Raw genomic sequence first — 44,380 nt, 5'->3', positions numbered from 1 at the left:
CCCACCAATGCTACAGAAAGCCCCGAACTACCGGCAAAATTGCCACTAGAGGCTTTATTGCAAAGTGTGTTGCTCGATGAACTCATCCACCCGCAACCCTTCGCGACTGATCAAGCGATTCAATTCGATTCTTGGCAAGCGAACTTCCAGCAGGCTGCCACCCTCGTCATCATGCGTTTCCCGCTGCACCGCGCTGAGCTCGAAGAACTGCGCCCGCAGCCGCCCGAGCCGCTGTGGCAGGCGCAGCGTCCCGACAAACAGATCGTTGCCCAGCAGCTCGGCAATGGCCTGGCGCACCAGATCCAGCCCCAATCCATCACGAGCGGACACCCAGACACGCTGCGGCTTGCCATCGGCGTCGCGCTGAATCTGCGGCTCGATGCCCTCCATCAGGTCAACCTTGTTGTAGACCTCGAGCATCGGCAACTCGTTGGCGCCGATCTCACCGAGCACCGCCAGCACCTGCTCGATCTGCTGATCACGCTCTGGCTCGTGCGCATCGATGACATGCAAGAGAAGATCGGCGTTGCTGGACTCTTCCAGCGTAGCCCTGAAGGACTCCACCAACTTGTGTGGCAGATGACGGATGAAACCCACGGTGTCGGCCAGCACCACCGGCCCGACATCATCCAGCTCAAGCCGCCGCAACGTCGGATCGAGCGTGGCGAACAGCTGATTGGCCGCGTACACATCCGACTCGGTCAGCGCATTAAACAAGGTGGACTTGCCGGCGTTGGTGTAACCAACCAGCGACACGGAGGGTATATCGGCACGACGACGCCCGCGACGGGCCTGCTCGCGCTGACCGCGGACCTTTTCCAGACGCTGCTTGATTTGCCGGATGCGCACACGCAGCAAGCGGCGGTCGGTTTCCAGCTGGGTTTCACCCGGGCCACGCAGACCGATACCGCCCTTCTGTCGCTCAAGGTGAGTCCAGCCGCGAACCAGGCGCGTACTCATGTGCTCAAGCTGGGCCAGTTCGACCTGTAGCTTGCCTTCATGGGTGCGTGCGCGCTGGGCGAAGATATCCAGAATCAGACCGGTACGATCCAGCACGCGACATTCGAGCGCTCGCTCGAGGTTGCGCTCCTGGCTAGGCGTCAGGGTGTGATTGAAGATCACCAACTCGGCCTCGCCATCCTTGACGAGGTCATGCAGCTCCTCGACCTTGCCACTGCCGATCAGGAACTTGGCGGACGGCTGATGCCGGGCGACATTGACGAAGCCAACCGCCTCGGCGCCTGCCGAGCGCGCCAGCTCCTGGAATTCCTGAGGGTCCTCGCGCGCCGCGGGGTCCTGGCCGTCCAGGTGCACCAGGATAGCCCGCTCACCACCACCGGGACGTTCGAAGAACAAAGAAACCTACCTCAGTCGTTGCTCGACTCGGATTGCTCGGCATCACCAGCGGTCGGCAGGCGCACAGGGCGGCCCGGAACCACAGTGGAGATGGCGTGCTTGTAAACCATCTGGCTGACGGTGTTTTTCAGAAGAATGACGAACTGGTCGAAGGATTCGATCTGGCCCTGCAGCTTGATGCCGTTGACCAGATAGATGGAAACCGGGACGCGTTCCTTACGCAGTGTGTTGAGGTAAGGGTCTTGTAGCGAATGCCCTTTTGACATGTGCCGCACTCCTTAGAGGATCTGTTTTCATTAGTGTTCTAAAAGTACAACCGACGATCCACTTGTCTGAGAATAGACGGTCAATTCGCAGTGTCAGCTCAATATGGAGAGCGATTGCAGGTATTTCAATGCGCGCGGCAGATTGTCGCGGGACAAACTGTCCAGCCAGTGCATCTCCCCCCAGCTTCGCAACCAGGTGAACTGCCGTTTGGCCAGTTGCCGGGTTGCGATGATGCCGCGCTCCACCATTTCCTCTCGGGTCGATGATCCGTCCAGATATTCCCAGACCTGACGATAACCAACCGCTCGAATCGACGGCATGCCAAGGTGCAGATCACCCCGATCCCTCAGGGCTTCGACCTCTTCGACAAAGCCCTGTTCAACCATGTGCAGGAAACGTCTCTCGATGCGTTCATGCAAGATGTGGCGTTGTGCGGGGGCGATGCACAGTTGCGCGACAGTATAAGGCAAGACTCCTGAGCCTGGAGCGTCTGCGACGGCTTTTTGCGACCTTTGTCGGGCGCGATGCTCGCTCATGGTCAAGCCGCTGACGCGATATACCTCTAGTGCGCGTACCAGCCGCTGCGGATCGTTAGGATGAATGCGCGCTGCCGACTCCGGATCCACCTGGGCCAACTGATCGTGCAGCACCTGCAACCCTTGCGTCGCGGCCAGCGCCTCGAGCTCGGCACGTAGCAACGGGTCAGCTGCCGGCATATCGGCGAGTCCTTCCTGCAACGCCTTGAAATACAACATAGTGCCGCCAACCAGCAGAGGAATTCGGCCAGCCGCGCTGATCTCGGCCATGGCCGCCAGGGCATCTGCGCTGAACTCTGCAGCCGAGTAGCTCTCGGCCGGGTCGAGAATGTCCACCAGACGATGGGGAAACTCGGCCAACACCTCAGCCGACGGCTTCGCCGTGCCGATATCCATGCCACGATAGACCAGCGCCGAATCGACACTAATCAGCTCGCAGGGCAGCAAGCGCGCCAGCTCCAACGCAAGATCGGTCTTGCCCGACGCAGTGGGGCCCATGAGGAAGATGGCAGGAGGGAGAGCGGACATCAGGAAGCTCGACGGTCTTGGCCGCATAGTTTCCGGCGACAGGCGGCCGGCTGCAAGCACGGTTCGCCGCGAGGATTACTCAGCGACCGCGCAGGAACAGCTTGTCCAGCTCGTCCATGCCGAGCTGCGTCCAGGTCGGACGCCCGTGATTGCACTGCCCGCTGCGCTCGGTATGTTCCATATCGCGCAGCAAGGCGTTCATCTCGGGCACCGTCAGCCGCCGGTTGGCGCGCACTGCGCCATGACACGCCATGGTCGCCAGCAGCTCGTTCAGATGGGCCTGAATACGGTCACTGGTGCCGTACTCAAGCAGATCGGCCAACACGTCGCGGACCAGCCGGGTCGCTTCGGCCTGCTTGAGCAGCGACGGGATCTGTCGAATCGCCAAGGTTTCCGGCCCCAGTCGTTGCAGCTCGAAACCCAGCATCTGAAACCATTGCCCGTGCTCTTCGGCGCAGTCGGCTTCACGCTGACTCAGCGCAATCGACTCAGGCACCAGCAATGGCTGCCCGCGCAAGCCTTCGCTGGCCATGGCGGTTTTCAGTCGCTCATAGGTGATGCGTTCGTGAGCGGCGTGCATGTCAACCAACACCATGCCCTGAGCATTTTCGGCGAGGATGTAGACGCCCTTGAGCTGCGCCAGCGCATACCCCAGCGGCGGCACGTCATCCTGACTCGCCGGCAGTGCCGCGGGACCGCTTTCGGGCAACGGTGTGAAGAACTCGCGATAAGCACCCTGAGCTTCGGCGGTATAGCCGGCCGAAGCAGGCCGTGGCGCCTGATAACCGGCCCCTGCGCCGCGCCAGGACGACGTATCACCCTGGGGCCGCTCAAGCACACTGGCCGCCAGACTCATTTCGTTCTGCCCGGCGAACTCGCCAGCGGCCAGTCCGGAAACCTGCGTCATCGGCGTGACGCTGGCCGGTGCCGCGAGCTGATCTTCCGGCCGCACATCCCCCAGGGCGCGATGCAGCGTGCCGTAAAGGAAGTCATGCACCATGCGGCTGTCGCGGAAGCGCACTTCATGCTTGGTCGGGTGCACGTTGACGTCCACCACCGCCGGGTCGACATCGAGGAACAGCACAAACGTCGGGTGCCGGCCGTTGAACAGCACATCGCGATAGGCCTGGCGTACCGCATGGGCCACCAGCTTGTCGCGAACCATGCGCCCGTTGACGTAGAAATACTGCAGGTCCGCCTGACTGCGCGAGAAGGTCGGCAGCCCGACCCAGCCCCACAGTCGCAAGCCGTTACGCTCGATCTCAATGGGCAGCGCCTGCTCGAGGAACGCCGGCCCGCATACCGAAGCGACACGACGCGCGCGCGCCGCATCGTCTTCGGCCTGGTGCAGCGCCAGCACGACCTTGCCGTTATGGCGCAGATGGAAGGACACGTCGAAACGCGCCAGCGCCAGGCGCTTGATGACTTCCTGAAGGTGATCGAATTCGGTCTTCTCGGTGCGCAGAAACTTGCGTCGCGCCGGCGTATTGAAGAACAGATCGCGCACCTCCACCGAGGTGCCCACTGGATGCGCCGCGGGCTGCACCCGCGCTTCCATTTCACGCCCCTCGGTCTCCACCTGCCAGGCCTCGCTGGCATCGGCGGTGCGTGAGGTCATGGTCAGACGCGAGACGGAACTGATCGAAGCCAGCGCTTCGCCCCGAAAGCCCAGACTCATGACCCGCTCGAGGTCTTCCAGATCACGAATCTTGCTGGTGGCGTGACGCGCCAGGGCCAGCGGCAGATCGTCCGGCGGAATGCCGCAGCCGTCGTCGCGCACTCGCAACAGCTTGACCCCGCCCTGCTCAATGTCCACATCGATACGTCGCGCGCCCGAATCCAGACTGTTTTCCAGCAGCTCCTTGATCACCGAGGCCGGGCGCTCCACCACCTCGCCGGCGGCAATCTGGTTCGCCAGCCGCGGACTTAGCAGCTGGATGCGCGGCACGTCGCTCATGGCTGCGAGGCCAGCGTGGTGGCGGGAATGCTCAGCGTCTGGCCGATCTTGATCACATCATTGCGCAGATTGTTGGCGCTGCGCAGGGAAGTCAGGCTTACCTGATAGCGCTGGGCGAGCAATGCCAGGCTCTCGCCGGAACGTACGACGTGCTCGCGCGGCGCACTGGCGATCTTGCCGGAATCCCGCAACCAGGCCACATAGGTTCCAGGCGGCGGATTCTCATGAAAGAACTGCCTTACGCCACTGTGGATCGAGCGCGCCAGGGACTGCTGGTGGCTCGCCGTCTGCAGCTTCTTGGCCTCAGACGGGTTCGAGATGAAGCCGGTCTCCACCAGAATCGACGGAATATCCGGCGACTTCAGCACCATGAAGCCCGCCTGCTCGACCCGCCGCTTGTGCAGTGGAGTGATGCGCCCCATGTTGCTCAATACCTTCTGCCCGACATTCAGGCTCGATGACAACGAAGCCGTCATCGACAGGTCCAGCAGCACACCAGCAAGCATCTGATCCTTATCGCCCAGGCTGACGTTGCCGGCACCGCCAATCAGGTCGGAACGGTTCTCGCTGTCGGCCAGCCAGCGCGCGGTTTCCGAGGTAGCACCGCGGTCGGACAGGGCGAACACCGAGGCACCGTAGGCCGCCGAACGCGGCGCAGCATCGGCATGGATCGAGACGAACAGATCGGCGCCCTTCTTGCGCGCGATCTCGGTGCGCTTGCGCAGCGGGATGAAGTAGTCGCCGGTGCGCACCAGCTCGGCTCGAAACCCCTTGTCGGCGTTGATCTGTCGTTGCAGTTCCTTGGAAATCTGCAGTACCACGTGTTTCTCGTAGATCTTGCCGGGGCCAATCGCGCCGGGGTCTTCGCCACCATGACCGGCGTCGATGGCGATCACGATGTCGCGCTTACTGCTCGCCGTAGCCGGCAGCTTCACCGCCGGCAGGGTCGGGGAAACCGGCGCGGCGGGTGTCGCCGGAGTGGCGGTGGCTGGCGGCTGGGTCGCGGCGCGAGCGGCTGTCGCCTGATCGAAGAGGTCGACCACCAGGCGATGGCCGTATTGCTGATTGGGCGCCAGACTGAAGCTCTTCGGCGCTACCGGCGCATGCAGATCGACGACCACGCGAAGTGTGTCAGCATCGTGCTGGCCGGCGCGCAGGGAGGCGACCGGCGTGTTCTTCAACGGCAGCTTGTCGAGTTCGGCCTTGAGCGTCGCGCCGGTCACGTCGATGACCAGCCGATCAGGCGCGGTAAGGGTGAAGATCTTGTGCTCGACCGGGCCGGATAGATCGAACACCAGGCGGGTGTTGTCCGGCGCACGCCACAGACGCACGCTCTGCACATCGCTGGCGGCATGAAGGTCGGTTGCCATCAGCAACAGCACCAGTCCACCAATCAGGGTGCGAATGCGCGTACCCAAACCCATGTTATTCATAGCTCTCCGTCGGTCAGGGCGACACACCAGGCTTCGCCCCGCGCGGTGTGGGGCGACAGGCGCAGCGTACGGCCGGCCTCATGCGGTGCAATGGTAATGTCCATGTCGGCCTTTGGCAAAATGCCGGCCCCGCGCTCCGGCCATTCGATCAGACACAGCGCATTGCCTTCGAAATAGTCGCGGATGCCGAGGAACTCCAGTTCTTCAGGATCGACCAGACGATACAGGTCGAAGTGGTAAACCTGCACATCGCCCAACTCGTAGGGTTCGACCAATGTGAAGGTCGGACTCTTGACCTTGCCCGCATGACCGAAGCCACGAATCAGGCCGCGCGACAACGTGGTCTTGCCCGCACCCAGGTCGCCATGCAGATAGATGACGCCACGACCGCCGGTCGCCTGAGCGATGCGTGCGCCCAGCGCGAGCATGGCAGCCTCGTCTGCGGCATACAGATTCACTTCCGGCATGGCGACTGCTCCTCGAGCAACTGACGAACCACGGGAATCAGATCGCTGGCGGCGAGTCCGCGCCCCTGCTCACCCAAGAGCTCGCCAGCGGAGGCGTGTAACCACGCCCCCAGGCAGGCCGCGTCGAATGGCGTCAGGTCTTGCGCCAGCAACGCACCGATCACGCCGGCCAACACGTCGCCCAAACCGGCACTGGCCATCGCCGGATGGCCGCGATCACAGAGCGACAGCCGACCATCCGCGGCGGCGATCAGCGTACCGGCGCCTTTGAGCAGTGCCACGCAGGCGTAGCGATGGGCCAGCGCACGCGCCGCAGCGGGGCGATCAGCCTGGATTTCAGCTACCGAGCACTGCAACAGCCGCGCAGCCTCGCCCGGGTGCGGGGTGATCACGCTCGCTGCCGGCAATTCGATGCCGCCAGCCGCCAGCAGGTTCAGCGCATCGGCGTCCCACACCTGCGGCAACTCATGTTGCGCCGCCAGCGACAGCAGGCTGCGTCCCCAGGGCGCCTGCCCCAGGCCCGGGCCGACCACCAGCACATCGGCGCGCTCGACCAGCGCGGTCAAGCTATAGGTCGACTCGACGCCACTGCACATGATTTCCGGGCGTCGTACCAGCGCAGCGGTGACATGTTCCGGACGAGTCGCCAGCGTCACCATACCCGCGCCGCAGCGCAACGCCGCCTCGGCGCTGAGCAGCGCGGCGCCGCCGGTCCCCAGATCTCCGCCAATGACCAGCACCTGACCGAAGCTGCCCTTGTGCGCCACCGGCGAGCGCGGCGCGACAGGCACCAACGTTGACTGATCCAGGCGTACAGCGTCGCCTGCGACCTGACTGACGATCTGCGGATCGGTCTGCAGATCATCGAATACCAACGTACCGACGCGATCCGGGCCGTCCGCGGTGAACAGCCCGAGCTTGAGCCCGATGAAGGTCACACTGAGATCGGCACGCACCGCGTGACCCAGCACCCGCCCGCTGTTGGCGCAGAGCCCGGACGGCAGATCGATGGCCAGCACCGGTAGCGCACTGGCATTGATCGCCTCGATCGCTGCGACATATGGCTCGCGCACGTCACCGGCAATGCCGGTGCCCAGTAGCGCATCCACCAGCACGCCCTGCAACATCGCCTCGGCATGCCAGGGCTCGACGACCACACCGCTCGCCCGTGCCTCGGCCAGGGCCTGCGCGGCATCGCCCTGCAAAGCTTGCGGATCGCCCACCGCCAGCACCCGCACCTGCCAGCCGGAGCGCTGCGCCAGCGCCGCGACGATGTAGCCATCGCCCGCGTTATTGCCACGTCCGGCCAGCACGGTGACCGCCCCGGCATCCGGCCAGCGCCGACGCAGCGCACGCCATGCGACATGAGCGGCACGCTGCATCAATTCGAAACCGGGAGTGCCGGCGGCAATCAGGCGCGCATCGAGTTCGCGCACTTGGGCGGCGGTATACAGAGCGACGGGCAGGGAATCGGTCATCGGAGCAGGGATCATCGCGGCGGAATGTCTGGCAGAATTATACGCCCCCGCCTGTCATGCCGCTCTCCAATGTCCAGCCTCTCTCTCGACCCCGCCGCCCTCGCCCAATCCATCAAGGAATGGGGGCGTGAGCTCGGCTTCCAGCAGGTGGGGATCACCGATGTCGACCTCGGCGAGCACGAAGCGCATCTGGAGGCCTGGCTGGCAGCCGGTTATCAGGGCGAGATGGACTACATGGCCGCCCACGGCAGCAAGCGTTCGCGGCCGGACGAACTGGTGCCGGGCACGCTCAGGGTGATCTCGCTGCGCATGGACTACCTGCCCGGCGACACGCGCATGACGCAGCAGCTCGCAAGTCCCGAGAAGGCCTATGTGTCACGCTATGCGCTGGGCCGCGATTACCACAAGCTGATCCGCAAACGCATCCAGCAGCTCGCCGAGCGCATTCAGCAGATGGTCGGCCCGTTCGGCTTTCGCGCCTTCGTCGACAGCGCGCCGGTGCTGGAGAAGGCCGCCGGGCAGCAGGCAGGGCTCGGCTGGATCGGCAAGAACACCCTGCTGCTCAACCGCAAGGCCGGCAGCTGGTTCTTTCTCGGCGAACTGTTCGTCGATATCGCTCTGCCGGTCGACGAACCGACGACTCGCGATCACTGCGGCAGCTGCCACGCCTGCCTGGACGTCTGCCCCACCGATGCCTTCGTCGGCGAACGGCTACTCGATGCGCGACGCTGCATTTCCTATCTCACCATCGAGCTGAAAGGCGCGATCCCCGTCGAGCTGCGCGACAAGATCGGCAACCGCGTATTCGGATGCGACGATTGCCAGATCGTCTGCCCGTGGAACCGATTCGCCCGCCCCACCGAGCAGAGTGACTTTCAACCACGCCATAGCCTGGACAACGCCGAGCTGGCGACCCTGTTCCGCTGGACGGAAGAGGAGTTTCTCAGCCGCACCGAGGGTTCGCCGCTACGCCGCGCCGGTTACCAGCGCTGGCTGCGCAACCTGGCGGTCGGCCTGGGCAACGCGCCGTCGAGCATCCCGGTGCTGGAAGCGCTCCAGGCGCGCCGCGACGACCCCTCGGAGCTGGTACGCGAGCATGTCGAGTGGGCGCTGGCGCAACATGCCCAGCGCCAGCCCGACTGACTCGCCAGCCCTGAGGCCGCATCAGGCCTGAGGGGATGCCTGTGCCGGATCGCTGGCTGGAGCCGCGCTGAGCTCACGCAGCTCATCGGCATCCAGCGTCTCCTGCTGCAGTAAACGACGCGCGCAGCGCTCAAGCAGTTCATTCCGCTCCTCGAGCAGCCCCAGGCTGCGCTGGAATGCAGACTGCACCAGCTCCTGCACTTCCTCGTCGATCGCCGTGGCGGTGCTCTCGGCATAATCATGTTGCGGCTTGAGGCCGAGCATCGCCTCGTTGCCAAGGAACGAGTTCGGCTCACGCTCCAGCGCCAGATGCCCGAGACGCTTGGACATGCCGTAACGGGTGACCATGGCCCGGGCAATGTCGGTGACCTTGGCCAGATCGTCCGCGGCGCCAGTGGACAGATGGGCGAACACCAGCCATTCCGCCGCGCGCCCGCCGAGCAGTACGGCCATCTTGTTTTCCAGCTCCTCGCGGGTCATCAGGAAGCGGTCCTCGATGGGCCGCTGGATGGTGTAGCCCAGTGCGCCCATGCCGCGCGGGATGATCGACACCTTGTGCACCGGATCGACCCCCGGTAGAGCCATGGCCACCAGGGCATGGCCCATCTCGTGATAGGCGACGATCTCCCGTTCGCGCGGGTTGAGCAGGCGATTGCGCTTCTCCAGGCCGGCGATGATGCGTTCGATAGCCGCGGTGAAATCTTCCATCGCCACCGCCTCGGCATTGCGCCGGGTCGCCAGCAGCGTCGCTTCGTTGACCAGGTTGGCCAGGTCGGCACCGGTAAAGCCCGGCGTCAGCGCGGCGATGGCCTGAGGGTCGACATCGATACCCAGACGCGACTTCTTCAGGTGCACATTGAGAATCTGCACCCGCCCGACCTTGTCCGGCCGATCGACCAGCACCTGGCGGTCGAAACGGCCGGCGCGGAGCAGGGCCGGGTCGAGAATTTCCGGGCGGTTGGTGGCCGCCAGCAGGACCAATCCGCTGGAGGTATCGAAGCCGTCCATCTCCACCAGCAGCTGGTTGAGCGTCTGCTCCTTCTCGTCATGCCCGCCGGACAGCGGCCCGGCACCGCGGGCGCGACCGAGGGCATCCAGTTCGTCGATGAAGATGATCGCTGGCGCCTGGGCCCGCGCCTGTTCGAAGAGATCGCGCACCCGCGCGGCACCGACGCCGACGAACATCTCGACGAACTCGGAACCGGAAATGGAGAAGAACGGCACCTTCGCCTCGCCAGCGACGGCGCGCGCCAGCAACGTTTTGCCGGTGCCGGGTGGACCGACCAGCAGCACGCCCTTGGGCATGCGCCCGCCTAGGCGGCCATAGGTTTGCGGATCGCGGAGAAACTCGATGATTTCCTTGAGCTCGTCCTTGGCCTCGTCGACGCCGGCGACATCAGCGAAGCTCACCTTCATGTCGGTCTCGACGTAGACACGCGCCTTGCTCTTGCCGATCTGCATCATGCCGCCGCCACCCAGGCCGCTGCCGATGCGCTTTAGCAGGAACAGCCAGACGCCGAAGAAGAGAATGGCCGGGACGATCCACGACAGCAGGTCACGCACCAGCGTGCTTTCCACCTTGCCGGTGTAGCGCACCGGGTACTGCTGCAGATGCTCGGCCAGCTGCGGCTCGACGCGGTTGCTGATGAAACGTCGCTGACCGCTGGCCAAAGGCTCCTTGAGCAAGCCCTCGATGCGCCGCTCGGTGATCGCCAGCTCTTCGACGCGGCCCTCCTTGAGGTGCTGCTCGAACTCGCTGTAAGGGATGGTCGCCACCTCCTGCTGGATCGACAGCAGGTACTGCAGGCCGAGGAACACCAGAATGGCGATCATCCAGTAATTCATGTGGAACTGAGTTCGGTCTTTCACACCTGTTCTCCTTGTGCCGCAGACGGGGAAATTATGCCTGCTGCACGGGAGGCCAGCCTGAACCCAGATCAGTAATAAGGCGCGCCGCTCAAAGACCGCCGCGCACGCCGAGGCCGACACCCAGCTCCGCCGCCACGGCGAAGGGCAACAGCAGCGTATCCACCAGGGCGCTGGCGGGCAGATCCAGCGCGGGATATTTCGGCGGCATGGCACCGAAACGATCCATCGGGCAGCAACCGCCGTTGAGGCTGTACCAGTCCAGGCGTGTGCCGGAATAGATGATCGGTGCGCCGGGCTTGGCGGCATCCAGCGTGCGCACGCTGGCACAGCCGCCGAGCTGGCTCAGCGTCGCCAGAAGTAGCAGCGCTCGGCCGATCATCTCAGTCGTCACTGACGATATGGTGCTCGCCCCAGCGCGGCAGCATGTCCTGCGGGATATTGAGCAGATTGAGGATGCGCGCTACGACGAAATCGACCAGGTCGTCGATGGTCTGCGGCTGGTGATAGAAGCCCGGCGAGGCCGGCAGGATGGTCACCCCGAGGTTGGATAGCTTGAGCATGTTCTCAAGGTGAATGCTCGAATAAGGGGCCTCACGCGGTACCAGGATCAGCTGGCGACGTTCCTTGAGCGCGACGTCGGCGGCACGCTCGATCAGGTTGTTGCAGGCGCCGGCGGCAATCGCCGAGAGCGTGCCGGTCGAGCATGGCACCACCACCATCGCGGTCGGTGCGCCGGAGCCGGAGGCCGGTGGCGCCATCCAGTCCTCCTTGGCGAACACGCGGATCTGCCCTGCGGCGGCACCGGTGTATTCCGAGAGGAACGCCTGCATGGCCTGCGGCTTGGCCGGCAGCACCACATCGGTCTCGGTGGCCATGACCAGCTGCGCGGCCTTGGAGATCAGGAAGTGCACCTCGCGGTCTTCCTGGATCAGGCAATCGAGCAGGCGCAGGCCGTACTGCGCGCCGGATGCGCCGGTCATGGCCAAGGTGATGCGTTCCGGTCCGTTCATACATTTGTTCCCTTGTAGCCACTTGGTCGTGTTCGGGCGGGCTGAAGCGGAACGTCGCCCGGCCCACCCTACTTGCTGATGCGATCCGCGTGGAAATGCCTTCGGCGATTTCCACCCTACCCACGGTCATCGTAGGGTGGAAAACCGCGAAGCGTTTTCCACCGTGAGCAATCAGCTCAACGCCTCAGCCAATTTGCCGTGCAACCCACCAAAACCGCCATTGCTCATGACCACCACCTGGGTGCCCGGCACGGCGTCAGCTTTGACCTTGGCAATGATCGCCTCCAGCGAATCGCAGACCGTGGTCTGCACCGGCGAGCCGGCGACGGTTGCGGCCAGATCCCAGCCAAGATTGGCGGGTGCGTACCAGATCGCCTGGTTGGCCAGCGCCACGGATTCAGCCAGGCCCTCGCGATGCGCGCCGAGCTTCATGGAGTTGGAACGCGGTTCGACCACCGCGATGATCGGCGTATCACCGACGCGCTTGCGCAGGCCGTCGAGGGTGGTGGCGATGGCGGTCGGATGGTGGGCGAAATCGTCATAGATGGTCACGCCGTTGACCTCGGCGACCTTTTCCATGCGTCGCTTGACGCTCAGGAACTCGCTCAGCGCCTCGGCGCCCTGCTTCGGCAGCACACCCACATGCCGCGCCGCGGCGAGCGTCGCCAACGCGTTGTTGACGTTGTGCTGGCCGGTCAGCTCCCACTCCACTACGCCCTGTACGACGCCCTCGAAGATCACCTCGAAGCGCGAACCGTCGGCGCTGAGCAGCTTCGCGGCCCCCCCCCCCCTGCCACTGGCCGCCGTCACCGGTGGTCTGCACAGGGGTCCAGCAGCCCATGCCGATGACGCGCTTGAGCGCACCTTCCGACTCGGGATGGATGATCAGTCCCTCGCCCGGCACCGTGCGTACCAGATGATGAAACTGCCGCTCGATAGCGGCGAGATCCGGGAAGATGTCCGCGTGGTCGAATTCGAGATTGTTGAGGATCGCGGTGCGCGGGCGGTAGTGGACGAATTTGCTGCGCTTGTCAAAGAAGGCGCTGTCGTACTCGTCGGCCTCCACCACGAAGAACGGCGTACCGCCGAGCCGTGCGGAGATGCCGAAGTTCTGCGGCACGCCACCGATGAGGAATCCCGGGCTCATGCCGGCATGTTCCAGAACCCAGGCCAACATGCTACTGGTGGTGGTCTTGCCATGGGTTCCGGCCGCCGCCAGCACCCAGCGCCCCTGCAGCACGTGGTCGGCCAGCCACTGCGGGCCGGAGACATAGGGCAGGCCCTTGTTCAGCACGTATTCCACCGCCGGGTTGCCGCGACTGAGGGCATTGCCGATCACCACCAGATCCGGCGCCGGCTCGAGCTGGCTCGGCTCGTAGCCCTGGGTCAGCTCGATGCCCTGGGCTTCGAGCTGGGTGCTCATCGGTGGATAGACGTTGGCGTCGGAGCCGGTGACGCGATGCCCGAGTTCCTTGGCCAGCACCGCGAGCGAACCCATGAAGGTGCCGCAGATGCCGAGAATGTGGATATGCATGGATGCCCTCAAAAGCGGTGAGACCCACTGAAAAACTGCGGCGCAGGTTAGCACAGCAGGTACCGCCAGCCGACCAGGCACCGTTAGTCGGACGCAGAGCCGAAACAAGACCGACCAGTCACCTTCTTGAGCCAGATCATTTCGCCCTCAGGTCCAGATGCGATGCTGCGAAAACCTCATTCCAGACAATCGCAGGCATTCACCATGAGCAGCACCTTCTTCATACCCGCAGTGAACATGATGGGCGCCGGAAGCCTTGATGAAGCGATGGTCGCCATCGCCAACTACGGCTTTCGCAAAGCGCTGATCGTCACCGATGTCGGACTGGCACGAGCAGGCGTCGCCGAAAAGGTCGCCGCGCTGCTGGCTGCTGCGGATATCCAATCGATCGTATTCGACGGCGCACAACCGAACCCAACCGTCGGCAACGTCGAGAAGGGCCTGGCCCAGCTGCGCGACAGCGCCTGCGATTTCATCATTTCCCTCGGTGGCGGCTCGCCTCATGACTGCGCCAAGGGCATCGCCCTGTGCGCCACCAACGGCGGGAATATCGCCGCCTACGAAGGCGTCGACCGCTCGGCCAAACCACAACTGCCGCTGGTGGCGATCAACACCACCGCCGGCACCGCCAGCGAGATGACTCGCTTCTGCATCATCACCGACGAAACCCGCCACGTGAAAATGGCCATCGTCGACCGCAATGTCACGCCGCTGCTGTCGGTGAACGACCCGGCATTGATGGTCGCCATGCCCAAGGGGCTGACCGCCGCGACCGGCATGGACGCCCTCACCCACGCGATTGAAGCCTATGTCTCGACCGCCGCCACGCCGATCACCGATGCCTGCGCGCTCAAGGCCATCGAACTGATCTCGGCGAACCTGCGTACCGCCGTCGAGAACGGCAGCGACATGCCGGCCCGCGAAGCCATGGCCTACGCACAGTTCCTCGCCGGGATGGCGTTCAACAACGCCTCGCTGGGCTACGTCCACGCCATGGCTCACCAGCTCGGCGGCTTCTACGATCTGCCGCACGGCGTCTGCAACGCCGTACTGCTACCTCACGTGGAGAGCTACAACGCCAGCGTCTGCCCCGAACGCCTGCGCGACGTTGCAACCGCGATGGGCGTGGAGACCCGCGGACTCGACGCCGCGCAGGGTGCCGAAGCCGCACTCGTGGCAATCCGTACCCTGTCGCAGGCAATCGGCATTCCGGGCGGCCTGGCCGAGCTTGGCGCCAAGGCCGATGACATCCCGACGCTGGCCGCCAACGCCATGAACGATGCCTGCGGCCTGACCAACCCGCGCCGCGCCACACAAGAGGAAATCGAAGCGATCTTCCATAGCGCCCTCTGAGCCCCTGGGCCGGGGCTTCTGTCCCGGCCCGACCGCGCGGCAGCGCTCGCTCTGCCGCCAAGAAAAGCGCCCCTGGCCACCGCGACAGTATTCAAGTCGTGATCTACGCTTTATGCAGCGAATCTCCATCCAAGAACAAACCGGAGCCCCCCATGATCTACGCCCCTCCCGGCACCGACGGTGCCCTCGTTACCCTCAAGGCCCGCTACGGCAACTTCATCAATGGCGAGTTCGTCGAACCCGTCAACGGGCAGTATTTCACCAACCTGTCTCCGGTTAACGGACAGCCGATTGCCGAGTTTCCACGCTCCGACGCCGCCGACATCGAGAAGGCGCTGGACGCCGCCCATGCCGCTGCCGATGCCTGGGGCAAGACCAGCGTGCAGGCGCGCTCGCTGATCCTGTTGCAGATCGCCGACCGTATCGAGCAGAACCTGGAGATGCTCGCCGTCACTGAAACCTGGGACAACGGCAAAGCCGTGCGGGAAACGCTGAACGCCGATATCCCGCTGGCGGCTGACCACTTCCGTTACTTCGCCGGCTGCATCCGTGCCCAGGAGGGCACCGCAGCCGAGATCGACGAGCACACCGCGGCCTATCACTTCCATGAGCCGCTGGGCGTGGTCGGGCAGATCATCCCGTGGAACTTCCCGATCCTGATGGCCGCCTGGAAACTTGCCCCGGCACTGGCGGCAGGCAACTGCGTGGTGCTGAAACCGGCCGAGCAGACACCGCTGGGTATCACGGTACTGATGGAGGTGATCGGCGACCTGCTGCCACCGGGCGTGCTCAACGTGGTGCAAGGCTATGGTCGTGAAGCCGGCGAGGCTCTGGCCAGCAGCAAGCGCATCGCCAAGATCGCCTTCACCGGCTCCACACCGGTGGGCTCGCACATCATGAAGCGCGCCGCCGAGGCCATCATCCCGAGCACCGTCGAGCTGGGCGGCAAGAGCCCGAACATCTACTTCGAAGACATCATGCAGGCCGAGCCGACCTTCATCGAGAAGGCCGCCGAAGGCCTGGTACTGGGCTTCTTCAACCAGGGCGAGGTGTGCACCTGCCCGTCGCGCGCGCTGGTGCAGGAATCCATCTACGCCCCCTTCATGGAAGCGGTGATGAAGAAGGTCGCGCAGATCAAGCGCGGCGACCCGCTGGACACCGAGACCATGGTCGGCGCCCAGGCCAGCCAGCAGCAGTTCGACAAGATCATGTCCTACCTGGAGATCGCCAAGGGCGAAGGCGCGGAAGTGCTCACCGGCGGCGCAGCGGAGAAGCTCGAAGGCTCGCTCGCCACCGGCTATTACATCCAGCCGACCCTGCTCAAGGGCACCAACCAGATGCGTGTGTTCCAGGAGGAGATCTTCGGCCCGGTGATCGGCGTCACCACCTTCAAGGACGAGGCCGAAGCCCTGGCCATCGCCAACGACACCGAGTACGGCCTCGGCGCTGGCGTATGGACCCGCGACATCAACCGCGCCTACCGCATGGGCCGGGCGATCAAGGCCGGGCGCGTCTGGACCAACTGCTACCACCTCTATCCGGCGCATGCCGCGTTCGGTGGCTACAAGAAGTCCGGCGTCGGTCGCGAAACCCACAAGATGATCCTCGACAGCTACCAGCAGACCAAGAACCTGCTGATCAGCTACGACATCAACCCACTGGGCTTCTTCTGATGGATCAGCACGGGCGGCACATGCCGCCCGTGCCTTGAACAAGACACCTGCCGGGCTCCGCCGTGGTGCTGTGGAGCACGCAAAAGGTGCGTTCCTGCTGAACTTGGCTGACAAATCACTGCAAACAACCCGTTTGTAGCGTGGGGCATGGCGCTTGCTAGGGAGAGACTTGCCAACCTATCCAAGAGGATTCCCCCATGGCTCTCGAACACAGCCGTTCAACGCCACCGCACCATGCAATAGATTTCGAAACCGTTGGCAGTAGCTATTTCCAGGAACGCGAACTGAAGAAAGGCGCCGCCGGCTGGGTGCTGCTGGTCGGTCTCGGCGTCGCCTACGTGATCTCCGGCGACTATGCCGGCTGGAACTTCGGGCTCGCCCAGGGCGGTTGGGGTGGCTTGTTCATCGCCACGTTGCTGATGGCGACCATGTACCTGTGCATGTGCTTCTCGCTGGCCGAGCTGTCATCGATGGTGCCCACGGCTGGTGGCGGCTACGGCTTCGCACGCACCGCGTTCGGCCCGCTGGGTGGCTTTCTCACCGGTACGGCGATCCTCATCGAGTACGCCATCGCGCCGGCAGCCATCGCCGTATTCATTGGCGCCTACTGCGAATCGCTGTTCGGCATCGGCGGCTGGCTGATCTATCTCGCCTTCTACATCATCTTTATCGGCATCCATATCTTCGGCGTCGGCGAGGCGCTGAAGCTGATGTTCATCATCACCGCCGTCGCCGCCCTGGCGCTGGCGGTGTTCATCATCTCGATGGTGCCGCACTTCTCGGTGGACAAGCTGCTGGACATCGCGCCGACCACCGCTGCCGGTGCCAGCAACTTCCTGCCCTACGGCTACGTCGGAATCTGGGCGGCGATTCCCTACGCGATCTGGTTCTTCCTCGCTGTGGAAGGCGTGCCGCTGGCTGCCGAGGAAACCAAGAACCCGCAGCGCGACATGCCACGCGGGCTGATCGGCGCCATGCTGATACTGGTCGCCTTTGCCGGCCTGATCTTGCTGGTCGGCCCGGGCGGCGCCGGCTCCAGCACGCTGGTGGCGTCCGGCAATCCGCTGGTGGAAGCGCTGACCACCGCCTACGGTTCGTCCACCTGGATGAGCGGCTTCGTCAATCTGGTCGGCCTGGCCGGGCTGATCGCCAGCTTCTTCTCGATCATCTACGCCTATTCACGACAGATCTTTGCGCTGTCGCGCGCCGGTTACCTGCCGCGCAAGTTGTCGCTGACCAACAAGAACAAGGCGCCGGTGCTGGCCCTGGTAATCCCCGGCGTGATCGGCTTCCTGCTCTCGCTGACCGGCCAGGGCGACCTGCTGATCCTCGTCGCGGTGTTCGGCGCGACCATCTCCTACGTGTTGATGATGGCTTCGCACATCGTGCTGCGCCTGCGCCGGCCGGATCTGCATCGCCCGTACAGGACACCCGGCGGCATCGTCACCTCTGGCGTGGCGCTGGTACTGGCCTGCATCGCGGTCATCGCGGGCTTCCTGGTCGATCCTCGCGTGGTGATCGGCGCCGCGATCATCTACGGGATCTTCATCGCCTACTTTGCGATCTACAGTCGACACCATCTGGTGGCCGGCACGCCGGAAGAGGAATTCGCGGCAATCGAGAAGGCCGAAGCATCGCTGCACTGAGAGAAGGAGGCTGACATGGCTTACTCGCACAGCGTGGGCGGCACCACCTGGCGCTTCGACGACCTGCGCGAGGTGATGACCAAGGCCAGCCCGGCGCGCTCCGGCGACCTGCTCGCCGGGGTCGCGGCCGACAGCGACGCCGAACGCGTGGCGGCGCAGATGTGCCTGGCCCAGGTGCCGCTCAAGCGTTTTCTCGAGGAAGCACTGATTCCCTACGAAAGCGATGAAGTGACTCGGCTGATCATCGACAGCCATGACGCCGCTGCCTTCGCCCCGGTCAGCCACCTGACTGTGGGCGATTTCCGCAACTGGCTGCTCGGCGAGGAGGCGGACGAGTCGTCACTAAAGGCTCTGGCACCGGGCCTGACGCCAGAGATGGTCGCGGCGGTATCGAAGATCATGCGCGTGCAGGACCTGATCCTGGTCGCGCAGAAGGTCCGCGTTGTCACCCGCTTTCGCAACAGCATCGGTCTGGCCGGACGCATGTCCACCCGGCTGCAGCCGAACCATCCCACCGACGACGGCGCCGGCATCGCTGCGAGCATCCTCGACGGCCTGCTCTACGGCAACGGCGACGCGGTGATCGGCATCAACCCGGCCACCGACAGCACCGCCAGCATCTGCGAGCTGCTGAAGATGCTCGATGCGGTGATCAGCCGCTACGAGATCCCGACCCAGGCCTGCATCCTCACCCACGTCACCACCTCCATCGAGGCTATCAACCGCGGCGCGCCGCTGGATCTGGTGTTCCAGTCCATCGCCGGCACCGAGGCGGCCAATGCCAGCTTTGGCATCAACCTGGCGACCCTGCAGGAAGGTTACGAGGCCGGTCTTTCGCAGAAGCGCGGCACCCTCGGCGACAATCTCATGTATTTCGAGACCGGCCAAGGCAGCGCCCTTTCGGCCAACGCCCACCACGGCGTCGATCAGCAGACCTGCGAAGCCCGCGCCTACGCCGTCGCACGCCGCTACAAGCCGCTGCTGGTGAACACCGTGGTCGGCTTTATCGGCCCGGAATACCTCTACAACGGCAAGCAGATCATCCGCGCCGGGCTGGAAGACCACTTCTGCGGCAAGCTGCTCGGCGTGCCCATGGGCTGCGACATCTGCTACACCAACCACGCCGAAGCCGACCAGGACGACATGGACATGCTGCTGACCCTGCTCGGCACAGCGGGCATCAACTTCATCATGGGCATCCCCGGCTCGGACGATGTGATGCTCAACTACCAGACCACCTCCTTCCACGACGCGCTCTACGTGCGCCAGGTGCTGGGCCTCAGGCCCGCGCCAGAGTTCGAGGAGTGGCTGGCGAAGATGCAGATCCTCCGGCAGGACGGCAACCGCCTGCAGCTCGGCCGCGAGCTGCCCGAGCCGTTCCGCCGGGCGCTGGAGAAAATGGCATGAAGCTGCTCTTGCTACCTCGGCCATGCCCAGGTGGAAAACGCTGCGCGCTTCTTCACGCGTCTGACCGTCACGCTCCGAGGTAGCCATGCCTGATCGATCTCCCACGATAGAGAATCCCTGGCAGCACCTGCGCCAGCTGACCCCGGCACGCATCGCCCTTGGCCGGGCTGGTGTCAGCCTGCCCACCGACGCGCAGCTGGATTTCCAGTTCGCCCATGCCCAGGCGCGCGATGCCGTGCATCTGCCGCTGGACTGCGCAGCACTGGCCGCCGAACTGGAAAAGCATGACCTCAGCCATCTGCATCTGCGCAGCGCCGCCACCGACCGGCAGATCTACCTGCAGCGCCCGGACCTCGGTCGGCGCCTCGACGAAGCCAGCGCCGCCACGCTCGATGAGCATGCGGGCGACGGTTGCGATCTGGCGCTGGTGATCGCCGACGGCCTCTCCGCACTGGCGGTGCAGCGCCACGCCGCACCGATGGCCTTGAAGATCGCCGAGCAGTGTCAGGCCGAAGGCTGGGCGCTCGGACCGATCACCCTGGTCGAACAGGGCCGCGTCGCGATTGCCGACGAAATCGGCCAGCGGCTGAAGGCGCGGATGGTGGTCATTCTGCTCGGCGAACGCCCAGGCCTCAGTTCGCCGGACAGCCTGGGCCTGTACTTCACCTGGGCGCCGCAGGTCGGCCGGCACGATGCGCAGCGCAACTGCATTTCCAACATTCGCCCCGAGGGCCTGAGCTACAACCTGGCCGCGCACCGCCTGCTCTATCTGATGCGCGAAGCCAGCCGCCGGCAGCTCTCTGGCGTACAGCTCAAGGACGAGGCAGAAGTCCCGGCGCTGGAAGGTGAACCCCGCGCCGGCAACTTCCTGCTCGGCTGAGCCGGCTCAGGCGGGCTGCCAGGGCTCAAGCGTCTGGCTGTAGACCACCGTCCCGTCGATGTCGCGCAGACTCACGCCCAGCTCACCGCTCTGGGCGTCGATCTCCACCTCACCGAAGAACTGGAAGCCCGCCCGCGGCGAGCTGTTCGCAGTCGCCGGAGCCTTCTGGAACACCACCTCCGGGCCGAAGGTGCCATCCAGCGGATTCGGTCCGAAGCTGCCGGCGTTCAGTGGCCCGGCGACAAACTCCCAGAACGGTTCGAAACGCTGATAGGCGGCGCGATTGGGGTGATAGTGGTGCGCCGCGCAGTAGTGCACATCCGCGGTCAGCCAGACGGTGTTGCGCACTCGTGCACGCTGGATAAAGGTCAGCAGGTCGGCGATTTCCAGCTCCCGGCCCAACGCCTCGCCGTCGTTGCCATTGGCGATCGCCTCCCAGCGCGGACCGTCCGGTACGTGTAGGCCGATGGGCATGTCGGCGGCGATGACCTTCCAGGTTGCGCGCGAGGCTCGCAGCTCTCGCTTGAGCCAGCGCAGCTGCTCGCGGCCGAGAAACGCCGTGTCGGTGCCTTGCTCCGCTTGCAGGTTGTGGGTGTTCGGCCCGCGGTAGCTGCGCATGTCCAGCACGAACACATCCAGCAGCGGCCCGTAGCTGACTTTGCGATAGATGCGCCCGAGCTTGTCGCCGCGGGCCAGGCGCATCGGTGCGTATTCCAGATACGCCTGGCGTGCGCGCTGCACCAGCGTATCGATGTCGCGCACCTGCTGGTAGCGGTCATCCAGCTCTTTGCTCGGCGACCAGTTGTTGGTCACCTCGTGGTCATCCCACTGCCAGATCTGCGGCACCTCGGCATTGAAGGCGCGCAGGTTCTCGTCCAGCAGGTTGTAGCGGTAGTTGCCGCGAAACTCGCGCAGCGTCTCGGCGACCTTGCTCTTCTCTTCAGTGACCAGGTTGCGCCAGACACTGCCGTCCTCGGCGGTCACTTCGGCGGGGATCGGCCCGTCGGCATAGATCACGTCGCCGCTGTGCAGAAAGAAGTCCGGTCGGCGCATGCGCATGCTTTCGTAGATACGCATGCCGCCGAAGTCCGGGTTGATGCCGTAGCCCTGGCCGCAGGTATCGCCACCCCAGACGAAACGGATATTGCGCGCGCGAGTTGGTGCGCTGCGCAGATGGCCGAACCAGGGCTCGCTGAGCATGCCGCTGCGGGCATCCTCGAAACGCGCGCGGTAGAAGATCGACTGATCCGCCGGAAGCCCGCGCAGATCGACACGGGCAGTGAAGTCCTGGCTAGCGTCGGTGATCAACGAGGCCATGCGCCGTGGATTGCCGAAACGGCTGCGCGTATCCCACTCGACGATCAGTCGGCCGGGCCGGTCGCAGCGGCTCCAGATCAGCGCGCGGTCGCCCGCCACGTCACCGGACTGCACGCCGTCGAGCATCTGCGGACGCTCGCGCGGCGCGGCGATGATAGCGGGCGCAACGCCCAATGCCGGCAGGGCGAGGCCGGCGCCGATGCCCTGCAGCAGTTGGCGGCGTTTCTGATCCGGTGCGGTCATGACGGGGTCTCCTTGCGAGTGGGTAGTGCTCCTGATGTACCCACCACGCTTGACAGTCCCATGACGCGCCGACCGGCGGTACTCAGCTAACCCTCTGCCAACAACACCACCGCCTCGACTTCGAAGAGCATGCCGTCCAACGCCAGGCGCGGCACCGGAGTCAGCGTACAAGCAGGCTTCGGTCCCGGCCCCAGCGCACGTTCCAGCTCGTCGCCAAAAATGTGCAGGCGAGTTTCACTGTGGTCGACGATCAGCACGCCGAGCTTGGCGATCTGCGCCGGCGTCCCGCCTGCGCCCTCGATGGCGATGCACAGGTTGCGCAGCGCCTGGCGCACCTGTTGGCGAAAATCGACTGACAGCTGGCCATCAACCGCCTCACCACCCTGCCCGGCGATGAACGCCATCCGCGCCCCCGCCGGCAGCACCGCAACGTGGGAATAGCCGTTGGATGTTGGGTCATAGAGGCCGGGCGGATTGATCAGTGAAAGCCCCTTGCATCCGGTTTGTTCTGTCATGACCTGTTCCTCGTTCGTGCGTAGTGGCAACACGGCAGCCCCCCCACCGTGGCGGACCTGATCAGCAGCTCAACTTAGCAGCACTCGACCATTGCGCAAGATTCCGGCTCGCAGCTGCGTTGCCACTGCGCTCCGGCCAGATGGTACCCAGCTTGCCGCACGGGACGGCCACGCTTAATGTGAGCGCCCACCTAGCTGGAGCCTCCGCCCATGTGGTCCATCCGCGCCTGGCAGCGCAAACGCATCCTTGCCCGCAATCCGGTTGCTCCAGAGCTATGGCAGCAGGTGCTCGACAGCCTGCCGATACTCGATGGCCTGAGCGAGGACGAGTTGAACCGCATGCGTGAGCGCGCTGTGCTGTTCCTGCATGAAAAGCGCCTGACGCCTCTGGCAGGAGTCGAGCTGCAACCCCAGGACCGCCTGCGCCTGGCGCTACAGGCGCAGTTGCCGCTGCTGCACCTGGCCGATCTTGGCTGGTATCGCGGCTTTCACGAGATCGTGATCTACCCCGACGACTTCCTCAGCCCGCAGAAGCATCGCGACGCCGCCGGCGTCGAGCATGAATGGGACGCCGAGCACAGCGGCGAAGCCTGGTTGCAGGGCCCGGTGATCCTGGCCTGGCCTGGCGTACAGCAGAGTGGCGGCTGGGAGGCCTACAACCTGGTGATCCACGAGCTGGCGCACAAGCTGGACATGCTCAACGGCGACGCCAACGGCCTGCCGCCGCTGCACCGGCAGATGCGCATCGACGCCTGGGCCAGCGCCATGCAGCGCGCCTACGACCAGCTCGACCGCATGCTCGACGCCGACCCGGATGCCGAGACACTGATCGACCCCTACGCCGCCGAGAACCCGGCAGAGTTCTTTGCCGTGACCAGCGAGTATTTCTTCAGCGCGCCCGACGTGCTGCATCGGGCCTCTCCCGAGGTCTACGCGCAGCTGGCGGACTTCTATCGGCAGGACCCGCTGGCGCGCTTGCAACGCCTGCAGGCCGAACATCCCGATTACCGGGAACCTGCGTAGGCCGGGCGCGTCGAAGCCGGCGTGCATTGCACGCGACATTGCGCCTATAATCGCGCCCACTTTTTCCGCCCCCAGGCCGCGCTGGCCGATCAGGAGCCCATCGTTCATGAGCTACAGCAAAGTCCCGGCTGGCAAAGACCTGCCGAACGACATCTACGTCGCCATCGAGATCCCGGCCAACCACGCGCCGATCAAGTACGAAATCGATCACGACACCGACTGCCTGTTCGTCGACCGCTTCATGGCCACCCCGATGTTCTACCCGGCCAACTACGGTTTCATTCCGCACACCCTGGCCGATGACGGCGACCCCCTCGACGTGCTGGTCGTGACCCCCTATCCGGTTGCCCCGGGTTCGGTCATCCGCTGCCGTCCGGTCGGCGTACTGAACATGACCGACGAAGCCGGCGGCGACGCCAAGCTGATCGCCGTTCCGCACGACAAGCTGACCCAGCTGTACGTGGACGTGAAGGAATACACCGATCTGCCGCCGCTGCTGATCGAGCAGATCAAGCACTTCTTCGAGAACTACAAGGATCTCGAGAAGGGCAAGTGGGTCAAGGTCGAAGGCTGGGAAGGCGCCGACGCCGCCCGCGCCGCCATCATCAAAGCTGCCGAGGCTTACCAGAAGTAAGTCGAAGCACTGAAGAAAAGCCGGCCACAAGCCGGCTTTTTTATTGCCCGAAGAAATCCAACAAGATCCTACAGCCCTAGTAAATAAGCGGCTTACAGCTTAGCATCCATCCCAAGACATCCAGTAGCCACCTATAAAATCCGCGACCAAGGTGTGGGTCAGAGTGTGGGTTGAGGGGTGTGGGTTTGAGGAGGAGCAATGGGTAAGCTAACCAGCAAGACAGTGGAGTCGATCGCCAAAGCTGCCACGCCAGGAAAAACCAACGATGGCGACGGGCTGTACTTCCAGGTATCCAAGAGCGGCGGCACAAGCTGGATCTTTCGCTACAAGCTGGACGGCCGAAGCCGCGAAATGGGGCTAGGCCCCTTCCCTGCCGTCACACTCGGCCAAGCCCGACAGTTGGCCGCCGACCAACGCAAGCTCCTAGCCTCCGGAAGCGACCCACTCGCAGCCCGCGACGCGGCAAAAGAAGCCAAGCGCGAGGCCGAACGCCAAGCCGCAGCACGTCGCATGACGTTCGAGGATCTCGCTCGCGAATACCAGCAGGCACACGGCGGCAGCTGGTCTGAGAAATGGCGGAAAGGCTGGCTACGCAAACTGGAGCTCTACGCTTTTCCAACCATGGGCAACCTGTCTGCTGACATCATCAGTACCGAGCATGTGCTTGCTGCATTGCAACCCATCTGGGCAACCAAGACCCGTACCGCTGATGAAGTCCGGGGCCAGATCGAGCAAATACTGGATGCAGCCAAGGCTCGGCGCTTACGCGAGGGGGACAACCCTGCCCGCTGGCGCGGACACCTGGACAACTTGCTGAGCAAGGCAGAGAAGAAGAAGGCCAGGCAGCGCCAGCACTTCCCAGCACTGCAATGGAAAGACACTCCGAAGCTGATAGCCGCTCTAGCCAATATCGATACACGTGACGCCATCGCAACCAGGCTGCTGATTCTGACCGGTGCTCGTTACCACATGATCCAACATGCTCAATGGTCCGAGTTTGACCTCGAAGCTGGCACCTGGGCACTTCCGGCTGAGCGCATGAAAATGCGAAAACCTTTCGTCATCCCACTGTCGCCCCAGGTAGTCGAGATGCTAAAGACTATGAATAAGACTCATTCAATCTATCTTTTCCCTGGGCAAGGGAAGAACGGCGTCATGCATGGCAACGCAGTTCGCAACCTACTGCACAAGCTAGGGCATGCAGACATCACGAGGCACGGCTTTCGATCGACCTTCCGGGACTGGGCAAACGAATGCACCAACTACCCGCGAGAGGTTTGCGAACTTGCGCTTGCGCATGACGAACGCGACCAGACCGAGGCAGCCTATTCACGCTCCGATCTTCTGGAGAAGCGCAGAGCTCTGATGGCAGACTGGGCAGATTTCTGCACAAGCCTGCAATGAGGAGGTTCGCATCAAGGGATTACATCGAGCGCAGACGCCCGATGATGGCTTGGTGGAGCGAGCACATCCAGCAAGCAGCTACCGGCAATCTTTCGATGTCAGCTATCAAGGAAAGTCGGGACAGAAAGGTCGTTTCGATACGCTGATTAGTGCCAACTACCGTTAAGCAGACGGTAGTAACAGGCAGCAACCGGCCGATTCTGTTGAAAAAGTCCCGCCGCAATTTTGGCCCGCGAAAAAGCGTGGTCGACGTTGAAATCTGGTTCGCTCAGAAGACGGAGCTGTCTTGGTTTTTACGTAGCAACGCCAAAATCCAGCGATTTTTGATCTACCGAAAAGCAGCTCTCTCAGAAGCCGACTTTTTCAACAAAATCGGCCAGAAGCCGACACTTGAGTTTTTCACCTTAACTTTGAGAAGTGATTTCGAATCGATGAAAGCAGTGCAGTGGACAGTGTTTATTGACATGCTGGGCTTCAAGAAGCTGAACTCCTCGGTTACCACTGATGACCAGGCTCAAGACCTCATAAAGTTCATGACCTCTAATAGGGATGAGTTGGTGCAGCTTGAGGCGCGCGTTGAGCAAGGCTACAAGAAAGACACGGTGTTTAACTTTTACGAATGGTACGAGGTGAAAAGCGCGTTCATCTCCGACTCTATCGTCGTCACGTTCAAACCTAAGGACGTGGCTCGGGAGAAGAATGCTGACAAGGTGTTAATGCATTCAGCCAACGCTTTGATGATCATCGCCATGCGCCTGGGCGCTCTGATGCACAAGTGTCTAGTGGAGAAAGAGATCACTTTCCGGGGTGGCATCTCGACAGAGTATTGCGACATTAGTGAAAACTTTGCGGTCGGTGCAGGCCTCAGCTCGGCCGCGGAAGCGGAAGGTAGGGCTACCCATGCTCGGCTGGCTCTGGCGGAGGATGTGGTACGCAATGCGAAGTTAGTAAAGCAGATCCGCGCACTGTTCAAGCTGATGTACGGTGACTCGGAGTTCCTGGTCAAAGAGGCCGGGGTCACCTATGTCAATACGCTCGACCTCATGCTTGCAGCCGCCGATATGCGTTCCCCGTCAGTAGCAAGGGCAATATCTACTCAGGCTGGAAGGCACGCAGTTATAGGCGCGCGCGAACAGATCGAGGTCTTCTTGGAGGCCCAGAGAGCTTTGGTGATTAAGTCAATCCGAAAGATGTACGCGGCCTACCGTAAGGACTATGCGGATGCTGATCGGCGAAAAAGCTACCGTCGTGTTCTGCAAAAATATTTTTGGTTGCGCCGGTATCACAATGCTGCCGCTAAAAAGCGCCAGTTTCAGGCATTCAAGATATGATTGAATCGCCCCCAATTTTTTAGACGAAGCCAAGCGTCCATTTAGGGTTGGCAGCCATTGCATGACCACTTCTGGCCGACTCCAGCCCATTGCTCGATTTGATACGCGCCTGAAAGCCGGCCATTCGATTCAAAAAAATCTCAGCCCTACATAACCGCAATGACATCACCATCAAGAAGGTTCACCTCATGTCATTGCAGTGCCCTCGCTGTCGTTCCCCCAAAGTCGCTTCCTTCCACCACGCCATGAAGATCGCTGCTGCTGTAGGCACGGTCGGTGGTGCTGCCCGTGGCATCAGTGCTGCGCTGGCTGGCGGTCAAGCCGGTGCGGCTATTGGCGCTATTGCCGGCCCTGTCGGCATTACCGTCGGCTCAATCTCCGGTGCCATCCTCGGCGGACTGGCCGGCGGCGTCGGTGGCTGCGCCCTCGGCGCGCAGCTTGGTCACAAGCTTGATCGCCACGTCCTGGCTAACAACCTTTGCCTGCTCTGCGGGCATCGCTTCAACCTGCCGACCTGATCAGGCGGCTCGAATCTCTTTCTTTTCTCTGACTCCTAGCCGGCGCTGCGCTCTGCGCGGCGCTTATGCCGGCGCGCACCCAAAGGAATCGTTCTCATGGCTCATCTCGTCGAAACCATGGCCTACGCTGGCGCTACCCCTTGGCACGGTCTGGGCAACAACCTGCCGCAAAAACAACCCATTGAGGTCTGGCAACGTGAAGCTGGAATGGACTGGCAAATCTTGGAAAGCCCCGTTCATTTCAAATCGGACGCCATCGGCCACCTCGGTACGATTCATTCCTTCCCTGAGCAGAAGGTGCTCTATCGCTCGGATACCAAAGCCCCGCTGTCAGTGGTCTCCAAGCGTTATCACACCGTGCAGCCGCGCGAGGTACTGGAGTTTTACCGGGATCTAACCGAGGTCTCCGGCTATGAGCTGGAGACAGCTGGCGTGCTCAAGGGTGGGCGCAAGTTCTGGGCGCTTGCACGCACTGGGCAAGGCACGGCAATCAAGGGTAACGACCAGGTCAACGGCTACCTACTATTGGCTACGTCATGCGACGGCACCTTGGCCACCACCGCAACACCGACCACTGTTCGCGTGGTGTGCAACAACACCCTGACCATCGCCCTGGACGGCACCAGCCGAGCGATCAAGGTGCCGCACAACACTCGCTTCGATCCGAATCTGGTGAAGAAGCAGCTCGGCATCGCCGTCTCGCAATGGGACGACTTCATGTACCGCATGCGCCATCTGGCTGAGCGCAAGGTGCAGTGGCATGAGGCAATGGGCTTCTTTATGAACGTCATGTGCGAGGTCAGTCCGACTGGCCAGCTTCCTGAACAGCTACCCAACGAACGCGCCCTGCGCAAGGTTCAGGAGCTGTACGAAGGCCGTGGCCGGGGCAGTCAGCTGGAATCGGCAAAGGGCACCGCCTGGGGCCTGCTGAATGCCGTGACCGAATACGTAGATCACGAACGGCGTGCACGCAGCACCGAGTACCGGCTTGATTCAGCCTGGTTCGGCCAAGGCGCACAGATCAAACAACGCGCCCTGGATACCGCTCTTCAGCTCGCTGCCTAACCCCCGTCACCCCATCTCAACCGTATCGCCCGGTCAGCTTCGCGCTGGCTGGGCGTTTTTATGTCTGCAAGGTGAACAGCATGAAAGCAACCTCATTGAACCGCAGTACCAGCAAACCCCGTCCGGCTTTGCGTCTGATCAGCACCAAGGAATTGCCTCGCGAAGATTGGCTGGCAGTCCGCAAGCAAGGCATCGGCAGCTCCGATGCAGCCGCTGCCGTCGGCCTCAACCCCTACAAATCGCAACTGGAACTGTGGCTGGAAAAGACCGGGCGAGATACCGGATTGCCGAAGACCGATCCTGATGATGAGGACAGCCCGATGTACTGGGGCAACGTCCTAGAGCCCATCGTGGCCTGGCACTACAGCAAGCGCACCAAGAACAAGGTTCGTCGCATCAATGCGGTACTACAGCACCCGGATCCTGAGTTGCCATGGATGCTCGCAAATATTGACCGAGAAGTGATCGGTGCCGATGACGTGCAGATCCTCGAATGCAAGACAGCCGGCATAAACGGGGCACGCCTCTGGAAAGAGGGCGTGCCCGAATATGTGCAGTTGCAGGTGATGCACCAGCTCGCCGTCACGGGCAAGCAGGCTGCCGATGTGGCGGTTGTACTCGGAGGGCAGCATCTGGAGATCCACCGCATAGAGCGGGATGAGCAGATGATTGCTCGCCTGATCGAGCTCGAACGGCGCTTCTGGCAGTACGTGGAAACCGATACACCACCACCCGCCGACGGCACAGCTTCCGCCGAGACCGCGCTGCGCTGCCTGTTCCCAACGGATTCAGGCGAGACCGTGGATTTCAGCGCTCATGCTGGATTGTCAGCGGCCTACATTGAGCTCAAAGCACTGCGCCAAGCGATTGCCGTTAAGGAAAAGCGTGAGGCCCAGCTCAAGCAGATGCTGCAACAGGCCATGGGCGAGGCCAGTCGGGCTGAGTTCACCAATGGGTACATCAGTTGGCGCAAAGCCAAAGACAGCGTCGGCTTCGACGTGGCCCGGCTACTTCAGGAGAGACCGCACCTGAGAGCCAAATACTCGCTGGTTAAACCCGGCGCACGGCGCTTCCTGGTCGGCTGATTCCAACCTCATTTCATCACTCCCTCCCCTTGGCCAGCCCATGCAGTTCGCGCTGCTTGGGCTGGCCTTTTTTCATTTTCAGGAGACCACCATGCTCAAAGGTCTGGCTATTACTCCGCCGGTGCTCGGGCGGATTTCCATCGGCAAGGTCATCGAGAAAAACGGCAAGCGCCTGCCGGAAAAGGATGATCAGTTCACCATCACTTCCCAGGTACAGAGCCGCGACGGCTGGTTAGTGCATCCCCTTAATGATGAGCTGCGCCAAGGCAAGGACGACAAGCTGCGCAGCATTCCGGTACGCCTTCTATTCAACGAGCCGGAACTGAACTTCCGTGCTGACTACACGCTGTTCGACCGGCAATCCGGACGACCGCTGTGCGTCGGCAATGGCGAAACCTGCAAGCGGGTTACCCAGGACGGCATGCAGTCGCTGCCATGCCCGTCACCGGATGTCTGCCCACTGGCGAAAGGCAGTGCCTGCAAGCCCTACGGCCGACTGAACGTAGTCATTGGCGATGAGGATCCGCTGGGCAGCTTCGTGTTCCGTACCACCGGTTTTAACAGCATCCGCACCCTGGCCGCGCGCCTGCATTACTTCCAGGCCATCTCGGGCAACCGCCTGGCCTGCCTGCCACTGGAACTACGTCTGCGTGGCAAGTCGACACGCCAGAGTCATGGCACGCCGATCTTCTACGCCGACCTGACGGTACGCGGTGGCATGGAAATGGCCGAAGCATTGGTGACAGCCAATGAACTCGATTCACGACGTCAGGCTGCAGGCTTCAATCAGGCCGCTTTGGATGAGGCGGCACGACGCGGCTTCGGCAACGGTGCGTTCGAGGACAGCGAGGAGGATGTCGGCGCCATCGTCGATGAGTTCTACCCCGAGGGTGAAGCAACTGCTGTAGCAACAATGTCTCAACTCAACCCCACCAAACCCAGCCTGGCTGAAAAGCTCGATGCACAGGCTGCACGTCAAACCCCACCCACAGACCAAAACCAAGGAGGCCGCCATGCGCCTGCACAAGCTGAAAGCCAGTGACACGACAGGCACCTACCTGGTCGAGTCGCCGGTGACGGAAAACGACATCCTGCTGATGGCCAAGCAACTGGCCAGTCTGCGCCTGCGCAAGGGCCGAGCACTGACTTCCCCCAAGGACGTGTTCTGCCACCTGCAAACATTGCTGGCCAACTATGAGCATGAAGTATTTGCCCTGCTCATGCTCGACAGCCGGCACCGAGTGATCGCATTTGAGGAAGTGTTTCGCGGCACGCTGGATAGCGCCAGCGTCTACCCACGGGAGGTCGTGAAGCTCGCCCTGGAGCACAACGCCGCTGCCCTGATCCTGGTGCACAACCACCCTTCGGGTGACCCTGAACCCAGCATGGCGGATCGAAACCTCACCACGAAACTGCAGGACGCACTGAATCTGGTCGGAGTCAGAACGCTCGATCACGTTGTGGTAGGCCAGGAGGGTTGTGTGTCGCTGGCTGAGCGCGGCTACCTGTAAGGAGGTGCCAATGAAACTGCTGTTACGGACTGTTGCCTCGGCATTCATGTTTGCCGGGATCTTGGCCGGTTGTCTGGCGATATTGCTGCTGGTGATTCTGATGGTGCGCTTTCCACCATTGCTGATTGCCGTGGTGTTGGCGTGCTGGATCTACCGGAGGCAGAAAGTAAGCACGAACCTTTAAGCGGTGGGCCAGCGTGGGTAGTCGATAGACTGCCTGCAATGGCTCTCACTTTTTCTTTTTCCTTTAGCCAACGCTTCCCAGAAACCATGCAAGCAAGACCCAGTTAACGCATGCCGTTTAACTGCTGACAAATACCAGTGAACACAGAACAATTGAAGGCGTTACAGCAATGGATTTTCAGGATACAAGCAGATTGAAAAGCCTTCTGGCCAAAACCGTCATCAGAAATCAATGGCGCCGAAAATTCACATTCGACTCTGTCCGCAACATCAGTCGAGGTGTCGGTTGAAAACTGCGTACTGTGTTGGATCGAACGACGGGTCGAGCTCCATTGCTCTGGCACGCAGCAGTCGATGATCTCCACGTGCGCGCCCCCGCTCCCATGTCTGGCTGTTGCTCTGAATTCCCTCGATGAGATCGATGCAATCGTCAATGACATACCGTCCAAGAGCGGGCCGGATCACCTCCGCAAACCGCTGATCGGCGGCGTTATAGCTCCCGCTAGCAACGTAATACTTGTTCGTCAATCGAATCACAGCTTTGGCCCACTCCGGCGAATCAGAGAGTTCCCGTAAAGAGTCCCATGTTCCCTGATCAATCTGAGGATAGTCCGCGCTCGCTATCCATTCACCAAGCCGCGCGGCGTGTTCTTCGAGCGAACTGGAAGTGAACCACGCCAAGCAGTGAGCGGAAGCTTCCTGCTCGGCAGTGTGCAGGATCGCGGTCTTGGCGTGATCCGCCAGTAACCCGTAGATTCGTGGCGAGCGCGATAGAAAGTGAATCAGGCACACAAGGGGCGCGCCACCCGTGGCTATCGTGCTGAAGTAATCCCTGTCGGCTTCGATTTGCGTTTGGAACTGCGTCGGGTTGCGGCCATACAGCAGAGTCAATGCGCTGTAGTTGATGGTGCGGTTCTTCTCGCACCGTTCGTCGGTCAACCGGAACACAAACTTCCACAAGGCTTTGAAGACGGCCTTCTCGACCTCCGGATTGAAGCGCGAGAAATACTTGCTTTCCAAGTACGCCTTCAGCTTCTTGTCGTCGATCAGGATTCCCGATGCCTGCTCAAGATCCTCGACCAGATCACCCACGATCTGCTTGGATAAGATCGGCGCCTTCGTGAGCAGCCCATCGAGCGCGTTGCGAATCAGGGCACGGGCTGTGTCACGGTTCGGGCGATGCAACTGGAAATTGGCGTTGACTACCGGGTGAGCCGCAAGGTGCCGCTGGCGTTGCAGATGCAGCAAGTTCTCTCGCTCGGCGATGTCCAGTAACTGCGTCTGTTCCGCCACCGACTCCACCAGCTTCGACTCCCATTCCGAAGACCGTTCGTTGGCCTCCTGCAGTTTGCTGATCTCGGCCAGAATAGCCTTTGCCTTGTCGTCACCGTAGAGATCAACGAGATGCTGGAGCTTGAACAGAAGGTCACAGACCACCACCGACCACAGCATCACGACAGCCGACCGGTAATTGCCCCCCGTGTAGCAGCTCAATACCTCGGAGAAATATTCCCTGCTGCGCGCGTCGAAGATTTGACTCGCGCGCTGTTCTATCGAGTACTCGTCCAGCATCGTTATCCCGTCCAAGCCGTGGTCATCAGCACTGCGAAGTCTCGCCGTGACAGCACCTCCGAACAATCCCGCCAGTCTTTCTCCGGCGGCTCCATCGTGCCCGTATAGCGCAGGTCAAATCCCGTCGCCTCTTTCTGAGCATTGATGAACTCGTCCATCTTTTCCCCGAGGGTTTCGATGTCCTCGATCCATTCGTCCTTGATGGTGTCTGGAACTGATCCAAACAAGTCGTAGCGATTGCGCATCCGCTCCGACAGACGTTCGTAGATCTTCTCGTCTACGGTTTGCTCATTCACTAGGTTGAGCATATCCACGGTTTCGCGCTTCTGGCCGAAGCGCTTGATGCGTCCGATCCTCTGTTCGAGGCGAGTCGGATTCCACGGCAAATCAATATTGATCAATGTGCCCAGCGTTTGAAGGTTGAGACCTTCGCAGGCCGCATCTGTAGCAACCATGATGCGGATCTCGTGTTCAGCCACCATTTTTTTGAGCGTTTCCCGCTCGCACGTCACGCTGTCGCCACGTTGATACAAACGACTGCGGCCTGCGCCAGCGTACAGGCCAATTGCTTCATCCGGGTGCCGCGCGGCTAACTCGTCGGCGACCCACTTTGCCGTGTCGTAGTACTGGCTAAAGATAATGACCCCGAGCTCGCGCCACTTTTCTCTTTCCAGGTAATGGATAACGGCGTTGAGTTTTGGGTCTTCCTCAATGTGCTCTAGGCGACTGATCAGACGGAGCAAAACCTCGCGTTCTTCGCCGCTTTCAACCTTGAGATCAGCTTCTTGCTCATCTTCCTCTTGGTGGATCGTCCGGCCCTCCAAAAGCATCCTGGCGGTACTGAGTCCTGCCTGAATGCTGGAGCAAATGCGTTGCTCCATGAGGTTTTTCATGAACCCGCCGCCCTTACCGCGCTTACCGAGCGCCTTGCCAAACAAGCGCGCCTCTCGATAGGCTTCACGGAAGTTATCATTGGTTCGCAGCGCCTTGGCCTCAAATAGGGCATCGAACCAACGTGGGTCGCCGACAAGCTGGCGATCTGGATGAACGTCGACACCGACCTTTGTCAACAGTCCAGCCTCTTCGAGGCTGACGCGTTTGCGCAATACGACGTGACGCACCAATGGATTCTCACGCTGGAATAAGGTGGCACCCGAAATTCGGCGCTCCAACTCATCTTCCAGGATCTCCCGGGTGTCCTCCGTCAAATCTGTAGCTGTCTTGGTGGTTTGCCATTCCCCGTTGACGAGTCCCAAGTCCTGACGAATAGCGCTGAACAGCTTTCTCGCTCGCGGTTCTTGGGTCGAGTCAACCAGGGGTAAAGGCGATCTCAGCAGTTGCCAAGCGAATCCAACATCAGTGACCTCTTGCTCCCCGGAAAGGATAGGCAGCACTTCACGAGGCCGGTACCACGGCGCATAGTCATTGCCGAGGACAAAGTTGCCTTTGCCTTGGTGGAGAATGCCGATCAAGTCCCATAAGTCCTCGGGCTGGGTCTGAACCGGCGTAGCAGTGCCCAGAAGAACATGATCTGAGCGCGCCGCAATCTCACGCATGAACGCAAGCAGCTCATTCGGGGAGCCAGCATCCTTGCCGAAGCCTTGGCGACTGCGCGCCTTGTGGGCTTCATCAAGGATGACCAAACCGAATCGAAGGCCCAGGAGGTGCTGTTTCTCCAGGGAGTCCCGCATCATCAGGCCAGTGGAGACAATCCCAATCCGCAAGGGGCACTTGGCTATCTGCTCGCGGCCTGCAGGTGAGATTACGCGTTCATCAGTGTCCAGCCAAACCTTGCGCAAGGTGTCCCAGCGCGCACAGGGGATCGCCAGCTTATCGATCATCTCTGTCTGCCATTGTTCGCACAGGGTGGCCGGAGCAAAGATCACCACTGGCTTGCGCGCCTGGTTTTCTCGATCCGCCAACAAACAAAGTGTCAGCGCTGCGGTACCGAGGGACAGCGTCTTTCCGAGCCCCACCTCATCGGCCAGCAGCAGCCTCACTACTTTGTGCTGTTGGTGGTGGCGCAGGCACTCGGTGATAAACCCCTGCTGCCAAGGCTGTAGAGACAATCCCTCGCGGTAAAGAGGCGATTCGATTAAGGCCGCTGGTGCGAGATTCTCCTCTTCGTCGATCTCGTCGAAGAACACCTCGCGGCGGTAGCCACGCCGATGGACCTCCCGGATGACCACCTGCGGAAGCGGTCGAGCCGCATTCCACAAAAACTCGAACTCTTCCTCAATCCAGGCGACCCCCTCGGGGGACTCGTCTTCCCACAATATCTCGTAGTGCCGCTGCCAGCCGCTGCGGGTCTCATTCATCGAGCCGATGAAGCCCAACTTGCGACCGTCAGCCAGCTCGATGACTCCCGCCTTGCCATGCACGAAGCCGCAGATGTTGTCTGGAGCCACGCGCACGGCCTGACCATGCTTCTGCAAGAAGGTGTCTAAGCGACGGTAGCGATCTCGATTGAGCAAGGCCTCTGCTTCGATAGCCTTCTCGTTCCAACGCCCCATCATTTTGGCTTCGCGTAGGTGCGCTACCTTCAGATCATCGGGGTGAATGTCCACGTTGCAGACAATCTTGACCTCGGGAATCGTCTCCAGCAGTTCGTTGGCGACTTCAAACAACGAGCTCGTGAAGTAGCCAGCGATGCGCTTATAGCTGCGAGCCCCCTGCAGATGCTGCAACAGGAAGCTCGCGTCGAGCCGATGGGTCCGGGAGGAGAAGCGCCGGATCGACATTCAACTAGCCCCCGAATCGCAGATTCTTAAGGCGTGCGCCCAGAACCTCGGCAGCAGCGCGGACTTCCTCTTCCGGGGCTTTGCGTTCAATAAAGGCCATCAAATCAACCAGTATCGGACGCACTTCGAGGAAGTCAGCCATTTCGGCCTGCAATTGGCTGACGATGGCCTGCGGTTCGGTTTCCGCCAACACCTGTTGCACGCCAATGATCAAGCGACCGAGTCGGGTGGCACCGAGCTCAGTGCTGTCGGTCAAGTCGCGGGAAGTGAACTCGGGTATGCGCTTCAGTCGGGCCTGGTTGGCCGCCATGCTGCCCATGACCCGGCTGTATTCCTCAACCCGGAAGGCTTTGGCAAAGTTCTGATAGTTGTCTAGCTTGGCCGCACCCGTAGTTTCCATGTCCATCATGCGCAGCATGAAGCGCTCGATGCCTGTCAGCTTGGCCCAGGTGTCGGCGGCCAGCCCTTCGGGCACCAGCAGGCTGTTGGCCGCCTCTGCCGCCTGTTGGACGATTTCATCGACCACTGTGACCTCGCCGCGCACGCGTGGGCGCAGTGCGAAAGCCGTCACGTCTTCACCACCAATGTGGGTATATGCCGTCAGCACCTTCAGCGCCGCGGCGTAACCCGCCATCTGCAGATCGGAGTCGTTGAAAACGGGCTCGCCGTGTTTGCTTTTCACCTCGTCGTTGAGGTGCATCATGGTTTCAATCTGACGCTGCACTTCGCTGCGCACGGCAGGGAGGATGCGTTGCTTGAAGCCTGCACGATCACCTGCAGCACGCTTCTTCAGCATCAGCGTTACGGTGCCTTGGACATAAGAGCCTTTCCGATGAGCGGCATCAACCTCAGTAGCGATATACCAGGCAGCAACTACCTGCAGTCCGGCGGCCCAAAAAATACCGACCATGTCCGACCAAACACCTGTGTCCTGGTGGGTGAACATCACACATTGCATGCCGTTGTCGGGCATGTGATCCGCCATTGCCTTGTAGGCGGCGACCATGCCGCGCCGAAAGTCCTCACCCGAACCCTTGATGGCAAGCGCGCGGCGTGAATCCCACACCCATTCGTCAAAGGGCTTGGGCGGGTTCTTGCGCAGCCAGGCGATGAAAAACTCGGTGACCTCGTGGTAATTTACCGCGTCAGCGTAAGGCGGGTCGGTCACAAAAATTTCGACTTGATCACGAACGTCTGATGCGCTCGCGTTGATTACCTGTAGTTTAGTGTTAACTTCGGTAAATCGATCAAGCCTAGGCTTAAAAACCAAGGTTTCATAAGACGAAGATGTCCTTACTGGATAATTCCAGAACGTGTTAAAGGCTTGGTTTACGAATAGATGCTTAGGTCCACCAAGCCCGCCCCCTTGGCTCGGGAGCCATTGACAAAGACGATTATTGTTGTCGAGAATATTCGGAAGCCATAAGCAAGCACGAGGGTCTTTCTTTAGCTGTTCTGTAAACAGCGCATTGATCAACAAGTGCCTTGGCCCGAATAAATGATGCCAATACGTCCAACCACGCTCCCGTATTGGTTGGTTCGTATTGTACCCAGGCTCAATTGCCATATCCGGCACAAGCCCTTCTGCTTGCCAGAGAGCAAGATTAGATTCCACGATTTTTTCAACTTTTCGCTCACGCCCTAAGTCAGCCTCAGTCACCGTGGCGAAATAGGAAACCTGCCGTGACGCATTGACAGAATTTTTAGTTATCCACTGGATAGCGTAAAGGCGCTCTTGAAAGATGTCGTTTTGTTGCGGTTTAAAATCATTTATTCCCCATCGACGTAACCGATTTCTGGTGATGCCATCCGAATCACGGAAGTCGCCACGCAAGGTGCTAATTGACGTTCGGTATGTGCGGCCATTTATTGTGTAGACCATGTCTGCGCCCTGAATTGTCCCCGAAGCTGCCTCCGACAGCTCTGACGCAGTGGCGCCCGTGACAACCTCAATATGGAAGCGCTTATTTTTAGGGTCTGGGATGAGTTTGGCTACAGCGCCATGCTTTGGCGAAATAATCCAACTCGGCGATAGTGGGATCATCCAACCTGTTTCTGGGCACCGCGTCTCCAGGCAGTACAAGAAGGCCTTTGCACGATTGCCGTTTTCGTCTGTCTCGACACCGAGTTCGACTAACTTATTATTTACCGCAGCAAGAGCATCAAGCTGCATTCTTTCAACTTGTGTGCGGGTATCCGGATCTGCACCGATAACCTGCAACGCTCCCCAGGTCAACATACAAGCGACCGGATTCAAATCAGACGCGTAAACATCGCATCCGATTCTGGCCATTTCGTACGGAATGGAACCACCGCCACTGAATGTATCACCGGCCCTAGGCCGATGGCCGTAGCGCAGCATGCCCAGTTGTTCAACCAGTTCGGCAATGTTGTTGGCGTTGATGCCTAAATGCGCGTAATGCTGGTTAACGGCCTCCCACGCCGGAGCGTAAAGCCATTCCTGATCCACTTCTTCGGGGCGTTTGCCCAGACCGGCCTTTTCCTCGTAGCTACCAAAGGTCACCAATGCTCTGCGATAGAGCACCAGCTTGTCATCGTCGGTGATGTCGCGCCGCCAGCCCCGTCCGGAAAAATAGCGCTCGGGGTCGCTGATGGGGATCAGTTCCTGCAAGCGCGTCGCGGACAGCGCGTTAGCAGCTAGCGCACGCCTTGCGAGGCTTTCCTCATCGAAAGCCATCAACTTCTCGAACACCGCGAGGTCTTGTTCAGGGTCGTCAGTCGCGGGCAGCAGGCTGCCAAGCACGATGGCGCGCACCAGGATCAGAGGTTTACGCCCTTTCCAATAGGAACCCAACCCAGTCAGCGTCTGGGCAGCAACCGCTTTACGTTCGGCTTGCGCCTCGAACGAGACTTTTTGCGCAGGGAACACCGATTCAATCAGGGCCGGTGCGTCCTTGAGCGCCAGCGGAGCCAGGGGAGTTGTTGTTCTTACCGCTTCATTCATTTTTCATTCGTTCCCAAATAGGTCCAAGGTCGGGCGGTCGCTGTCGTCGCCCGCGCGTTGACGCCGCGCCTTGGGTTGCAGCAGTTCGCTTTGTGCGACGTCGCCTAGCGCGTGGCGCAACGCCAACCGCCAACCTTTGTCACTGTCGTTGATGCCGCCTGTGCTCATGGCCGTCATGCCAAAGAGCCACCAGCGCTCTTCGGGGCGCAGCGCCAGCCAATTCCTCACGGCGACCGGCACTTTCTCAATCTCCATGTGTTCCACGGCCCACGCGAGGACACAGAGCTCCTTGCCCAACAGTCTGTCCACTGGGTTGTCGCCGACTTTCCAGGCGCTAGGCTTGAGCCCGTGCCCATTGAGCCGGGCATTGAATGCGCGCTGAACTTCTGAGCGGATGGCCGTCCAGCGTGGTCGATCCAGCAATACGCGGTCGATAACCGCGTGCTCATCGGCGGTGGCTTGCATGCCGAGGTACTCACTTATCTGCACGCGCCCGGTGTTGCTCCGAGGAATGATGACCTTGAAGTGATGCGGGTCCGAGGTGGCAGGCACGCCAAAGCCAAGCGTAGGGTGCAGACTTTTCTGTCCTACCGCTTTGCCTTTTGCCGCGCTGCTTGCCGCCTTGGATTGAGCCATCTCTTTAGTTCTCCTGAATTACGTCGCCGGGCTTGAGCTCAATGCCCACCAGCTTGGCGAACTCTTTGGCAGCAAATCCGGTGTCGAACTGGATGCCATCGGCAATGGTGATGGCGACCGGCGCTTGGTCTTCGTTCAACACCTGACGAAGGCTGTTCACCACACCCTCAACCATTGCTGCGGTTACTTCTCGCTCTTGAAAGCGAATGGTCACAGTGTTTTCACCCTCGCCAATCTCAATGCGGACACCCTTAAAGCGAGTGCCCGGCTGATCGCGGAAGCGGTTGATGACGCCATAGACACGGTCAGTGGTGTCGAGCGCGACTCGCTTGGATTGCAGCTTGGCCGGCTTGGTATCAACGATCTGAACCGTCTTGTCGCCACTTGCAGGAACCTGAAAGTCCGCTGTCTTGTTGGCTTCACCAGCGCGTGCATAAACCAAGAGGCGTACCGCTTGAGGCCCGATCTCGAACGGACCCTCGTAGGGCGTGCCGTCCTTGGGATTGGAACCATCCAGCGTGTAGAACAGATCTGCCTTGGGCGTACTCGCCAGGGTGATGCGCCGCTTGTCAGCGGCTGGATCAACCTGGTGGCGAATCTTGAGATCGGCAGTCCACCGAACAGGCGCACCAGTTTCGTACTGGCCGGTCTGATCTTTGGCTAGGAAGTAGAGCGTGCCTTCTCCGGTCGTGAAGCTATCGAGATCGTCCACCGCTTTCCCGGTAACCAGTTCCTCTGGCCGGCTTGCATAAACGACCAATGGGCTTTCGCCTGCATGCCGAGGAGTGAGACTCAAAATGGTCTCGCCGGTGTCGGGATGGCTACCGACCACGGAGACGTTGACAGTGGTCTTGTCTTTGGGGAACGGCCCCTTCTCGACGTACCCATCCTCACCCAATCGCCAGCGGCCCTGCTTCAGTGCCTCCGTCTTGAGGGTGTCCATACCGCCGCTGCCGGGCATCCACGGCCAAACGGGATTGCTCTTGGCACGGCTGACGACGTCCTTCCACGGGGTGCGCCGGTTGTCCTTGCCTGATGGCCAGAGGTATTCCTCAGCCATCGCAAAGTACTCGTTAAAGTTCTCGGCGAGATCGGCCGCGAGCTTGTAGTTGGCGCGCGGGCTGGCGAGTAGGGATTCGATCTGAGCCTCAGCCGATTGATCTCCTTTGCCCAGCTTCAATCCGTTGTCGATGGTGACCGGCGCGAGAAACTCGCGTCCATCCAGATCATCAACACTGGGGAAGTAGACGCGGTTGTAGGCCGCCGACAAAGCTTTCTCGAAGCGATCTTCGGCTTCTTCCATTCGGTCGCGCGCTTCCTCAAAAAGCGTGTCGCCAGCCTTCAACCGTTTGTGAATCTGCTCAATGGCATAGAGCTCCCGCAGACGATCCTCGACCGCATCAGCCATATGACTGTCCTGGCCTGTGAGCACAAGCAGGTTGTTCTTCTCCTGCTGGTAGTCGAAGAAGCTCTGCAGTTCGCTCGGCGGCACCTTGCCATCTGGCTTAATGACAATTAGCGTTCGCGGCCCGGTGAGCTTGAGCTCGTCTAGCTTCGGCAGTACCTGCACATCCTGATAGGCGTTGCGCCGCTCGGGCTGCAGGATGCCAGTCAGTCGGTTAATGAGCGCCTGGTCAACCTTGGGCTGCGGTACTTCCTTGGCGTTGCGTTCGATTTGACGCGAAAGGTTTTCCGTTTCCTTGATGAAGAAACGCTGATCCTCGCGGTGGAGGTACCACGCGTGCTCACGGAGTCGTTGCAGCGCCTGGAGAAATTCATCCGCCTTGCGGTTGGGCGCGGCCAGGAACTCGATGATCTCGCTGTCGGACAAGCCAATCCGACCACCGACTGCGCGAGACAAGGACGATGCCAACAGCAGCGTCATCACTTGCTGGGCGGCATCGCCGTCCAGTTCGTCATCGATGGTTTCCGCGATGGCATTACCGTTGTCGGCGATGTCGCGGGTGAGGGCTGGCATCAACTTTGGCGCGATGCGTTCGATCTCGTCTTTGACTTGATCGTCATTGAGTGCCAAATGCTGGGTGCCGATGAGGAAAACGTCGTCTGCTTCCCGTTCCGCAACACTCTTCAATAACCGGGCGGTGAACTGCATCAAGCCACGGGTCTGGCGGAAGCCTTCGTTCTCCTTGAACAGGGCGACCAGATGCTTGAATGAGGGATGGAACGGATAGGTCTCGCGAACTTGCTCGGCAATCTGTTCCAGGCTGGCGGCGACAATGTAGCCCCCATCTTCGGCCTTCTTGATCTGCTGGGCGTATTCGTCGGCGATGTCAGCGATGATGCGCTCGTCGGGAAGTTCGTCAATCAGTCGCTTCTTGAGGATCTCGTAGATCTCGTTACCGGCCAGTTGCACCGGCGTGATCGTCATTGCCTGACGGCGGGTTTCCTGCTGCAGATTGGAAATGGCATCCCCGAGAGCCTTGGTCTGCGCTTTGTAGCTGCCGGAAAGGTTGGCGACGACGATGGCGCAGTTGGGCAACTCAAGCGCGGCACTCATCAAGCTGCTGAGGCTGTAAACCACCATGTTCGCGAGCGTGCCCTGTCCAAACACCTGGGTGCTGGCGTTGTCAAGGTAGGGGGGCAACTCGTCGAGCAAGATCAGCGTGGGCTTGTCCCCAATGATTTCTTTCCACTGACGTTGGTCGACCGCTTTGGGGCCATTGACCCAGTAGGGCTTAATGGCCTCGGCTTCGCCTAGCTGCGTCGCGATTTCGCCCCAGATGTAGTTGTCGGGGTTGTTGCGACCGTTGAAAGCGGCGATGCGGGCCTGACCGAAATCCACGCGATCACTCAAGTCAGTGGCAAGGACTTCCGGACGCAGATGAGGATGCCGCGCCAGCAGACCAAGCGCGATCATCATGTGCGTCTTACCGCCACCCATTGCTTGGGTCAGTTCGAAGACGGCCTGATCAGACTTGCCGGACAGGCGCAGTAGGCCTTCGCGGAAGAGTTGCTCCATGCCGTGCGTGACGAAGTTGCGCGAGAAGAACTCTCGACCGTCACCCGCGTCATGAATCAGATCGGCCAGGTTCTCGATGCCCTGACTCATCCGGTAGTCTTGAATGACCGGATTGAACCGGCAGGCCTGCTTAACCGTCTTGATCATGAACGCTCTCCACTCTTGTTCTCGGTTTCGGAGTCGGGGATGGCAATGCCTCGCTGCTCGCAGTAGCCACGAATCAAGACCTCGATCATGTTCGCGATGGAGCGATGCTCCGCGTGAGCTGCGACGCGCAATGCCTCCTTCAAGCTCGGATCGATCCGAAAGGTCAGCGTGGCGGTTTTGCTGTTGGCCATAGCCTCTCCTGACACTACTGCAAATGTACTGCAGCCTACAGTATCCGGATTTCATCAACAATCAGTTGATGTTTGCCTCCGATTATCAAGCGCGGATAGTCGAAGCCTATTACAGCCCTAGATAACGGCAGTGAATGCCATCATCTCCAAGCATGATTGCGGTCGACCATAACCAAGACTCTCTGGCATGGCGATCTGTCTACTTTTCGCCTGTAAACAATCCATGCAGCACCTGACTGCACCCTCCCGATAAACATACCTTGCTGGAATGGGAAAGCCCCGATTACTGTATATATAAACAGCACTACGAGTAGCAAGTTATGAGCACCGCACTTATCATCGGTCCGCTACAGCATAGCCGTACAGCCCTCCCCCTCTTTGATGCACGCGTTCCAGCCGGCTTTCCCAGCCCGGCGCTGGACCACATGGAACACAAGCTCTCGCTCGATGCGCTGCTGGATTTGCAAACACCGCACACCTACGTGGTGTCCGTTAGCGGTGACAGCATGGCAGGGGCCGGCATCTTCGACGGTGACCATCTGATCGTCAGCCGCGCTATCACAGCAAGGCCGGGGCATGTGGTGGTTGCCTGCCTTAACGGCGATGTCTTGGTAAAGCGCCTGGCCCAAGAACAGGGCCAGTTCATCCTGCGCTCGGAGAACCCGGCCTACTCTCCGCGCTATATCCTGGAAAACGATGAGCTGACGATCTGGGGCGTCGTCACTCACAGCCTGCGGAACCACCTCACTCATGGCTGATCCTGTGTACGCACTGGTCGACTGCAACAGCTTCTACGCCAGCTGCGAGCGTGTCTTTCGTCCGGATCTGTTGCGCACGCCCATCGTGGTGCTCAGCAACAACGACGGCTGCGTGATTGCCCGCTCTGCCGATGCCAAGCCGTTCGTGAAAATGGGCGCCCTCTTCCACGAGATCAGAGGCGACCTCAAGCGCCATGGGATCGTCGCCTTCAGCAGCAACTACGCCCTCTATTAAGTTAGGTGGAATGCTTTTGAGCTAGGCTGAATCCGTTGACGCTCAGGGGGCGCCCATGACCACCACCCCATTGCACAAGCAAGTGTTAAGTCGTTATTCCAGTGTACAAGCTTGGCTGGAGCTCTTGGGTAATCTGGGGCGTGCGCCGGCCACCCTTGACGCCTATGGCCGTGCCCTTGCGCATTACTTATTGCATTGCGAAGGGAGTGGGCTGAAACCCGAATCCGCGACATTCGAACAAGTCACGCTCTACATCCGTGAGCTGCTACCTGGCGCAAAGAGCGCGGTGGCGAATTCAACCTTGCACCAGCGGCTTACTGCTATCCGGTTGTGGTACGACCACCTCGTTTTTCAGGGTCTTTGCGAGCACAACCCCGTGCCCCGCGGACAGCATGGTCGGCTGGCCCAAGTGCCTGGACATGGAGGGTTTGTCAGGGGCTTGCTCCCACGGCTGATTAAGTTGCCAGACATTCCCACCGATGAGCAGTGGCGACACTTTCTCAGTATTGCGGCCAGGTCGTCTATCCGTGATCGACTAATGCTGTCGTTGGCGTATTTCGGGGCTCTTCGCCGTGCCGAGTTGGTGGCCTTGCGTATTGAGGATTTAGACGTTGCACACCGACTGATCTCGGTGCGAGCGGAAACGACCAAAGGCAAACGCAGCCGCGTCGTGTGCTACAGCCCAGACATTGCACCTGTCTTGATAGAGCATCTACATGCTCTTCGCGGCGCTGGCTGGATGCGAGGTTCGTTGTTTCGATCAGCATCAGATCGTAATCGAGGCTCCCC

36 protein-coding genes and 2 pseudogenes are annotated in these 44,380 nt (G+C 61.2%); 19 read left to right on the top strand and 19 right to left on the bottom strand.

The annotated features are described in order from the left end of the window. Positions 1-54: 54 nt before the first annotated feature. The 7 genes from hflX to F753_RS25535 form a co-directional block, all read right to left on the bottom strand. Complete coding sequence (gene hflX / locus F753_RS25565) at positions 55-1,356, bottom strand: ribosome rescue GTPase HflX (RefSeq protein ID WP_023443674.1); 1,302 nt, start codon at positions 1,354-1,356, stop codon at positions 55-57. An 11-nt stretch (positions 1,357-1,367) separates the two neighbouring features. Next, entirely contained in the window at positions 1,368-1,622 is a 255-nt protein-coding gene (hfq, locus tag F753_RS25560) for an RNA chaperone Hfq (protein WP_003298547.1), read from the bottom strand. Between the two features lie 93 nt (positions 1,623-1,715). Then, positions 1,716-2,687, bottom strand: a complete 972-nt coding sequence (gene miaA / locus F753_RS25555) for a tRNA (adenosine(37)-N6)-dimethylallyltransferase MiaA (RefSeq protein ID WP_023443673.1) — start codon at positions 2,685-2,687, stop codon at positions 1,716-1,718. Between the two features lie 79 nt (positions 2,688-2,766). Then, entirely contained in the window at positions 2,767-4,644 is a 1,878-nt protein-coding gene (gene mutL, locus F753_RS25550) for a DNA mismatch repair endonuclease MutL (protein WP_023443672.1), read from the bottom strand. Then, entirely contained in the window at positions 4,641-6,077 is a 1,437-nt protein-coding gene (locus tag F753_RS25545) for an N-acetylmuramoyl-L-alanine amidase (protein ID WP_023443671.1), read from the bottom strand. Before F753_RS25545 ends, mutL begins: the two co-directional genes overlap by 4 nt. Next, positions 6,074-6,544, bottom strand: a complete 471-nt coding sequence (tsaE, locus tag F753_RS25540) for a tRNA (adenosine(37)-N6)-threonylcarbamoyltransferase complex ATPase subunit type 1 TsaE (protein ID WP_014819041.1) — start codon at positions 6,542-6,544, stop codon at positions 6,074-6,076. Before tsaE ends, F753_RS25545 begins: the two co-directional genes overlap by 4 nt. Further along, positions 6,532-8,022 carry a bifunctional ADP-dependent NAD(P)H-hydrate dehydratase/NAD(P)H-hydrate epimerase gene (locus F753_RS25535; protein WP_023443670.1) on the bottom strand — a complete coding sequence of 497 codons (1,491 nt, stop codon included), beginning with the start codon at positions 8,020-8,022 and terminating at the stop codon, positions 6,532-6,534. Before F753_RS25535 ends, tsaE begins: the two co-directional genes overlap by 13 nt. 69 nt (positions 8,023-8,091) lie before the next feature. Between F753_RS25535 and queG the strand changes: the two genes are divergently transcribed. After that, a complete protein-coding gene (queG, locus tag F753_RS25530) occupies positions 8,092-9,165 on the top strand; it encodes a tRNA epoxyqueuosine(34) reductase QueG (RefSeq protein ID WP_023443669.1) in 1,074 nt (357 codons plus the stop codon). 21 nt (positions 9,166-9,186) lie between these two features. Here queG and ftsH read toward each other — a convergent pair whose 3' ends face one another. The 4 genes and pseudogenes from ftsH to mpl all read right to left on the bottom strand — a co-directional run bounded on the left by ftsH (position 9,187) and on the right by mpl (position 13,578). After that, positions 9,187-11,034 carry an ATP-dependent zinc metalloprotease FtsH gene (gene ftsH / locus F753_RS25525; RefSeq protein ID WP_031297078.1) on the bottom strand — a complete coding sequence of 616 codons (1,848 nt, stop codon included), beginning with the start codon at positions 11,032-11,034 and terminating at the stop codon, positions 9,187-9,189. Positions 11,035-11,122: 88 nt separating this feature from the next. Next, positions 11,123-11,413 (bottom strand): YceK/YidQ family lipoprotein, encoded by a 291-nt coding sequence (locus F753_RS25520; protein WP_014819037.1) that lies wholly within the window; start codon positions 11,411-11,413, stop codon positions 11,123-11,125. A 1-nt stretch (position 11,414) separates the two neighbouring features. Continuing rightward, a complete protein-coding gene (gene ubiX, locus F753_RS25515; protein WP_014819036.1) occupies positions 11,415-12,044 on the bottom strand; it encodes a flavin prenyltransferase UbiX in 630 nt (209 codons plus the stop codon). A gap of 171 nt (positions 12,045-12,215) precedes the next feature. After that, positions 12,216-13,578: pseudogene (mpl, locus tag F753_RS25510) on the bottom strand (UDP-N-acetylmuramate:L-alanyl-gamma-D-glutamyl-meso-diaminopimelate ligase). 204 nt (positions 13,579-13,782) lie between these two features. On the opposite strand from mpl, the gene yiaY reads away from it, so the two are divergent. The 5 genes from yiaY to eutC all read left to right on the top strand — a co-directional run bounded on the left by yiaY (position 13,783) and on the right by eutC (position 20,537). After that, positions 13,783-14,931 (top strand): L-threonine dehydrogenase, encoded by a 1,149-nt coding sequence (gene yiaY, locus F753_RS25505; protein ID WP_023443667.1) that lies wholly within the window; start codon positions 13,783-13,785, stop codon positions 14,929-14,931. Between the two features lie 152 nt (positions 14,932-15,083). Next, the gene (gene exaC, locus F753_RS25500; RefSeq protein ID WP_023443666.1) at positions 15,084-16,604 is read left to right on the top strand and encodes an acetaldehyde dehydrogenase ExaC; all 1,521 of its coding nucleotides are present in this window, start codon (positions 15,084-15,086) and stop codon (positions 16,602-16,604) included. A gap of 197 nt (positions 16,605-16,801) precedes the next feature. After that, positions 16,802-18,250, top strand: a complete 1,449-nt coding sequence (gene eat / locus F753_RS25495; RefSeq protein ID WP_023443665.1) for an ethanolamine permease — start codon at positions 16,802-16,804, stop codon at positions 18,248-18,250. Between the two features lie 15 nt (positions 18,251-18,265). Then, positions 18,266-19,657, top strand: a complete 1,392-nt coding sequence (locus F753_RS25490) for an ethanolamine ammonia-lyase subunit EutB (protein WP_023443664.1) — start codon at positions 18,266-18,268, stop codon at positions 19,655-19,657. An 85-nt stretch (positions 19,658-19,742) separates the two neighbouring features. After that, positions 19,743-20,537, top strand: a complete 795-nt coding sequence (gene eutC / locus F753_RS25485; RefSeq protein ID WP_023443663.1) for an ethanolamine ammonia-lyase subunit EutC — start codon at positions 19,743-19,745, stop codon at positions 20,535-20,537. A 6-nt stretch (positions 20,538-20,543) separates the two neighbouring features. On the opposite strand, the gene F753_RS25480 is transcribed toward eutC, so the two are convergent. Next, entirely contained in the window at positions 20,544-22,097 is a 1,554-nt protein-coding gene (locus F753_RS25480) for an alkaline phosphatase D family protein (protein WP_023443662.1), read from the bottom strand. 86 nt (positions 22,098-22,183) lie between these two features. Further along, positions 22,184-22,612, bottom strand: a complete 429-nt coding sequence (locus F753_RS25475; protein ID WP_023443661.1) for a RidA family protein — start codon at positions 22,610-22,612, stop codon at positions 22,184-22,186. A 210-nt stretch (positions 22,613-22,822) separates the two neighbouring features. Here F753_RS25475 and F753_RS25470 point away from each other — a divergent pair, with 210 nt between their 5' ends. The 10 genes from F753_RS25470 (at position 22,823) to F753_RS49665 (ending at position 31,367) form a co-directional block, all read left to right on the top strand. Beyond that, the gene (locus F753_RS25470) at positions 22,823-23,635 is read left to right on the top strand and encodes a M90 family metallopeptidase (protein ID WP_023443660.1); all 813 of its coding nucleotides are present in this window, start codon (positions 22,823-22,825) and stop codon (positions 23,633-23,635) included. A 106-nt stretch (positions 23,636-23,741) separates the two neighbouring features. Continuing rightward, entirely contained in the window at positions 23,742-24,269 is a 528-nt protein-coding gene (ppa, locus tag F753_RS25465) for an inorganic diphosphatase (RefSeq protein ID WP_014819027.1), read from the top strand. A gap of 198 nt (positions 24,270-24,467) precedes the next feature. Then, positions 24,468-25,673 (top strand): tyrosine-type recombinase/integrase, encoded by a 1,206-nt coding sequence (locus F753_RS25460; protein ID WP_023443659.1) that lies wholly within the window; start codon positions 24,468-24,470, stop codon positions 25,671-25,673. A gap of 203 nt (positions 25,674-25,876) precedes the next feature. Beyond that, entirely contained in the window at positions 25,877-27,004 is a 1,128-nt protein-coding gene (locus F753_RS25455) for a hypothetical protein (protein ID WP_156924006.1), read from the top strand. A 245-nt stretch (positions 27,005-27,249) separates the two neighbouring features. Beyond that, the gene (locus F753_RS25450; protein ID WP_023443657.1) at positions 27,250-27,522 is read left to right on the top strand and encodes a hypothetical protein; all 273 of its coding nucleotides are present in this window, start codon (positions 27,250-27,252) and stop codon (positions 27,520-27,522) included. A 96-nt stretch (positions 27,523-27,618) separates the two neighbouring features. Beyond that, positions 27,619-28,587 (top strand): DUF932 domain-containing protein, encoded by a 969-nt coding sequence (locus F753_RS25445; RefSeq protein ID WP_019341805.1) that lies wholly within the window; start codon positions 27,619-27,621, stop codon positions 28,585-28,587. A gap of 80 nt (positions 28,588-28,667) precedes the next feature. Beyond that, entirely contained in the window at positions 28,668-29,672 is a 1,005-nt protein-coding gene (locus F753_RS25440) for a YqaJ viral recombinase family nuclease (protein ID WP_023443656.1), read from the top strand. 91 nt (positions 29,673-29,763) lie between these two features. Continuing rightward, positions 29,764-30,714, top strand: a complete 951-nt coding sequence (locus tag F753_RS25435) for a recombination directionality factor (RefSeq protein ID WP_031297076.1) — start codon at positions 29,764-29,766, stop codon at positions 30,712-30,714. After that, the gene (radC, locus tag F753_RS25430; RefSeq protein ID WP_023443654.1) at positions 30,686-31,183 is read left to right on the top strand and encodes a RadC family protein; all 498 of its coding nucleotides are present in this window, start codon (positions 30,686-30,688) and stop codon (positions 31,181-31,183) included. Before F753_RS25435 ends, radC begins: the two co-directional genes overlap by 29 nt. A 10-nt stretch (positions 31,184-31,193) precedes the next feature. After that, a complete protein-coding gene (locus F753_RS49665; RefSeq protein ID WP_023443653.1) occupies positions 31,194-31,367 on the top strand; it encodes a hypothetical protein in 174 nt (57 codons plus the stop codon). Between the two features lie 269 nt (positions 31,368-31,636). Here the strand turns inward: F753_RS49665 and F753_RS25425 are convergent, their stop codons facing one another. The 6 genes from F753_RS25425 to F753_RS25400 are packed head-to-tail and all read right to left on the bottom strand — an operon-like array spanning position 31,637 to position 42,598. Beyond that, on the bottom strand, positions 31,637-32,938 hold the full coding sequence (locus tag F753_RS25425; RefSeq protein ID WP_051375845.1) for a hypothetical protein: 1,302 nt from the start codon (positions 32,936-32,938) through the stop codon (positions 31,637-31,639). Positions 32,939-32,940: 2 nt separating this feature from the next. After that, entirely contained in the window at positions 32,941-35,679 is a 2,739-nt protein-coding gene (locus F753_RS25420; protein WP_023443651.1) for a phospholipase D-like domain-containing anti-phage protein, read from the bottom strand. A gap of 4 nt (positions 35,680-35,683) precedes the next feature. Continuing rightward, on the bottom strand, positions 35,684-38,644 hold the full coding sequence (locus tag F753_RS25415) for an anti-phage-associated DUF1156 domain-containing protein (protein ID WP_023443650.1): 2,961 nt from the start codon (positions 38,642-38,644) through the stop codon (positions 35,684-35,686). Between the two features lie 3 nt (positions 38,645-38,647). After that, positions 38,648-39,280, bottom strand: a complete 633-nt coding sequence (locus tag F753_RS25410) for an anti-phage-associated DUF3780 domain-containing protein (protein ID WP_023443649.1) — start codon at positions 39,278-39,280, stop codon at positions 38,648-38,650. A gap of 4 nt (positions 39,281-39,284) precedes the next feature. After that, positions 39,285-42,407: an anti-phage-associated DUF499 domain-containing protein gene (locus F753_RS25405; RefSeq protein WP_023443648.1), complete on the bottom strand. Its 3,123-nt coding sequence runs from the start codon at positions 42,405-42,407 to the stop codon at positions 39,285-39,287. Beyond that, the gene (locus F753_RS25400) at positions 42,404-42,598 is read right to left on the bottom strand and encodes a type II toxin-antitoxin system antitoxin (RefSeq protein ID WP_013246744.1); all 195 of its coding nucleotides are present in this window, start codon (positions 42,596-42,598) and stop codon (positions 42,404-42,406) included. The genes F753_RS25405 and F753_RS25400 overlap by 4 nt, the downstream gene beginning before the upstream one ends. A 320-nt stretch (positions 42,599-42,918) precedes the next feature. Here F753_RS25400 and F753_RS25395 point away from each other — a divergent pair, with 320 nt between their 5' ends. The 3 genes and pseudogenes from F753_RS25395 to F753_RS48830 all read left to right on the top strand — a co-directional run. Beyond that, positions 42,919-43,356, top strand: coding sequence for a LexA family protein (locus tag F753_RS25395; protein WP_023443647.1), 438 nt, complete (start codon positions 42,919-42,921; stop codon positions 43,354-43,356). Beyond that, positions 43,349-43,588 (top strand): annotated as a pseudogene (locus tag F753_RS25390) (Y-family DNA polymerase); the annotation flags it as partial. The gene F753_RS25395 and the pseudogene F753_RS25390, both read left to right, overlap by 8 nt. A 58-nt stretch (positions 43,589-43,646) precedes the next feature. Next, positions 43,647-44,380: tyrosine-type recombinase/integrase (locus F753_RS48830; protein WP_084799350.1), on the top strand; the 734-nt coding region annotated here is incomplete at its 3' end.

The sequence above is a fragment of the Stutzerimonas chloritidismutans AW-1 genome, from assembly GCF_000495915.1.
GTDB classification, from domain to species: Bacteria; Pseudomonadota; Gammaproteobacteria; order Pseudomonadales; family Pseudomonadaceae; genus Stutzerimonas; species Stutzerimonas chloritidismutans.
Note: the sequence above shows the minus strand (reverse complement) of the source record. Positions and strands in the feature narration are given on the sequence as shown.

What these genes read in the sequence shown, in the direction of transcription:
- miaA (WP_023443673.1), bottom strand. Translation starts at nt 2,687, where the DNA reads ATGTCCGCTCTCCCTCCTGCCATCTTCCTCATGGGCCCCACTGCGTCG.
- F753_RS25535 (WP_023443670.1), bottom strand. Translation starts at nt 8,022, where the DNA reads ATGACCGATTCCCTGCCCGTCGCTCTGTATACCGCCGCCCAAGTGCGC.
- exaC (WP_023443666.1), top strand. Translation starts at nt 15,084, where the DNA reads ATGATCTACGCCCCTCCCGGCACCGACGGTGCCCTCGTTACCCTCAAG.
- F753_RS25475 (WP_023443661.1), bottom strand. Translation starts at nt 22,612, where the DNA reads ATGACAGAACAAACCGGATGCAAGGGGCTTTCACTGATCAATCCGCCC.
- F753_RS25490 (WP_023443664.1), top strand. Translation starts at nt 18,266, where the DNA reads ATGGCTTACTCGCACAGCGTGGGCGGCACCACCTGGCGCTTCGACGAC.
- F753_RS25395 (WP_023443647.1), top strand. Translation starts at nt 42,919, where the DNA reads ATGAGCACCGCACTTATCATCGGTCCGCTACAGCATAGCCGTACAGCC.
- F753_RS25545 (WP_023443671.1), bottom strand. Translation starts at nt 6,077, where the DNA reads ATGAATAACATGGGTTTGGGTACGCGCATTCGCACCCTGATTGGTGGA.
- eat (WP_023443665.1), top strand. Translation starts at nt 16,802, where the DNA reads ATGGCTCTCGAACACAGCCGTTCAACGCCACCGCACCATGCAATAGAT.
- ubiX (WP_014819036.1), bottom strand. Translation starts at nt 12,044, where the DNA reads ATGAACGGACCGGAACGCATCACCTTGGCCATGACCGGCGCATCCGGC.
- hfq (WP_003298547.1), bottom strand. Translation starts at nt 1,622, where the DNA reads ATGTCAAAAGGGCATTCGCTACAAGACCCTTACCTCAACACACTGCGT.
- yiaY (WP_023443667.1), top strand. Translation starts at nt 13,783, where the DNA reads ATGAGCAGCACCTTCTTCATACCCGCAGTGAACATGATGGGCGCCGGA.
- F753_RS25460 (WP_023443659.1), top strand. Translation starts at nt 24,468, where the DNA reads ATGGGTAAGCTAACCAGCAAGACAGTGGAGTCGATCGCCAAAGCTGCC.
- F753_RS25400 (WP_013246744.1), bottom strand. Translation starts at nt 42,598, where the DNA reads ATGGCCAACAGCAAAACCGCCACGCTGACCTTTCGGATCGATCCGAGC.
- ppa (WP_014819027.1), top strand. Translation starts at nt 23,742, where the DNA reads ATGAGCTACAGCAAAGTCCCGGCTGGCAAAGACCTGCCGAACGACATC.
- F753_RS49665 (WP_023443653.1), top strand. Translation starts at nt 31,194, where the DNA reads ATGAAACTGCTGTTACGGACTGTTGCCTCGGCATTCATGTTTGCCGGG.
- eutC (WP_023443663.1), top strand. Translation starts at nt 19,743, where the DNA reads ATGCCTGATCGATCTCCCACGATAGAGAATCCCTGGCAGCACCTGCGC.
- F753_RS25445 (WP_019341805.1), top strand. Translation starts at nt 27,619, where the DNA reads ATGGCTCATCTCGTCGAAACCATGGCCTACGCTGGCGCTACCCCTTGG.
- F753_RS25425 (WP_051375845.1), bottom strand. Translation starts at nt 32,938, where the DNA reads ATGCTGGACGAGTACTCGATAGAACAGCGCGCGAGTCAAATCTTCGAC.
- F753_RS25415 (WP_023443650.1), bottom strand. Translation starts at nt 38,644, where the DNA reads ATGAATGAAGCGGTAAGAACAACAACTCCCCTGGCTCCGCTGGCGCTC.
- F753_RS25450 (WP_023443657.1), top strand. Translation starts at nt 27,250, where the DNA reads ATGAAGATCGCTGCTGCTGTAGGCACGGTCGGTGGTGCTGCCCGTGGC.
- F753_RS25470 (WP_023443660.1), top strand. Translation starts at nt 22,823, where the DNA reads ATGTGGTCCATCCGCGCCTGGCAGCGCAAACGCATCCTTGCCCGCAAT.
- F753_RS25435 (WP_031297076.1), top strand. Translation starts at nt 29,764, where the DNA reads ATGCTCAAAGGTCTGGCTATTACTCCGCCGGTGCTCGGGCGGATTTCC.
- F753_RS25520 (WP_014819037.1), bottom strand. Translation starts at nt 11,413, where the DNA reads ATGATCGGCCGAGCGCTGCTACTTCTGGCGACGCTGAGCCAGCTCGGC.
- mutL (WP_023443672.1), bottom strand. Translation starts at nt 4,644, where the DNA reads ATGAGCGACGTGCCGCGCATCCAGCTGCTAAGTCCGCGGCTGGCGAAC.
- F753_RS25480 (WP_023443662.1), bottom strand. Translation starts at nt 22,097, where the DNA reads ATGACCGCACCGGATCAGAAACGCCGCCAACTGCTGCAGGGCATCGGC.
- queG (WP_023443669.1), top strand. Translation starts at nt 8,092, where the DNA reads ATGTCCAGCCTCTCTCTCGACCCCGCCGCCCTCGCCCAATCCATCAAG.
- F753_RS25410 (WP_023443649.1), bottom strand. Translation starts at nt 39,280, where the DNA reads ATGGCTCAATCCAAGGCGGCAAGCAGCGCGGCAAAAGGCAAAGCGGTA.
- F753_RS25405 (WP_023443648.1), bottom strand. Translation starts at nt 42,407, where the DNA reads ATGATCAAGACGGTTAAGCAGGCCTGCCGGTTCAATCCGGTCATTCAA.
- radC (WP_023443654.1), top strand. Translation starts at nt 30,686, where the DNA reads ATGCGCCTGCACAAGCTGAAAGCCAGTGACACGACAGGCACCTACCTG.
- tsaE (WP_014819041.1), bottom strand. Translation starts at nt 6,544, where the DNA reads ATGCCGGAAGTGAATCTGTATGCCGCAGACGAGGCTGCCATGCTCGCG.
- F753_RS25420 (WP_023443651.1), bottom strand. Translation starts at nt 35,679, where the DNA reads ATGTCGATCCGGCGCTTCTCCTCCCGGACCCATCGGCTCGACGCGAGC.
- F753_RS25440 (WP_023443656.1), top strand. Translation starts at nt 28,668, where the DNA reads ATGAAAGCAACCTCATTGAACCGCAGTACCAGCAAACCCCGTCCGGCT.